The organism is Streptomyces sp. NPDC052701 (assembly GCF_040678355.1).
Classification (GTDB): domain Bacteria; phylum Actinomycetota; class Actinomycetes; order Streptomycetales; family Streptomycetaceae; genus Streptomyces.
The window spans coordinates 1-42,480 of sequence record NZ_JBFATO010000051.1; the positions used below are offsets into that span (position 1 = coordinate 1).

Below are 42,480 nucleotides of genomic sequence, written 5' to 3' on the forward strand. Positions count from 1 at the left end.
ACGAGATCGACATCGACTTCGCGCTGCACGGCGTGGAGCCGGGCTCCGGCACCCTGGCCGGTCCCGCCTCCCGGTGGGCCGCCGGGGCCGCCGCCTTCGAACCGGCGGCGCGGCACGCGCGCGTGCTCCCGTTCGGGTGAGCCGGGGTGGTGTTCCGGGCCCGCCGTGCCGATGCAGAGGGAATGACGTACACCTCAGCGAAAGCCGTACGCGGCGGTCTGCTCGCGGCAGCCGCCCTCCTCGTCGCCGGCGCCGTCCCCGCGCAGGCGACCGCCCAGGAAGCCGTCCCGGACGGCCGGTCCGCGCGGACGACCGCCTCGGGGGCCGTTCCGGACAACTGGCTCTACCTCACGGTCACCCCCGGCGAGGCCCCCTCCGACCTCGGCCGGGGCACCCTGCTGCTGTGCGACCCGCCCGAGGGCCACGCCCGGGCGGCCGCCGCGTGCGCGCAGCTCGACGCGGCGGACGGTGACATCGACGGCATCCCCGCCAAGGACGTCTCCTGCCCCATGCTGTACGCGCCGGTGACCGTGCAGGCGCGCGGGGAGTGGCGGGGACGGCCCCTCGCGTACACCCGGACGTACCCGAACGTGTGTGTGATGGCGGCGCGGACGGGGGAGGTGTTCGCACCGGTCGCCGCCACCTGACCCGGGACCGGGCGCTCAGGACGCTCCCGGACGCGCGTGGAGCGCCGCCGCGACGACCGTGCGGGACTGGTGCTCGACCTGGTGCTCCAAGGGCACCCAGCGGGCACGGAAGCGTTCCGCGAAGGCGTCGCTCCACAGGGCGACGAGCCATTCCAGACGGGCCGCCGCGGGGTCGCCGTTCTGCTCCAGCACCCGTCGCAGCATGGCCGCCACCCGCAGCGGCACCCGGCGCACGAACGCGTCGACGCTGCCGACGTACGCGCGCGTGCCGTCCGCGGGCGGGGTGTGGAGCAGGTCGGCGGCCAGCCCCGGCACCAGCTCCATGCCCCAGACGGCGGCCCGCAGCAGCGGGCCGTCGACGCCCTCCAGCCGGGGCAGCGCGTCCTCGAAGACCCGCCGCACCTCCCGCGTGTCCCGCAGCAGCCGGCGGGCCAGGCGCCGGATCGCCGCGGCCGGGTCCGGGTGCGGCGTGGGGTCGTCCACCAGGTCGCTCGCCCACATGGGCACCTCCACCACCGCGGTCAGGCCGCCGTACCGGTGGGCGTGGTACCAGGTGCTGTGACGGACGTCGTCCGGCAGGCTCGGGTAGGCCGGCCCGGCCCCGGGCGCGGGCATCACGTGCACCCCGGGCCCGGCCGCGGGCCAGCCCGCCGCGTCCGAGGCGCCCGTCTCCACCGGGATGTGCAGTTCGGCCGCGGACTTGGCGAACGGCTCGGCGAGGCCGGGCACGTCCCTGGTCAGCTGCACCCAGCTGCCGCCCAGGTCGGTGCCGTGCAGGGACACCTGGAGGTAGGGGTGCAGTTCGTCGATCACCCCGGTCAGGGCCCGGGTCTCGGGCGGCAGCCGGTCGGGCGGCAGCACGGACGGCGCCCATTCCGGCTGCTCCGGGCCCGCGGGACGGAAGAAGCCCAGGTGGTAGTCGAACAGGCTGCGCGGCGACGGCGTCACGTGCAGGCTCGCCCCGTCGGGGTCCGCGCACAGCAGGAAGTGCCAGGACACGCCGTCGCGCAGCCCGGGCCGGGCCAGCACCCGTTCGGCGACCGCGAGGAGCGTGCAGGCGCCGGTCGGCTCGTTGGCGTGGGCTCCGGCGACCACCAGCACGGCGCGCCGGGCGCGCCCCACCGACAGCAGGTGCAGGGGCCGGCCCGCGCGGGAGGAGCCCACCTGCCGCAACGTGCACGCGCCGGGCCGCCGGGCGGACAACGCCCGGGCGCGGGAGACCACTTCGGCCACCGTCGGGTAGCGCAGCTCCGGCAGGAGACTCACCCCCGTCACATCCGCCCGGCATCGCACAGCGCAGTAGCCCATGGCCGGGGTGCCGTGTCAAGGGCGCGGCCGGGCAGACCCCCGGGGCGGCCAGGGGCGTCTACCGCCGGTACCGGCCGGACCGGCGCGGCCCGCCGCCCCGGGGTCCCGGGATCACTCCCGGCCGTTCTCGCCGGCCCGCTCCAGCAGGGCCACCGGCAGGCGCCCGAACAGCTCCTCCAGGCGCACGCGGCCCGTGAACTCGCGTCCCGGTTCCAGTACGTCGGTCCACCGCCCGGGCGGCAGCGGCAGCCGGGTCTCCCGCCAGCCGCCCGCCTCCGCCAGCCGCAGCGACAGCCGTGTGACGGCGGTGAGCACCTCCCCGGAGCGCACGAACGCCACGCAGTGCGCCGCCGCCAGCCCCTCGGCGGCCAGCGGCGCGTAGGCCGCCGTGCCGCCGAAGGCGCCGGGCCGCCGGGCGCGCAGCCGGAGCGCCGCCCGGGTCACCGCGTCCTTGTCGCCCGGCGCGGCGGGCGGGAAGCGCACGCCGCGCCGGTTGTCCGGGTCCACCAGCGCCCGGTACTCGCCCTCCGTGCCCTGGTAGACGTCCGGGACGCCCGGCATCGTCAGGTGCACCAGCGCCGTACCCAGGACGTTCGCCCGGATGTGCGGCTCCAGGGAGTCCCGCAGGGCGGTCACCCGCCCACCCGGCGCCCCGCACGGGCCCTGCGCCACGAACCGCGCCACCGCCTCCTCGTACGACGGCTCCTGCTCCGTCCAGCTCGTGTACAGCCCCGCCTCGCGCACGTGCTTCAGCAGGGCTCCCCGGAGCCGCTCCCCGTCCGCCGTCCCGAGTCCGAACAGCGTCTGCCAGGCCGCCCATGCCAGCTGCGCGTCCGGCAGGTCCCCGTCCTCGCCGGCGCGGGGCACGTCCGCGAGGACGTCCGCCCAGCGGTCCGGGCACTCGGTGAGCACGTTCAGCGCCGCCCGCACGTCGGCGCTGCGCTTGGTGTCGTGCGTGGAGGCGACCGTCCCGGTCGCCGGCCAGTCGCGCTGCACGCGCGCGCAGTGGGCGTGGAACTCCTCCGGGGACACCGCGGGACTGCCCGGATCGCCGCCCACCTCGTTCGCCGACAGCAGCGGCACGTAGCGGTAGAACGCCGTGTCCTCCACCGATTTGGCGCGCAGCGCCGACGCGGTCTGCGCGAACCGCGTACGGAACTCGACCTGCTGCGGCCCGTCGCCGTACCGCCCGAGCAGCAGGTCCCGTACGACGTCCACCGCGCCGGCCTCCTCGGGGACGGCGAAGGCGAGCCGGGCCTCGGCCGCGGCCCGCTCCGTCAGCACGGACGCCGCGTCGACGGAGGCGTAGGGCCGGTAGACCTCCAGGCGGACCAGCAGCTCCTGCAGGGCGGTGCGCAGCGCCCAGGGCGCGCGGTCGCGCAGCGCGGGCTCCGGCGAGGTGGCGCACAGCCGGCTCGCCACCCGGGTCAGCCGGTCGACCTCGGCGGCCAGCTCGTGCGTGAGCACCTGGTGGGCGGCCCGCCGCGCGGTCGCCTCCCACTGCCCGCCCCGGTCCGCCTGCGGGGCCGCGAACCGCCGGTAGCGGTCCAGCAGGTCCCCGAACCCCGCCGGGTCCGTGAACAGCCCGTCGACGTGCCGCAGGGCGTCGTAGCCGGTGGTGCCCGCGACCGGCCAGGAGGCGGGCAGGTGCTCGCCGTCGGAGAGGATCTTCTCCACGACCGTCCAGCGCCCGCCGGTCGCCTCGTGCAGCCGTCGCAGGTAGGCGTCGGGGTCGGCGAGGCCGTCGGGGTGGTCGACCCGCAGCCCCTCGATCACGCCCTCGTGGAGCAGCCGCAGGACCGTGGCGTGGGTGGCCTCGAACACCTCCGGGTCCTCCACCCGCACCCCGATGAGCTCCGAGATGCTGAAGAAGCGCCGGTAGTTGAGTTCGGTGCGGGCCAGCCGCCACCACACCGGGCGGTACCACTGGGCGTCCAGGAGCTGGGGGAGCGGCAGGTCCTCGGTGCCCTCGCGCAGCGGGAAGGCGTGGTCGTGGTAGCGCAGGACACCGCCGTCGACGCGCAGCTCGCCGAGCACCTCGCCCAGCGGGCCGCCGAGCACCGGCAGCAGCACCTGGCCGCCCTGGGCCTCCCAGTCGATGTCGAACCACCGCGCGTACGGCGACTTCGGGCCCTCCCGCAGCACCTCCCACAGGGCGCGGTTGTGGCGCGGAACCATGGCCATGTGGTTCGGGACGATGTCCACCACCAGACCCAGGCCGTGCTCCCGCGCGGTGCGCGCCAGCGCCCGCAGGCCCTCCTCGCCGCCCAGCTCGCCGCGCACGCGCGCGTGGTCCACCACGTCGTAGCCGTGCAGCGAGCCCGGCACGGCCTCCAGGACGGGGGACAGGTGCAGGTGCGAGACGCCGAGCGAGGCCAGGTACGGCACGGCCGCCGCCGCGGCCGCGAAGGGGAAGTCGGGCTGCAGCTGGAGCCGGTAGGTGGCCGTGGGCACCGCCGGGGCAGGACGCTCAGGTGTCATGCAGACCTAGGTACCCGCCCCGCCGGTTTTCGTGTCATCACCCGTTCCGGGTGCGCCGCGCACCGCCCGTACGGGTGGCGTGCCGGCCGCCGCGGAGGCGGCCGGCACGCCGGGACGGCCGTCCCGCGCGTGCCCGCCGGGCACGCGCGCGCAGCCGGTGCTACACGGGCCGCTGCAGCACCACCAGGCTCCGGTCCGTCAGGGTCAGCCGGTTCCCGGCCTGCACCTTCGGGCCCGTGTCCGGCGGCACGCCGTCCGCGCGGGCCGTGTCCACCACGACCTGCCACTGCCTGCCGTGGTCGACCGGCACCACGAACTCCAGCGGCTTCGGCGAGGCGTTGAACATCAGCAGGAACGAGTCGTCGGTGATGCGTTCCCCGCGCGGGCCGGGTTCCGAGATCGCGTTGCCGTTGAGGAACACCGTCAGCGCCGAGGCCTGGGCCGAGTCCCAGTCCCGCTGGGTCATCTCCCGGCCCCCGGGAGTGAACCAGGCGATGTCGGACAGGTCGTCGTGCGTGCCCTCCACGGGCCGTCCGTGGAAGAAGCGGCGCCTGCGCAGGACCGGGTGGTCCCGGCGCAGCCACACCATCGCGCGCGTGAACGCCAGCAGCTGCCGGCGCACGTCGTCCCCGGCGTCCTCGTCGCCGGGGTCCTCGGGCCAGTCGACCCAGGAGATCTCGTTGTCCTGGCAGTAGGCGTTGTTGTTGCCGCGCTGGGTGCGGGCGAACTCGTCGCCGTGGCTGATCATCGGCACGCCCTGGGACAGCATCAGCGTCGCGATGAAGTTCCGCATCTGCCGCGCCCGCAGCTCCAGCACGTCCGGGTCGTCGGTCTCGCCCTCGGCGCCGCAGTTCCAGGACCGGTTGTGGCTCTCGCCGTCCCGGTTGTCCTCGCCGTTGGCCTCGTTGTGCTTCTCGTTGTACGCCACCAGGTCGTGCAGCGTGAAGCCGTCGTGGCAGGTCACGAAGTTGATCGAGGCCAGCGGGCGCCGCCCGTCGTCCTGGTACAGGTCGGAGGAGCCGGTCAGCCGGGAGGCGAACTCCGCCAGGGTGCGCGGCTCGCCCCGCCACAGGTCGCGCACGGTGTCCCGGTACTTGCCGTTCCACTCGGTCCACAGCGGCGGGAAGTTGCCCACCTGGTAGCCGCCCTCGCCCACGTCCCACGGCTCGGCGATCAGCTTCACCTGGGAGACCACCGGGTCCTGCTGGACCAGGTCGAAGAACGAGGACAGCCGGTCCACCTCGTGGAACTGCCGCGCCAGGGTCGCCGCCAGGTCGAAGCGGAACCCGTCGACGTGCATCTCGGTGACCCAGTACCGCAGCGAGTCCATGATCAGCTGGAGCACGTGCGGGGACCGCATGAGCAGGGAGTTCCCGGTCCCTGTCGTGTCCATGTAATACCGGGGGTCGTCCGTCAGCCGGTAGTAGCGGGGGTTGTCGATGCCCTTGAAGGACAGCGTCGGGCCGAGGTGGTTGCCCTCGGCGGTGTGGTTGTAGACCACGTCGAGGATCACCTCGATGCCGGCCTCGTGCAGCGCCTTGACCGCCGACTTGAACTCCAGCACCTGCTGCCCGCGGTCGCCCCAGGAGGCGTACGCGTTGTGCGGGGCGAAGAAGCCGATCGTGTTGTAGCCCCAGTAGTTGTTCAGGCCCATGTCGACCAGGCGGTGGTCGTTGACGAACTGGTGGACCGGCATCAGCTCCAGCGCCGTGACCCCGAGCTTCGTCAGGTGCTCGATGATCGCCGGGTGGGCGAGGGCCGCGTAGGTGCCGCGCAGCTCCTCCGGCAGTCCCGGGTGCCGCATCGTGAGGCCCTTGACGTGGGCCTCGTAGATCACCGTGTGGTGGTAGTCGATGCGCGGGAGCCGGTCGTCGCCCCAGTCGAAGTACGGGTTGACCACGACCGACGTCATCGTGTGCGGGGCCGAGTCCAGGTCGTTGCGCCGGTCGGGCGCGTCGAAGTGGTAGCCGTACACCTCCTCACCCCAGTCGATCGAACCGCTGATCGCACGCGCGTACGGGTCGAGCAGCAGTTTCGCGGAGTTGCACCGCAGCCCGCGCTCCGGGGCGTACGGCCCGTGCACCCGGAACCCGTACCGCTGTCCCGGCATGACGCCGGGCAGGTACGCGTGCCGGACGAACGCGTCGGACTCCCGCAGCTCGATCGCGGTCTCCGAGCCGTCGTCGTGCAGCAGACACAGCTCTACTCGGTCCGCGGCCTCCGTGAAGACCGCGAAGTTCGTGCCGGCGCCGTCGTACGTGGCGCCGAGTGGATATGCCTCTCCAGGCCAGACCTGCATGGATACGACTCTTTCAGGTGAGCGGCGCCGGTGGGGACGCCTTGACCCCGAGTCTCCCGGAAAGTGAAGGAACCACCTATGACTTACGCCCCTCTTACCGGTCGACCAGGGCATACGCGGTATACCGAATCAGTGGGACATACACATACGTCCGGGATATCCGGGGGGCGGGGGACGACGCGCGCACGACGGTGCACCGTCATCCGGGCGAGGTGGGCGGGTGCGACCGTCGTGCCGGCCGGGACCGCCGCGACGGCCGCGGTCACCCTGCCGGGCACGGCGGGATCCGGCGACACGGGGGCGGGGGCGGCCGGACCGCCGGCGAACGGGGCGCCCAGGGGCCCGGCGCCCCGGGACGCGACGGCGCGGCCACCGCGCCGGGCGCCGTCCGGGAGGGCGGCCGCACAGGGCGAGCGGGGCGCGGGCCGCGACCCGCTCACCGGCCACGCGAGGGAACGAGGGGAGAAGATCGACCTGAACCGGCGGATGGCCCGGGCGGGCGAGGACGTGGACGGGGGTCGCGGCCCGCGGCGGCCCGGCGCCGAGCTCGCCGCGCCGGAGGCCGCCGGACCCGGCCGTCCGGACGGGCCGCGCCGGGCCGCACCGGGCCGACGTGGCGTTCCACGACCACGCGGACCACACCCTCGTCACCAGGACGGCCGGCCTGGCGGCCGGGCAAGGCCGGGCGGCCCGGCACCCGGCGCGGCGTCCAGCCGCCGCCGAGCCGCGCCGAGCAGGCCGAGGACGCCCGGCCGCTGACCGCCGGCCCGCCGGGCGGGGGCCCGGGGGCGGACTGCCGGGAGCCCGCTCCGTCGGACCGGCTGCCGCCGTCCGCCGTGATCTGCCGGGCCGTCCCCGGCGTCCGGCCCGCCGTCCTCAGCCGGTGCGGCGGGGGCCCCCCCCCCCCGGGGGGGGCCCCCCGCCCGGGGGGGGCCCCCCCCCCCCCCCCCCGGCCCCCGGGGGCGCGCCGCGGCCCCCCGGGAGGGCCCGGCCCGCGAGGGGGGGCCGGACGCGGGGGACGGCCCGGCAGATCATGGCGGACGGCGGAAGCCGGTGCGGCGGGCACCGCCGCGCGCGGCGGTGCCCGAAGGCCGGGAACGGACCCCGCACCGACGCCCGGTCCCCGGCGGCCGGCCCGAGTGCCCGCAGAGTCGCCCGGCTCGCCGGCTGAGCGGCCCTGCGTCCGACTTTCCCGCCCGGACCTCCCGCGGAGGGGTCGTCCCGTGCGGACGGTCACCCGCGCAGCTGCGAGATCGTCCCCGGCACCACCACCGACTACCCCGGCCGCGGCCGCACCGGGCGCGGGCGCAGGCCGGCCGGCAAGCGGGCCGGCGGGCGGACCCTCGTCCACCCCGTGGTCCGGACGGGCGCCGGCTCCCGCCGCGTCGCCCGCGACGAGGGCCGGCAGCCGATGCCGGTCCACCGGCAGGGTTCCTCCCTCGTGCCGCGTGACGTCACCGCTATGAATCCGCTCACTCCGAAGGAGCCGGCGGGTCGGAACGGTCGTGTACGAGAAGGAAGTTGGGAAACGACCCTGTCCATCGGGCTGCACCGCGCACCGCTCGCGGAGTACCCTTCCTTGATCGTTGGGACGGTGGGTGCTCGGGGGAGCGGAAGGCGGTGCGCGGGTGGGCTCGGGAGGGCTGGAGCTGCCCCCTGGTGACGAGGGTCACGAGGGGAACTCCACAGACGTCCCGCCCGGCGCCGTGTCCCTGGCACGGCCGATGGACGCGGGCTCGATCGGCCCGGAACTGGACTGGGACGCCGACGCCTGGCGCGAGGTGCGCACCCGCGCCCAGCGGGCCGGCCGGGCCTACATCTGGCTGAACCTCGTCGAGCAGCGGCTGCGCGCGGTCGTGGCCGCCGTGCTGCGCCCGATCTACGAACCGGTGCACGGCGACGAGTGGGTCGTCGCCGCGGCCGGACCCGCCGGACAGGAATGGGTGCAGCGCGCGGTGGCGGTCCGCGAGGTCAGCCGCCGCAAGGGCTATCTGCTCGACCCGGCCGACGACAACGTCCTCAGCTTCCTCACCCTGCCGCAGCTGCGCGAGCTGATGGTGCAGCACTGGCCCTGCTTCGAGCCGTACTTCGACGACCGGCGCGACGTCGAACTCGCCCTGGACGAGCTGGAGGTCACCCGCAACGTCGTCTCCCGCAACCGGGCCCTGTCCGAGGCGGTCCTGAACCAGGCCGAGCGGGCCTCGGCGCGGCTGCTGGAGATGCTCGGCGCGGGCGGCGACGTGCCCTCGGCGCGCCGGCTGCCCGTCGACGCCGTCGAGGACCTGGTCGGCGACCGGTACGCCGACGTCGTCGCCGTCCACCCGGACCGGGTCCGGCTGCTGCGCCAGTTCCCGGCCGAGGACATCTTCGGCGACGCCCGCCGCCTGGACGCCATCGGCATCGGCCTCAACCTGCTCGTGCAGAACTTCTCCGGCCGCCGCCTGCTGCGCCTGGCCGAGTCGGGCTGCCGGACGCGACTGCTGTTCCTGAACCCGGCCTCCAGTGCGGTCAAGCGGCGCGAACGCGAACTCGGCATCAAACGCGGGGAGCTCAGCCGCGCGGTCGAGATGAACATCCTGCACATGCGCCGGGTGCGGGCCGCGCTGCGCGACCCGGGCGCCTTCGAGATCCAGGTCTTCGACGAGACGCCCCGCTTCACGGCGTACCTCGTCGACGGCGACGGGGCCGACGGCATCGCGGTCGTGCAGAACTACCTGCGCCGGACGCGGGGGATGGAGGCGCCGGTGCTGGTCCTGCGCAACGGGGGCAAGGTCGTCAGGCCGGGCCAGGCCGACGAGGGCGGCCTGTTCCCCACCTACCGTGAAGAGTTCGAGGTGATGTGGGCGGATTCGCGGCCGGTTTCGTGAAGTGTCTCCCGCGGCGGAGTGGTTCCGGGGCCTGAGCGGAACGCGGTCCTGTGATTGTCAGTGGCTCGTGGGAGGGTGGAGACCACTGGGGGAACGCACCACCGAGAAGGGGGGCCGCCCATGGGCTGGCACCGGGAGCTGCTGATCGGCTTCGACCTGGAGACGACGGGGACCGATCCGCGCGAGGCGCGCATCGTCACGGGCGCCGTGATCGAGGTCAGGGCCGGTGAGCCGGGAGAACGCCGGGAATGGCTGGCCGACCCCGGCGTGCCCATCCCGGCGGACGCGGTGGCGGTGCACGGCATCAGCAACGAGCGGGCGGCCGCGCAGGGCCGGCCGGCCGACCAGGTCGCCGACGCCATCGCCGACGTCCTCACCACGTACTGGAAGGCGGAGGTTCCGGTCGTCGCCTACAACGCGGCCTTCGACCTGACGCTCCTGTCGGCCGAACTCCGGCGGTACGGCCTGCCGTCCCTGCGCGACCGCCTGGGCGGGGCGGACCCCGCCCCGGTCGTCGACCCCTACACGATCGACCGCTCCGTCGACCGCTACCGCCGCGGCAAGCGCAACCTCGAAGCGGTCTGCGCCGAGTACGGCATCGCCCTGGACTCCGCCCACGACGCCACGGCCGACGCGCTCGCCGCGGCCCGCCTGGCCTGCGCGATAGCCGGCCGCCACCCCAGGATCGCCTCCCTCGGGCCGGCGGAGCTGCACCGCCGCCAGATCGAGTGGCACGCCGAGTGGGCGGCGGACTTCCAGGCCTTCCTGCGCCGCAAGGGGGAGGCGGACGCGGTCGTCGACGGGGCGTGGCCGGTGCGGGAGCCGGCGGACCAGAGGATCTGACGGCGGACGCGACCCGGGGCGCCCGGCGGCCCCGCCCGCCGTGAAGCCGCCGGCCGGGTGGCCCGGGCGCCGGCGCCCCGCGGGAACCGGCTGCCGTCCGCCCCCGGCCGCCTCACGAGGGCCGACGGCGTCCGCGGCCGTGCCGACGGCCCGCGGCCCGGGGCATGGGCCATCCCACGGGCGGCGGTCCGCCCGAGGCGGCCGAGGGCCGGCCCCGGCCCCGCCCTTTCGCGCACCGCTCAGAACGGGTACCACCGCACCGTCTCGTCCCCCTCCCGCAGGGACGCCACGCGGCGCTCGAACTCGGCCAGCGCCTTGGGGTTGTCCGGGGCGTGCTGGGCCACCCACGCGCAGCTGGCCGTCTCACGGGCGCCGCGCAGCACCGAGCAGCCCTCCCAGGCCCGTACGTCCCAGCCGTACGCCTCCACGAAGGAGGCGTACGCCTCGTCGGAGAGCCCGTAGCGGTCGTGGGACAGCGCCATGACCACCAGGTCGTGCTCGCGCAGGTCGACGGAGAAGGTCTCCAGGTCGACCAGGACCGGTCCGTGCGGGCCGACGTGCACGTTGCGGGGCAGCGCGTCGCCGTGGATCGGGCCCGGCGGCAGACGGGGCGTCAGCGCGGCGGCGGCCGAGGCGAAACCGTCGCGGCGCTCACGCAGGTACGCCGCGTCCGCCGGGTCGATCGCGTCGCCCGCCAGGCGCAGCCAGCGCTCCACACCGCCCAGCAGATCGCGGGGCGGCAGCTCGACGGGGGGAGCGGGCAGCGCGTGCACGGCCCGCAGCAGTTCGGCCAGATCCCTGGGCCCGGCGGGCCGCACGGGATCGGGCAGCCGGTGCCACACGGTCACCGGGTGTCCCTCCACCAGCAGCGCCTCGGACCCGGCCGGCCGCACCGCCGACACGCCCGCCTCGGCGAGCCACCGCGCGACGGCCAGCTCACGGCGGGCCCGGTCCAGCAGTTCGGCGTCCCGGCCCACCTTGACCACCAGGTCACCGGCGGCGAACACCGCGTTCTCGCCGAGGGCGAGCAGGCGCGCCTCCCGCGCCGCGCCGGGCAGCACCCCCGCCGCGGCCAGTGCGTTCCGCGCCGCTGCCTCGTCCATCGTCCGCCTCCCTCACGTCGCGCTTGCCGCGCACACCCCGCCGGACGCCGCCGCGATCCGGCCATTCGACGGCCAGTGTCGCATCCGTACAGGTCGGAGGGTGTGCGCGGTGCCTTGACGGCGCCCGTCGGCTTCACGACCATGACGGGGCCCGTCCGAGCCGTGCGAAGGGGCTGGTTCCGTGACATCGCTGACCGGGAGGAGACGGTCGGCGTACCGCGCGCCGGGGCGGAGCCGGCCGCGGCGCACCGGCACCGGCCACGGAGCCTGGTTCCTCGTCCTGCCCGCCCTGATCCCCGTCCTCGTCCTGAGCGTCGGACCGCTGCTGTACGGCGTCCTGCTGGCCTTCACCGACGCCCAGTCCGGCCGCACCGAGCCCACCCGGTGGATCGGCGGCCTCAACTTCCGGGACCTGCTGCACGACACGCTGTTCTGGGAGTCGTTCCGGATCGGGCTGGTGTGGGCGCTCGGGGTGACCGTCCCGCAGTTCCTGCTCGCGCTGGGCCTCGCCCTGCTGCTCGACCAGGACCTGCGGCTGCGCTGGCTGGCCCGGGCGCTGGCGATCGTCCCCTGGGCCATGCCCGAGGTCGTGGTCGGCATCATGTGGCGGCTCGTCTACCACCCGGACGCGGGCGTCCTCAACGAAACCCTGCGCGACCTCGGCCTCGGCGGCGGGCGCGACTGGCTCAGCGGCCTGGCCACCGCCCTGCCCGCGGTGATCGCCGTCGGCGTCTGGGCGGGCATGCCCCAGACGACGGTCGTGCTGCTGGCCGGGCTGCAGAACACCCCGCGCGAACTGCACGAGGCGGCCGCCGTCGACGGCGCGGGAGCCTGGCGCCGCTTCCGCACGGTCACCTGGCCCGCCCTCCGCCCCGTCGCGGCGGCCATCACCGCGCTCAACCTGATCTGGAACTTCAACTCCTTCGCCCTGGTGTACGTGCTGACCGGCGGCGGCCCCGGCGGCCGCACCCGGCTGCCCATGCTGTTCGCCTACGAGGAGGCGTTCCGCTACGGGCAGTTCGGCTACGCGGCCGCGATGGGCTGCGTCATGGTCGCCGTGCTCTCCGTCCTGCTCGCCGTCTTCCTGGCCGGCCGTCTGAGAGGGGGTGACGAACGGTGAGGACCACACGCGCGGCCCGCGCCGGGCAGTACGCGGCCCTGCTCGCCTATCTCGTCTTCCTCGCCTTCCCGTTCCTCTGGCTGCTCTCCACCGCGTTCAAGCCGCCGCGCGAACTGGGCAGCCTGCATCCGGCCTGGATCCCCGGGGACCCGACCCTGGACAACTTCCGGCAGGCCTTCGACCAGCAGCCGCTGCCGCGCGCCGCCCTCAACTCCGTGCTGGCCGCGCTGGGGGCGGCGGTGATCGCCGTGCTGATCGCGACCCCGGCGGCCTACGTCATGGCCCGGCACCGCACGCCGCTCACCCGGGCGGCGACGGGATGGGTGGTGGCCGGCCAGGCGTTCCCGTTCGTGCTCCTGGTCATCCCGCTCTTCCTCGTCCTGAAGAACCTGCGGATGATCGATTCCCTGCCCGGCCTGGTCCTGGTGTACGTCGTGTGGGCCCTGCCGTTCGCGCTGTGGATGCTCACCGGGTACGTGCGGGCCGTCCCGGCCGAACTGGAGGAGGCCGCGGCGGTCGACGGGGCCGGGCGGCTGCGGACCCTGGTGTCGGTGACCGCGCCGCTGCTCGCGCCGGGGATCGTGGCGACCGCGCTGTTCGCCTTCGTCACCGCGTGGAACGAGTTCTTCTTCGCCCTGGTGCTGCTGAAGACGCCCGGGAAGCAGACCCTGCCGGTGGTGCTCACCCACTTCATCGGTGCCGAGGGCGCCGCCGACCTCGGGCCGCTGGCGGCGGCCGCGTTCCTGGCGACGCTGCCCTCGCTCGTCGTCTTCGCGGTCCTCCAGCGGCGGATCACGGGCGGCGTGCTCGCCGGGGCGGTGAAGAGCTGATGCGCGGCGCGGTCGCGGCCGCCGTCGTCGCCGTCCTGCTGCTGGCGGGCTGCTCGCCGGGCGGCACGCGCGACGACGGCCGGATCACCCTGCGCTTCCAGTCCCTGGCCTGGCAGGAGGAGTCGGTCGAGGTCACCAGGGAGCTGGTGGCGCAGTGGAACGCCGCGCACCCGGACATCCGCGTGGAGTACGTCCAGGGCAGCTGGGACAGCGTCCACGACCAGCTCCTGACCTCCTTCGAGGGCGGCGAGGCACCCGACGTCATCCACGACGCCTCCGACGACCTCGCGGACTTCGCCTACGGCGGCCACCTCGCCGATCTCACCGACCTCCTGCCCGAGCGGCTCAAGTCCGACATCCCCCCGCGCAGTTGGGAGACGACCACCTTCGGGGACGGCGTCTACGGCGTGCCCTTCCTCCAGGAGCCGCGCGTGCTGATCGCCGACGCGGCCCGGCTGGAACGGGCGCGGGTGCGGATCCCGACCCCCGAACGGCCCTGGACGTGGCCCGAGTTCCGGCAGGTGACGAAACGGCTGAGTGGGAAGGGCAGGTACGGGATCGCCTGGCCGTTGAAGGATCCCGTCTCCGCCACGCTCAACCTGTCGCTGTCGACGGGCGGCCGGCTCTTCCACCGGGGCGCGGACGGGAAGGTGAGCGTCCGCTTCGAGGCCGGCGACGAGGTGGTCCCGCGGACGATCCGCGACCAGGTCGGCACCGACCGCAGCGCGTCGCCCTCGACCCTGGGCAGCGGCGGCTCGGACACCCTGCCCGGTCTCTTCGGCGGCCGGTACGCGATGGTCCCGCTCGGCTTCTCCTACCGCCAGCAGGTCGTGCAGCAGGCCCCGGAGGGCTTCGCCTGGCAGGTCCTGCCCGCCCCGGCCGGCGCCGGCGGGCTCACCCAGGGCGTCAGCCCGCAGACGCTGTCCGTCGCCGCGGACTGCCCGCACAAGAGGGAGGCCGCCGCCTTCCTCGACTTCCTGCTCCGGCCCGGCAACATGGTCCGTCTCGCCCTCGGCGACTGGATGCTGCCCACCGGCACGCGGGCCCTGAAGGACCCGGCCCTGCGCACGGCCGAGCACGGCTGGGCCACCGGCGCCGCCCTCGCCGCCCACCTGCGCCCGGCGCCCGCGCAGACCGTGCGGGGCTACCCCGAGTGGAAGGACAAGGTGGCCACGCCCGCCCTGCAGGAGTACTACAGCGGGGCGATCGGACCGGGCGAACTGCGCAGGAGACTGGAGAAGGACGGGAACCTGGTGCTCGCCCGCTACCAGCGCTGAGACCCGCCCCGGGCGGAAAACCCGTTGCCCGCCCGGGGCGGCCCCGCCTACCGTCCCTCCCGTGGGAGCCTTCAACGCGATCTTCGTCTCCGGTCACGGCCGGGGCTGCGTCCACGCCGTCCGCGTCCGCCGCGGCCCCGGTGCCCTGACCGGCCCGGGGACCCCCGCCCGCTGACGGCACCGCCGCAGAGGGCGTCCCCTTCACCGGCGTACGCCGTGACACACGCACGCGCCCGGCGCGTGCCCGTCCGGCGTGCCGTCGTTCCCCCTGTCTTCCGGTCGGGGCCTTCGTCCGCCCGTCACGCCCCCGCACGGAAAGACAAGGACCGCAGGCCATGGCCCGCCCCGCCCGGCGTTCCCGCGCCCTCTCGCAGAACTTCCTCACCGACCGCGCCACCGCCCGCCGCTTCGCCCGGCTCGCCGTCCCGCAGGGGCGGCCCGCGCCCCTGCTGCTCGAAGTCGGCGCGGGCGAAGGCGCGTTGACCGACACGCTCGCCCCGCGCTGCCGGGAACTGCACGCGTACGAGATCGACCCGCGGCTCGTGCCTGTGCTGCGCGCCCGCTTCTCCGGCACGCCCCACGTCCGCGTCGTGGGCGGGGACTTCCTCGCCGCCCGGCCTCCGCGCACCCCGTTCTCCGTCGCCGGGAACGTGCCCTTCTCGCGCACCGCCGACGTCGTCGACTGGTGCCTGCGGGCACCCGCCCTCACCGACGCCACCCTCCTCACCCAGCTGGAGTACGCCCGCAAGCGCACCGGGGACTACGGCAGCTGGACCCTGCTGACGGTCCGGACCTGGCCCCGCTACGACTGGCGGCTGCTCGGCCGGGTCGGCCGGCACGCCTTCCGGCCGGTGCCGCGGGTGGACGCCGGGATCGTCCGCGTCGAGCGCCGCCCCACCCCGCTGCTCGACGCCGCCGCCCACCGGAGCTGGTGCGACCTCGTCGAGCTGGGCTTCTCCGGCGTCGGCGGCTCCCTGCACGCCTCCCTGCGCCGGGCCCATCCGAGAAGGCGGGTGGACGCGGCGTTCCGGGCCGCCCGGCTGGATCCGGGGGTGCTCGTCGGGGAGGTGGCGCCGGAGCGCTGGCAGCGGCTGCACCGGGTGCTGGCGCTCCGGGACCGCGAATAGCGGTTGCACGAGACGTATCGTCTCGCTTACGGTCGGGACATGACCAGTCCCGCTCACATCGCCATGTTCTCCATCGCCGCCCACGGCCACGTGAACCCGAGTCTCGAGGTGATCCGCGAGCTCGTCGCACGCGGCCACCGGGTGACCTACGCCATCCCGCCCGTCTTCGCGGAGAAGGTCGCCGAGACCGGCGCCGAGGTGAAGCCCTGGAACTCGACGCTGCCCTCGCCCGACGACGACCCCGAGGACTGGGGGACCACGCTGCTGGACAACATGGAGCCGTTCCTCGACGACGCGATCCAGGCGCTGCCGCAGCTGATCGCGGCGTACGAGGGCGACGAGCCGGACCTCGTCCTGCACGACATCACCTCCTACCCGGCCCGCGTCCTCGCCCACCGGTGGGGCGTGCCCGCGATCTCCCTGTCGCCGAACCTCGTCGCCTGGGAGGGCTACGAGGAGGAGGTCGCCGAGCCGATGTGGGCGGAGCCGAGGAAGACCGAGCGCGGACGCGCCTACTACGCCCGCTTCCGGGCGTGGCTGGAGGAGAACGGGATCGCCGAGCACCCGGACCCGTTCGTGGGGCGTCCCGCCCGCTCCCTCGTCCTGATCCCCAGGGTGCTGCAGCCCAACGCCGACCGGGTCGACGAGACCGTGTACACCTTCGTCGGCGCCTGTCAGGGCGACCGCACCGCCGAGGGCGGGTGGCAGCGGCCCGCCGGCGCCGAGAAGGTCGTGCTCGTGTCGCTGGGGTCGGCCTTCACCAAGCAGCCCGGCTTCTACCGGGAGTGCGTCAAGGCCTTCGGCGACCTGCCGGGCTGGCACCTGGTGCTCCAGGTGGGCCGGCACGTCGACCCGGCCGAGCTGGGGGAGGTGCCCGCGAACGTGGAGGTGCGCTCCTGGGTCCCGCAGCTGGCGGTCCTAAAACAGGCCGACCTGTTCGTCACCCACGCCGGCGCGGGCGGCAGCCAGGAGGGACTGGCCACCGCCACGCCGATGATCGCCGTACCGCAGGCCGTGGACCAGTTCGGCAACGCGGACATCCTCCAGGCGCTCGGCGTCGCCCGTCACGTCCCCGCGCAGGACGCGACCGCCAAGACGCTGCGGGCGGCGGCCCTGGCGCTCGTCGACGACCCGGAGGTCGCCCGCCGCCTGAAGGACGTCCAGGCGGAGATGGCCGAGGAGGGCGGCACCCGGCGGGCCGCCGACCTCATCGAGGCGGAACTGCCCGCGCGCCGCACGGCGTAGGGCACCGGGCCGCGGCCCGTCCGGTCCCGGACATCCCGTGGTCCGTCCGGTCCCGGACACACCGTGGTCCGTCCGGTCCCGGACACCCCGTGGTCCGTCGTCCCGTCACAGGTACGCCCTCGTGCCGGTCCGCGTCCCGTGGACGACCGCCCGCTGCCGGCCCGGGGGACCGGGCCGGCCGGACGGCGGACGAGGGCTCGCCGGTTCCCCCGGGAACCGGCGAGCCCTCGTCGCGGGAAAAGGGGTTCAGACCTTCAGGGGTTCGCCCTCGCCCCGCGCCCCGGGCGCCGCGACGGCCTCCGCGGACTCGTCGTGGGTGAGGTCCGGCAGCCGGTGCAGCCACTTCGGCAGGTACCAGTTGCGTTCGCCGAGCAGTGCCATCACCGCGGGGAGCAGCACGCCCCGGATGATCGTCGCGTCGATCAGCACCGCCGCCGCGAGGCCGACGCCCATCTGCTTCATGGACTGCATCGACAGCGTCCCGAAGATGGCGAACACGGCGACCATGATGACCGCGGCGCTGGTGACGACCCCGGCCGTGGTGACCACGCCGTGCCGGATGGCGTCGTTCGTCGTCCGGCCGCGCAGCCGCGCCTCGCGGATCCGGGAGACCACGAACACGTGGTAGTCCATCGACAGGCCGAACAGGATCACGAACAGGAACAGCGGCAGCCAGGTGATGATCGCGCCGACGCCCTCGGCGCCCACCAGGGACGCGCCCCAGCCGTGCTGGAAGACGGCGACGAGGATGCCGTACGCCGCGCCCACCGACAGCAGGTTCAGCACGATCGAGGTGACCGCGATCGTCAGCGAGCGGAACGACAGCAGCATCAGCAGGAAGGCGAAGACCACGACGAACACGAAGACCGGGACGACCGAGCCGACCAGCTGGTCGTTGAAGTCGTGCGAGCCCGCGACCTGGCCGGTGACGGGCGCCTCGACCCCGTCGACCTTGCCGAGGGTGGCCGGACGCACCTCGTCGCGCAGCTTCTCCAGGCTCGCGCCCGCCTCGTCCTGGTCGGAGCCGCCGACCAGCGGGACGTAGACGAAGGCGACGTTCTGCGCGTCGTGCAGCCTGATCTCGACCGGGCCGCGCGAGGCGCCCGAACTGATCGCCCGCTCCCGGAAGTCGGCGAGCGCCGCCTTCACCTCGGGCGCGTTGATGTCCCGCGCCTTGACGACCACCTCGGCGGGCTCGGAGCCGCCGGGGAAGGCCTCGTTGACCCGGTTGTAGGTCTGGACGATGGGCAGCGAGTCGCCGAACTCCTGGTCCAGGGTGAGGTTCTGGGTCTTCATGCCGAGCGCGGGAGCGGCGACCGCCAGCAGCGCACCGGTCGCGACGACGACCGAGACCACCGGCCTGGCGAGGACGCGCCGCAGCACCGCCGTCCAGAACCGGCTGTCGCCGCCGCCGCTCGTCCGGCGCCGGCGCAGGAACGGCAGACGCCCCTTCTCGACGCGCTCGCCCAGCAGCGACAGGAGCGCGGGCAGGACGGTCACGGAGCCGACCATGGCGACCGCCACGACCATCAGCGAGGCCAGGCCCATCGCCTCGAACTCGGCGAGCCCGGTGAACAGCATGCCCGCCATGGCCACGCACACCGTGACACCGGAGACGACGATCGCGCGGCCGCTGGTGGCGGCGGCGATCCGCAGGGCCGTCTGCGCGTCCCGCCCGGCCGCGCGCTCCTCGCGCTCGCGGCGCAGGTAGAACAGGCAGTAGTCGACGCCGACCGCCAGACCGACCAGCAGCATCACGGAGTTGGCGGTGTCGCTCATCGGCATCACGTGGCTGACCACGCCCATCAGGCCCATCGTCGCCATGATCGCGGTGATCGCCAGCAGCACCGGCAGCAGCGCCGCCACCAGCGCGCCGAAGGCGATGAGCAGAATGCCGAGGGCCACCGGCACCGCGGAGTACTCGGCCTTCCGGAAGTCGTCCCCGAACGCGTCGTCGAACGTCTTCATCATGCTGGCGCCGCCGATCTCCTCGATCCGCACCGCCCCGTGGTCCTCGCGGACGTCCTCGACGGCCTTGAGCACCGGCTCGACCCGCTCGCCCGCCGTGTCGGCGTCGCCGCGCATGTCGAACTGCACCAGCGCGCTGCGCCCGTCCTTGGAGATCGTCCGCGTCTCGTACGGCGAGGTCACGTCCGTGACCTCACCGGTCCTCTCCACCGCCCGCATGACGGCGGTGACCGCGGCCCGGAACTCCTCGTCCGTGGCCCGCAGGCCGTCGTCCTTCGCCTGGACCAGCACGGTCTCACCGGCCGGCTCGTCGATCCCGGCGTCCTCGACGATCTTCGCGGCGGTGTGCGTCTCGCCCTTCAGCTGGTCGCTGTCCTTGACGTCGACCCGGCCCGCCGCGGAGCCGAGCCCCATCGCCAGGACGACGAACAGCACCCAGATGCCGACGGCGGCCCATCGGTGCCGGGCGCTCCATCCGCCGGCCCGCGCGGCGACGCCCCGCACCCGTGATTCTCCGTTCCCCATGACGGGCCGTCCCCTCGTGTGCGGCGACGGCCCCCTGCCGCCACCTTCCGTTTCGAAGGTATGGGCCGGATAAGGACTTTTCGTCGTGCTGCCCGGTGAGGTACCGGGGCCGGTTCTCATCCCTTCGGCCTTCACCTCCTCGGTACTGGGGATGACCGTGGCCCCTTACATCTACCGGGCGTCTCGGGGCCGGTGGTCAGGGACGGGGCCCGCGGCCGCGCGCCGGGGTGTCCGGTCCGTCGACGAAGATCCTCTTTGTCGTTGCACAACGTTGTTGAATAAGTCACAGGTGCGCGTAGCGGTTGATCCCCACCCCGCCGGTCGGCCAGAGTTTCGCGCATCCGCCCTGTGCGGAAGCGGCCGTCGTGCCCGCCCCCACGGGGCACGACGGCCGCCTATCGTGGGCGGATGACGACGACATACGCGGCGCTGCTGCGCGGGATCAACGTCGGCGGCAGCAGGAAGGTCCCCATGGCGGAGCTGCGCACGCTCCTGGAGGGCCTCGGCCACGGCGGCGTCCGCACCTACCTGCAGAGCGGCCAGGCCGTGTTCACCACCGGCCGCGGCGACGAGGCGTCGCTGGCCGCCGGCATCTCCGGGGCGATCGAGCGGCACTTCGGCTTCCGCGCCGACGTGATCGTGCGCGACCACGCCTATCTGAAGGCGGTGGCCGACGCCTGCCCGTTCCCGGCCGCCGGCCTGCAGCCCAGGCAGCTGCACGTCACCTACTTCTCCGGCCCCGTCGACGCCGGGCGCTTCGCGGAGATCGACCGGGCCGCCTGCCTGCCCGAGGAGTTCCGGCTCGGCGACCGCGCGCTGTACCTCTACGCGCCCGACGGCCTCGGCCGCTCCCGGCTCGCCCAGCTTCTCGCCCGGCCCCGCACGACCAAGGGCCTGATCGCCACCACCCGCAACTGGAACACCGTCGTCAAGCTCGTGGAGATGACCGGTGCCTGAGCCCACCACGGCCGTCGACGCCGTCGTCCGGCGCGAACCGGCCCTGCTCGACCCGCAGGTGCGCCGCTCGCCCGCACGGCTCGGAGCGCTGCTGCACCCCGACTTCCACGAGTTCGGCGCGTCCGGGCGGCACTGGGACCGCGCCTCGGTCATCGCCGCGCTGACCGAGGGTGGGGAGACCGGCCCGGGGACCGCGCCCGTCGTCACCTCCCGCCCGCGGGGCGTGCAGCTCGCCCCCGACGTCGTCCACCTGACCTTCGCGACCGAACACCACGGCAGGCGGGCACACCGCAGCTCGCTGTGGCGGCTGACCGGGGACGGCTGGCTGCTGTACTTCCACCAGGCCACGCCGTTCGGCACCCCGCGGGCCTGACCGCCCGGCCGGGCCGCCCTCCGCCTCAGGCCCCCGGCGCGTCCAGACGGGACAGCTCCTCCGGGGCGAGCCGCAGGGCCGCCGCGTCCAGGTTCTCCTCCAGGTGCGCGAGGGAGCCCGTGCCGGGCGTCGGGCAGAGCACGGGGGAGCGGTGCAGCAGCCAGGCCAGGGCGACCTGGCCCGGCGTGGCCCGGTGCGCGGCGGCGACCGCGGCGCACACCGGGTCGGCCGTCAGCGCCCCGTTGCCGAGCGGGAACCAGGGCAGGAACGCGATGCCGCGCGCCTCGCACAGCTCCAGCAGCGGCTCGAAGGAGCGGTCCAGGAGGTTGTACCGGTTCTGGACGGACGCGATGTCCGCCAGCTCCAGGGCGGCGGACAACTGCTCGGCGGTGACGGTGTCCAGGCCGATGTGCCGGATCTTGCCCTCGGCCCGCAACTCCTCCAGCGCGCCCAGCTGTTCGGCGAGCGGCACCGCGGGGTCCAGCCGGTGCAGCTGGTAGAGGTCGATCGTGTCCCGCCGCAGCCGCCGCAGACTCGCCTCGCACATCGCCCGCAGCCGCTCCGGCCGCCCGTCGACGTGCCAGGCGCGCTCGCTCGTCCGCACCACCCCGCCCTTGGTGGCGACCACCACGTCGGCCGGACAGGGACGCAGGGCCCGCGCCACCAGCTCCTCGGCGACCGACGGGCCGTAGTTGTCGGCGGTGTCGATCAGGGTGACTCCGCGCTCGACCGCCCGCCGCAGCACCGCCACCGCGTCCCGGGCGTCACCGCGCGGGCCCCAGTAACCGGGACCGGTGAGCTGGGCGGTGCCGTAACCGAGGCGGCGCACCGGAAGATCACCGCCGAGCACGAAAGCCTGATCGATCATCTGCCGGAGGCTACACCCCCGCCTGTGCGAGGCTGCTCCCATGCGGATGCGCTACATCGTCATCGGAGCGGGGGCCGTCGGCGGCGCCGTCGGCGGGCGGCTGGCCCAGGCCGGACACGAGGTGGTCCTGGTCGCCCGGGGCGCCCACCACCGGGCGCTGCGGGAGCGCGGACTGCGGCTGCGGGTGCCGGAGGGCGACCTGACGTACCGGCTGCCGGCCGTCGACCGGCCGGAGGCCCTCGGCGAGCTGCGCCCCGAGGACGTGCTCGTCCTCGCCGTCAAGACGCAGGACACCGAGACGGCCCTCCAGGCGTGGGCCCCGGCCCCGGTCGCGGGCGGGGGCACGGCCGCCGAGCGGCTTCCGCTGGTCTGCGCCCAGAACGGCGTCGAGAGCCAGCGCCGCGCCCTGCGCCGCTTCCGCCGCGTCTACGGCGTCTGCGTCTGGCTGCCGGCGACCTTCGTCGAACCGGGTGTCGTCTCGGCCGCCGGCACCCCGCTCACCGGCGTCCTGCACCTCGGCCGCCACCCGCACGGCACGGACGACACGGCCCGGCTGATCGCCGCGGACCTGGAGACCGCGCGGTTCGAGGCACCGGTCGTCCCCGACGTGGCGCGCTGGCAGTACGCCAAACTGCTGGGCAACCTCGCCAACGCCCTGGAGGCGGTGGCCGGTCCCGCCGACGGCGAGGAGGCCCGGGCGCTGTACGCGCGGGTGCGCGCCGAGGGGGAGGCGGTGCTCGACGCCGCCGGGATCGCGTACGCGAGCCCCGAGGAGCAGCGCGCGGCCCGCGGCGACAAGGTCCGCCTGGTGCCGCCGGCCGGCGCCCCGCGCGGCGGCGGCTCCTCCTGGCAGTCCCTGGCCCGCGGCACCGGCACCATCGAGGCCGACCACCTCAACGGCGAGATCGCCCTCCTCGGCCGGCTGCACGGCGTCCCCACCCCGCTGAACGACCTGCTGCAACGGCTCGCCAACACCTTCGCCCGGGAGGGCAGGGAAGCCGGCTCCATGCCGATGGCGCAGCTGCTGAGCCTCGCCGACCGGGCCTGCGCGCCGGACCGGTGAGAACGACGTGGAGCGGGCCGGGACGCCGTGCCGCACCACGGCCGGCGCCACCGGCACGACCCACGCGGCACCCACGCGCGCCGGCCTCTGCCCCGGCCCCGCCTGCCCCTTCTGCCCCTTCGCCCGGACCACTTCCCGCCGGCTGCCGGAGGCCGAGCGCGAACGCCCGCCCGACCTCGGCTTCCGCGTGACGAGCCGCTTCCCGCACGACGCCGGCGACGAACTCCCCGACGGGTAACGGGACCTGGCCGTCGAACCGAAGCGGACGCGTCCCGGGACAGCACACCTAGGCCCCGACCGCCGCCGGCACCGGCACCCGGGCCGCGTCGTACCGCTCCAGCAGCACCCGGGCGACCTCCGGCGCGGCGCCGAGCACACCGCCGAGGACGTCCGCCTCCGCCGCGCCCCGCGCGATGCGGTCCGGCAGGAAGCCGGGGGCCAGGACGTACGGGGCGACCGCGACACGGGCGCAGCCCAGCGCCCGCAGCTCCCGCACCGCGTCCTGCGTGCGGGGCAGGGACGCGGAGGCGAACGCGGGCCGCACGGCGCACCAGCCGGTGCGCCGCCACTCCCGCGCGATGCCGGCGATCACCGCGATCGCCTCCGGGTCGGTGGACCCCGCCGAGGCCAGCACGACCCCGGTCGAGGACTTGTCGGCGGGGTCCAGCCCCGCCTCGTACAGTCGGCGTTCCAGCGCCGACAGCAGCAGCGGCGAGGGGCCCAGCACCTCCGCCTGGCGGATCCGCAGCTGCGCGGGGGCGTCCGCGAGGACCGCCGGGATGTCCGCCTTCGCGTGGAAGGCGCGGGTGAGCAGCAGCGGCAGGGCCACCACGTCCCGCACGCCCTGGACCGCCAGCGACTGCAGCATCCCCTGCACCGAGGGGACGTTGAAGTCCAGGAAGCCGGTCTCCACGCGCAGGCCGGGGCGCAGCGACCGGACCCGCCGCACCAGGGCGTGCACGGTCGCGGCGTGCCGCGGGTCGCGGCTGCCGTGGGCGATGACGAGGAGCACCGGCTGCTGGATCATGGCGTCAGCCCTTCACCAGCAGGCCGCGGCTGCGCAGCACCCACCGCTCCAGCGGGCTGAAGATCAGCAGGTCGATCGCGATGCCGACGATCAGGATGAGCAGGATCGCCTCGAACACCATCGCCATGTCGCTGGCGTTGCGGCCGTTCTCCAGCAGCTGGCCCAGGCCGACGCCGAGGTCGGGGAAGGACGCGATGATCTCCGCGGCCATCAGCGAGCGCCAGGAGAACGCCCAGCCCTGCTTCAGACCGGCCACGTAGCCGGGCAGCGCGGCCGGCAGCACGATGTGCCAGGTGCCCTTCAGACCGGTCGCGCCCATCGTGCGGCCCGCCCGCAGGAACAGGGGCGGCACCTGGTCGACGCCCGACACCAGGCCGTTGGCGATGGAGGGGACCGCGCCGAGCAGGATCACCGCGTACATCATCTGGTTGTTCAGGCCCAGCCAGATCACGGCCGGCGGCACCCACGCCACCGACGGCAGCGACTGCAGACCGGACAGGATCGGGCCGATCGCCGCGCGCACGAACTTCACCCGGGCCACCAGCAGACCCAGCGGGGTGCCGATGAGGAGGGCGAAGAAGAAGCCGAGCAGGCCGCGCGAGACGCTGGTCCAGATGTAGCCGAGGAGTTCGCCCTCCAGCCACGCCTGCCGCACCACGTCCCACACCGCGCCCGGCGAGGGCAGCTTGCTCGGATCGTCGACGACCTCGAACGAGACCAGCGCCTGCCACACCGCCAGCACCAGCGCGATGGCGGTGAGGGGCGGCAGGACCTTCTCCCGGAAGGTCTGCCGGAACGGCTTGCGGGTCTGCTGCACCGTCTCCAGCGCGTCGAGACCCGCCTCCAGGCCGGCGAGGTCGTTGCCGTCCTTGACGGCCGTGGTGTCAGTGCTGGCCATGACGGCGGATCTCCCCCCGGAGTTGTTCGGTGATCTCGACGGACAGTTCCGCGACGGCGGTGTCCTCGATCCGGCGCGGCTGCGGGATGTCCACCGTCCACTCGCGCGCGATGCGCCCCGGGCGGGAGGAGAGCAGGATCACGCGCTGGGCGAGGCGCACCGCCTCGCGCACGTTGTGCGTGACGAACAGGACCGACACCCGCGTCTCGCGCCAGATCCGGGTCAGTTCGTCGTGCAGCACGTCCCGGGTGATGGCGTCGAGCGCGGCGAACGGCTCGTCCATCAGCAGCAGCTTGCTCTCCTGCGCCAGTGCGCGGGCCAGCGCCACGCGCTGGCGCATCCCGCCGGACAGCTCGTGCACCCGCTTGCCGTACGCGCCCTTGAGCCGTACGAGCTCCAGCAGTTCCTCGGTGCGCTCGCGCCGCTCGTGCTTGGCGACGCCCCGCAGCTTCAGGGCCAGTTCGATGTTCTTGCCCGCGGTCAGCCACGGGAAGAGGGCGTGCTCCTGGAACATCAGCGCCGGGCGTCCGTCCGTGCTGATCTCCCCCGCGGTGGGCCGGTCCAGGCCCGCCACCAGGTTGAGCAGCGTGGACTTGCCGCAGCCCGAGGCCCCCAGGAGGGTGACGAACTCGCCGGGCGCGACATCGAGGCTGATGTCGTCCAGCACGAGCTGCCGCCCGGCGGGGCCCGGGTACGACTTCGAGACGTGCTCGATCCGCGCGGCGTGCGTGGCCGCCACGGTGCCGTCGGCGGCCTTGGCGAGGGTCGTGGCCATGGTCGTCACCTCCTGGGGACTCATCGGGGTGCGGGCTTACTTCGCGCCGAGACCGGCGTCGTCGACCGGGCTCCCGCCCTCGGCCTTGAGGACCTTGTTGAGCACCGAGAGGTCGTAGATGCCCCGCAGGTCCGGCTTCTCCAGCAGCCCGGCCTTGACCGCGTGCTCCGCCTCGGTGCTGAGGGTGGAGGCCAGCGGGTCGTCGATGAACTCGATCGACTTCCACGCCGGGTCCAGCACCTCGGCCGGCAGCGCCTTGCCGGAGTCGGCCTCCAGCTGCTTGTTGGCGGAGGCCTTCGCCTCGCCGGGGTTGGCGTTGATCCACTTGTTGGTCTCGACCGACGCCTTCAGCACCGCCTCGACGGCCTTCGGGTGCTCCTTGAGGAACTTCTGCGACACGATGATGTTCGTGATCACGAACTTGCCGCCGGGCCACAGCGTCTTCTCGTCCAGCAGCACCTTGCCGCCCTCGGCGACCAGCTTCGAGGCGGTCGGCTCCGGCACCCAGGCGCCGTCGATCGAGCCGGCCCTGTAGGCGTCCGGGGTGACCTTGTTGTCGCTGCGCACGACGGTGACGTCGCCCTTGCCGCTCTGCGGGTCGACCTTCCAGCCCTGCTCCGCCGCCCAGTTGAGGAACGCCACGTCCTGGGTGTTGCCGAGCTGCGGAGTGGCGATCCTCTTGCCCCTGACGTCCTTCAGGGACTTGATCTTCTCCGGGTCGACGACGAGCTTCACACCGCCGGAGGCCGAACCGCCGATGATGCGCAGGTTCTTGCCGCCGGACTTGGTGTAGCCGTTGATCGCCGGGGACGGGCCGATCCAGCCGATGTCGATGGAACCGGAGTTGAGGGCCTCGATCTCGGACGGGCCCGCGTTGAAGGTCGCGTACTCCGCTTTGGTGGCGCCCAGTTCCTTCTGGAAGAAGCCCTGCTCGCGGCCGACGAGGGCGGTGCCGTGGGTGAGGTTGCCGAAGTAGCCGATCTTCACGGTGTCCAGGCCGTCGATCTTCTCCGCCCCGGCGGCGACCTTCTGGTTGGTGTTGTCGTCCTCGGCCTCGGAGCCGTAGCCGCAGGCGGCGAGGGTGAGCAGGGGGAGCGCGGCGGCGGCCGCGACGGCACGGCGCAGGGCGTTGCTGGCAGGCACGGGAGGCTTTCCTCTCGTTGGCCCGGCGGTCACGGTCTGTCAGGTCGTGGCCGGGAGGTCGGCAGGTTTCGTCTACGGCGGTGGGGTGAGGGTGCGCGGGCAGTGCGCGTACGTCACCGCACACATCGCGCCACTCCGCCCTGCCCGCTGCCGAGGGCGCCGCTGCCGACCCGGCCGCCCTCCTTCGCGAACGTGGAGTAGAAGTCGAGGGGGTTCACGTCAGAAGTCCCACCCGTCGTCCTCGGCCTGGTCCCTGACCGGCTCCGGGGAGGCGAACGACTCGCCGACCATGCCCGCGGTGAGCGTGGTGCCGTCGCCGGGGTCGATCAGGATGAACGAGCCGGTGCGGCGCGAGTCGGCGTAGGAGTCGGCCGGCAGCGGCTCGGCGGTGCGGATCTTCACGCGGCCGATGTCGTTGGCGACGAGCCGTCCCGGGTGCGGGTGCAGGGACAGGTCGTCGAGGGTGAGGCGGGAGGGGATGTCCTTGACGATCGCCTTGACCGTGCGGGTGCCGTGCTTGAGCAGCACACGGTGGCCGACGGTCAGCGGCTGGTCGGCGACGTGGCACACGGTCGCCTCGATGTCCTGCGTGGTGGCGGGCGCGTCCTTGCTGGGCACGATCAGGTCGCCGCGCGAGATGTCGATGTCGTCGGCGAGCAGGAGGGTCACCGACTGCGGGGTCCAGGCGATGTCGACCGGCTTGCCCAGCAGGTCGATGCCGGTGATCCTGGTGGTGCGGCCGGACGGCAGGACCGTCACCGGGTCGCCCACCCGGAAGGTGCCCGCCGCGATCTGGCCCGCGTACCCCCGGTAGTCCGGGTGCTCGGCGGTCTGCGGGCGGATCACGTACTGCACCGGCAGCCGCGCGTGGCAGTGCGCCAGGTCGTGGCTGACCGGGACGGTCTCCAGGTGCTCCAGCACGGTCGGGCCGCCGTACCAGTCCATGTTCGAGGACGGTTCCACCACGTTGTCGCCGGCCAGCGCCGAGATCGGGATCGCGGTGACCTCCGGGACGCCCAGCTCGGTGGCGTACGCCGTGAACTCCTCGGCGATCGCGGCGAACACCTCCTCCTCGTAGCCGACCAGGTCCATCTTGTTGACGGCGAGGACGACGTGCGGGACGCGGAGCAGGGCGGCGATGGCGGCGTGCCGGCGGGTCTGCTCGACGACGCCGTTGCGGGCGTCGACGAGGACCACCGTCAGCTCGGCGGTCGAGGCGCCGGTGACCATGTTCCGGGTGTACTGCACGTGGCCCGGGGTGTCGGCGAGGATGAACCTCCTGCGCGGGGTGGCGAAGTAGCGGTACGCCACGTCGATGGTGATGCCCTGCTCCCGCTCGGCCCGCAGGCCGTCCGTCAGCAGCGCGAGGTCCGGGCCCTCCTGGCCGCGGCTCGCGGAGACCCGGGCCACCGCCTCCAGCTGGTCGGTCAGCACCGACTTGGAGTCGTGCAGCAGTCGGCCGACCAGGGTGGACTTGCCGTCGTCGACGGAGCCGGCGGTGGCGAACCGCAGCAGGGTGGTCGCCGAGAGCTCCTCGGTCGTGGTGGTGCTCATGCTCAGAAGTACCCCTCGCGCTTGCGGTCTTCCATCGCGGCCTCGGAGAGCCTGTCGTCGGCGCGGGTGGCGCCGCGCTCGGTGAGCCGGGACGCGGCGATCTCCGTGATGACCTTCTCGATCGTGTCGGCGTCGGAGTCGACGGCGCCGGTGCAGGACATGTCGCCGACCGTGCGGTAGCGGATCCGCCGCTTCTCGACCGTCTCGCCGTCCTTCGGGCCGCCCCACTCGCCGGCGGTCAGCCACATGCCGCCGCGCCGGAAGACCTCGCGCTCGTGCGCGAAGTAGATCTCGGGCAGCTCGATGTCCTCGCGGGCGATGTACTGCCACACGTCCAGTTCGGTCCAGTTGGACAGCGGGAAGACGCGGACGTGCTCGCCGGGCGCGTGGCGGCCGTTGTACAGGTTCCACAGCTCGGGGCGCTGGCGGCGCGGGTCCCACTGGGAGAACTCGTCCCGCAGCGAGAACACCCGCTCCTTGGCCCGGGCCTTCTCCTCGTCGCGGCGCCCGCCGCCGAAGACGGCGTCGAACCCCTCGCTCTGGATCTTCTCGGTCAGCGGCAGCGTCTGCAGCGGGTTGCGCGTCCCGTCGGGGCGTTCGCGCAGCACACCGCGGTCGATGTAGTCCTGTACCGAGGCCACGTGGAGGCGCAGCCCGTACTTCTCGACCGTGCGGTCCCGGTAGTCGATGACCTCGGGGAAATTGTGCCCGGTGTCCACGTGCAGCAGGGCGAACGGCACCGGCGCGGGCGCGAACGCCTTCAGCGCCAGGTGCAGCATGACGATGGAGTCCTTGCCGCCGGAGAACAGGATCACCGGGTTCTCGAACTCGCCCGCCACCTCGCGGAAGATGTGCACCGCCTCGGACTCCAGGGCGTCGAGGTGGGAGAGGGCGTACGGGCTGCCGGTCTCCCCGGACACGGTGGCGACGGTCGTCGTCATGCCAGTCCCCTTTCGCTGAGCAGGGCGTGCACCGACGCCGCGGACTCCTGCACGGTCTGGTTCTGCGACTCGATGCGCAGGTCGGGCGTCTCGGGCTCCTCGTACGGGTCGTCGACGCCGGTGAGCCCCTTCAGCTCGCCCGCCGCCTGCTTGGCGTACAGGCCCTTCACGTCGCGCACCGAGCAGACCTCCACCGGCGTGGCCACGTGCACCTCCAGGTACGGCGTCCCGCCCGCCTGGTGCCGCTTGCGCACCGCCTCGCGGCTGTCGGCGTACGGCGCGATGACCGGGACGAGGACGAGGACGCCGTTGCGGGCGAGCAGTTCCGCGACGAAGCCGATGCGCTGCACGTTGGTGTGCCGGTCCTCGCGGGAGAAGCCGAGGCCCGCCGAGATGAACTCGCGGATCTCGTCGCCGTCGAGCACCTCGACGCGGCGGCCCTCCCCGCGCAGCCGGCCGGCCAGCTCGTACGCGATGGTGGTCTTGCCGGCACTGGGCAGACCCGTGAGCCAGACGGTGGCTCCGCTCGTCACGTCGCTCTCCTGAATCGTCGTCGTCATCCGTGCAGCCCGCACTCGGTCTTGGCCCGGCCCGCCCAGCGGCCGGCGCGCGCGTCCTCGCCCGCCAGGACCCGGCGGGTGCAGGGGGCGCAGCCGACGGAGGCGTAGCCGTCCGTCAGCAGGGGGTTGGTCAGGACGCCGTGTTCGGCGACGTACGCGTCCACGTCGTCCTGCGTCCAGCGGGCGATCGGGGAGATCTTGACCTTCTGGCGCCTGTCGTCCCAGCCGACCACCGGGGTGTTCGCCCGGGTCGGGGACTCGTCGCGGCGCAGGCCGGTCGCCCAGGCCAGGTAGTCCTGGAGACCCTCCTCCAGCGGCTGGACCTTGCGCAGCCTGCAGCACAGGTCCGGGTCGCGGTCGTGCAGCTTCGGGCCGTACCGGGCGTCCTGCTCGGCGACCGTCTGACGCGGGGTCAGCGTGATGACGTTGACGTCCATCACCGCCTCCACGGCGTCGCGTGTGCCGATCGTCTCGGGGAAGTGGTAGCCGGTGTCGAGGAAGACCACGTCGACGCCGGGCATCGCGCGGGAGGCGAGGTGGGCGACCACCGCGTCCTCCATCGAGGAGGTCACGCAGAACCGCCTGCCGAACGTCTCGGCCGCCCACTGCAGGATCTCCAGCGCGGAGGCGTCCTCCAGGTCGCGGCCCGCCTGTTCGGCGAGCGCCTTCAAGTCTTCTGTGGCGCGCTCTTCCTGAGTTGCCGTCATATCTGTGCCCCTCCCTCGTCGGACCGCCGAAGACCCCGGGCCAGCAGCCCGAGGAACTTCAACTGGAAGGCTCGATTGCACGCCGCGCATTCCCACGCCCCGTGGCCCTGCTCGCCCGGCCGCAGGTCCTCGTCGCCGCAGTAGGGGCAGTGGAAGGGGACCGCGCGCTCGCTCACGACAGGGCCTCCTCGGAGGCGCGCGCCGCCCAGGCCGCGAACCGCTCGCCGTCCTCGCGCTCCGCCTGGAACCGCTTCAGCACGCGCTCCACGTAGTCGGGCAGTTCCTCCGCGGTGACCTTCAGGCCGCGCACCTTGCGGCCGAAGCCCGCCTCCAGCCCCAGCGCACCGCCGAGGTGCACCTGGAAACCCTCGACCTGCTCGCCCCGGTCGTCGAGGACCAGCTGGCCCTTGAGGCCGATGTCCGCGACCTGGATGCGGGCGCAGGCGTTCGGGCAGCCGTTGAGGTTGATGGTGATCGGCTCGTCGAAGTCCGGGAGGCGGCGCTCCAGTTCGTCGATCAGCCAGGAGCCGCGCGCCTTGGTCTCGACGATGGCGAGCTTGCAGAACTCGATGCCGGTGCAGGCCATGGTGCCGCGCCGGAACGGGGAGGGCCTGGCGGTCAGGTCCAGCGCCTCCAGGGCGTCGACCAGCGAGTCGACCTGCCCCTCCTCGACATCGAGGATGATCATCTTCTGCTCGACGGTGGTGCGCACCCGGCCCGAGCCGTGCGCCTCCGCCAGGTCGGCGATCTTCGTCAGGGTGGTGCCGTCGACGCGGCCGACGCGCGGCGCGAAGCCGACGTAGAAGCGGCCGTCCTTCTGGCGGTGCACGCCGATGTGGTCGCGCCACTGCTGCACGGGCTGCTCGGGGGCCGGGCCGTCGACCAGCTTCCGCTTCAGGTACTCGTCCTCCAGCACCTGCCGGAACTTCTCCGCGCCCCAGTCGGCGACGAGGAACTTCAGGCGGGCGCGGTTGCGCAGCCGCCGGTAGCCGTGGTCGCGGAAGATCGACAGGACGCCCTCGTAGACGTCCGGGACCTCCTCCAGCGGCACCCAGGCGCCCAGCCGCACGCCGAGCTTGGGGTTGGTGGACAGGCCGCCGCCGACCCACACGTCGAAGCCCGGGCCGTGCTCGGGGTGCCGGACGCCGACGAAGGCGACGTCGTTGATCTCGTGGACCACGTCCAGCAGGGGCGAGCCGGAGATGGCCGTCTTGAACTTGCGGGGGAGGTTCGAGTACGCCTTGTTGTTCAGGACGCGGCGCTTCATCTCCTCCAGGGCCGGAGTGCCGTCGATGATCTCGTCCTCGGCGATGCCCGCGACCGGGGAGCCGATCATCACGCGCGGGGTGTCGCCGCAGGCGGTCACGGTGGACAGGCCCACCGCCTCCAGGCGGTTCCAGATCTCGGGCACGTCCTCGATCCGGATCCAGTGGTACTGCACGTTCTGCCGGTCGGTGATGTCCGCCGTACCGCGCGCGAACTCCTGCGAGACCTCGCCGATCACCCGCAGCTGCCGGGTGGTCAGCGCGCCGCCGTCGATGCGGACGCGCAGCATGAAGTACTCGTCGTCCAGCTCCTCCGGCTCCAGCACGGCGGTCTTGCCGCCGTCGATGCCGGGCTTGCGCTGGGTGTACAGACCCCACCAGCGCATCCGGCCGCGCAGGTCGTTGGGGTCGATGGAGTCGAAGCCCCGCTTGGAGTAGATCGTCTCAATGCGTGTCCGCACATTGAGACCGTCGTCGTCCTTCTTGAACTGTTCGTTGCCGTTGAGCGGGGTGAAGTGACCCGCGGCCCACTGACCCTCACCGCGGTGACGGCTCACCTTGCGGCGGGGAGTCGCGGCGGCAGGGTTCTGCGGGGTGGCGGCCATGGTGGACACGTCCTTCGGGACAGGCGGAAAGCGGCTCTGACCTGCGCGTACGGGCGCATGGGCATACGTGCGCTTCATTGCGCAGGAATGAGGCTGTGAGGGGAGAGGCCGACGCTGCTGGTGTGCTCTCAGCGCGCCGGACAGATGGCGCTGGACATGCGGCCGAGGTCGACGTGTCGCCGACTCACCAAGGCGGTTCCAGTTCCAGGCATGACGGAAGACTGGCACGGCGATCTGGACACAGTCCAGCTTCGTCCAAGATTCGGACACTCATGTCTCGTAGCGCGAGACATGAGTGTCGTCGGTCACACGGACCGGATCGTTCCGCCCGGTGCGCGTCAGGCGGGGAAGGCACCCGGCCAGGGGCCCGGCGCGGCCGCCTCCGGTTCCTCCTCGACCTTGGTGTCGAACAGCTCGAAGCCGCGGCGCCGGTAGTTCTCCAGCGCGTGCTCGCCGTCCTTGCTGCAGGTGTGCAGCCACACCCGCTTCGTGGGCGGCCGCCCCGGCCACCGGTCCGCGAGGTCCCAGGCCCGGGCGGTACCGTACGACAGCAGGTGCCCGCCGATGCGGCGGCCCCGGAAGGCGGGCAGGAGACCGAAGTAGACGATCTCCACGACCCCGTCGTCCTGCGGATCCAGCTCCACGTATCCCGCCGGCGTGCCCCGGTCGTAGGCGACCCACGTCTCCACGCCGGGCCGCTCCAGGTGCTCCCGCCACCGCGCGTACGTCCAGCTCAGCCGGTCGGTCCAGTGGATGTCGCCGCCGACCGAGGCGTACAGGAAGCGGCTGAACTCGGGCGAGGGCACCTCGGCGCGGACGATCCGCACGTCCCCCTCGGGCGCGGCGGCCGGCAGCAGGTCCTCCGGCGCGGTCTGTTCCAGGGACCAGGTGGTCACGGCGATGCGGGTCATGCCGGTCAGAGAATCATCCGGCCCCGGCGTCTGTCGAACGGCTCCGCCGCGCGGCGGCGGCCCCCGTCCGCGTCCGGCGACACCGCCTCCCCGCCCTTCCCGTCCCTCTCGCCCGCCGTCCTGGGGCCTGTCGTCACATTCCCGTCGTCCGCCCGGAGGGCGGGCCCCGCGGCGTCGGGTGCGTGCTCCCGGCGTGCCGGGCGCGGGCCCTCGTGGATGTACTCGGGTCTGCGCCCGGTGCGGCGAGAGTGCGTGCAGGGCGTCGCGGAGCAGGCGGGAGTTCGACGACAGGCCCTAGTCCACGGACCGGTCGATCGAGTCCAGCGGCAGCGCGAAGAGCATCCGCCCCGACTGGGACCAGACCTCGCCGGTCGCCTCCCAGTAGGACAGGGACGCGGTCCGGCCGCTCCAGCAGCGGTGGGTCTCGTCGGCGCCGCACCGCGTGGCCCGCGCTCCCTCGGTGTTCTGCCGCCAGAGGGTGCCGCGCCCGTCCGCGTCGCCGGCCGCGCGGGTGAGGTACCAGTTCGACCGGTACGACAGCACGCCCGCCACATCGGCCGTCTTCGTCCCGTACGCCTCCACCGCCCGCGCGTGCCCGTCCGCGTCGACGGCGAGCAGGCCGGAGCGGGCCGGATCCGCACTGAACGCGTAGCGCCACAGCCGGGTGCGCCGGTCGTCGCCGGCGGGGGCCCGCCCGCTCGCGGCCAGGCTGTCCGGCGCCGTACCGCGGTCCAGGGAGATGCCGTCCAGCCGTGGGGCGCCCGTGCCGCCGGGGAGCCGGTACACGGCGACGGCGGGCAGCACGAACCGGGCGCCGGCCGCCGACCAGCCGCCGGGCACCCGGCCGACGGCGGAGGCCTCGACGGTGGCCCGCTGCACGCGGTCCATGTCGTACACGTACAGTGCCCCGCGCTCCCCGTCACCGGCCGTGACCAGCAGTTTGTCCTGGTACCAGACCATGCCCGACACCGGCGAGGCGAGCCCCCGGTAGTCGCGGCCCCCGTCGACGGGGACGGCGAGGAGCGCCCAGGTGTAGACGAGGCGCGCCGGATCGTCCGCGTCGACGACCGCGACCCGGGCCGGACCCCGGACGGCCCGCCCGTCGCCGGGCGCCCAGGCGGAGAGGATCACCCGGTGCTCGCCCCAGCGGCCGTCGTCGTCCGCGTCCCCGGAGGTGGTGACCGCGCCGGGCCGCAGGCCCCGCGTGTCGGCGCCGTCCCAGCAGTACGCGCGCGTGGCCGCCGGTTCGACGGGCAGGGCGTGCTTCTCGGCGGTCGTGCAGTCGGCCGCGCCGCGCAGGCCCCGGTCGGCGCCGGCCAGGACGGCGCCGACCCCGACGGGCCGGCCCATCGCCGAGGCGAGCCGGTCCAGCCAGAGCGGTGGCACGCGCTCCTCGGCCAGCCGCAGCGGCCCGGTCCCGGCGGACCGGGTGAGCGGCCGCAGGGCGCCCGGGTCGCCGGCGACCGTGGCCTGCGAGGCGCTGATCACGGTGGCGGCGGCGGTGAGCGCCAGGGCGGTTCCGGCCAGGGCCGCACGCAGCGCCCTGCCCCGCCTGCGCCGCCGGTGTCTGCCGCGATGCTTCATCGATCCTCCCGAGGCGGGCCAACTGCACCCGACGATCCGTACGTTGACCGAGGAGCAGCTGGGGTGGCCCGTACGGGGGATGCTACGGCAGGGGGGCGGGGGCCCGGGGCGGAACGTCGCGAACACACCGAAGGTGCCACCCTGCGCCACCCCGCACACCTGTGCGGCGTCAGAGCGCGCTGGCGGATCCCCGGTGCCGCACCACCGCCGGTGCCGTCGAGTGCGGCAGCAGGTCGCGGGGGTCGGCGGGCAGGAGCACCTCGACCTCCGCGTCCTCGCGGAAGCGGTACGGCCGGTGCTCCAGGAACCCCCCGAGGTACCGCCGGACCCGGGACATCTCGGCCCGCACCGTCACCCGGCGGCCCGGGTCGCCGAACACGTCCCCGGCCAGCTCCGGGGCGCTGCGGCCGCCGCGGTGGACGGCCAGGAGGTACAGCAGCTCGGCGTGCCGGGGGCTCAGTTCGCGGCTCCACGAGCCTGCGCCGCCGCAGACCTCCACCGACCAGCGGCGCGGCTGCCCGAGGTCCAGCACGATCCGGGTCGGGCCGCGCGGCTCCGGCTCGCCGGCGGGCCGCACCAGCCAGCCCTCGGCCAGTGGTTCCACCGCGCACACCCCGAACGCCGGCAGCCAGGTCCGGCCCGCCGACAGCGACCTGGGCAGCGCGATCCGCCGCGTGTACGGCATCCCGGTCAGCGCGGCGGTCCAGCCGTCCCGGTCCACCACCAGGGCGCGGCCCCTCAGCCGGGTCAGCACCGGCGCCGCCACCGCGCGCAGCCGCTCCAGCGACTCCACGTGCATCTCGCGCAGCCGCGCCTGCGCCAGCCCGGCCACCGAGTCGACCCAGGCGAGGGTGGCCGGGTGCATCGTCTCCAGCGGGCCGCTCACGTCCACCACGCCGATCAGCCGGCCGTCCCGCGGATCGGTGAGGGGGGCTCCGGCGCAGGTCCAGGTGGTGTGCGAGCGCACGAAGTGCTCGGAGGCGAAGACCTGCACGGGGCGGCGGGCCACCGCCGGAGTGCCCACGCCGTTGGTGCCGACGACCTCCTCCCGCCAGTCCGCGCCGAGTTCAAAACCGAGCCCGTCGGCCTTGCGCAGCACCGGCGCGCTGCCCTCGCGCCACAGCACCCGGCCCTCCTCGTCGGCGACCACCATGATGTGGTGGGCCACGTCCGCCACCGACAGCAGCCCCTCGCGCAGCACCGGCAGGACGTGCCGCAGCGCCGAGGTCTCACGCCGCCGCTGCACCTCCTCGCGCGGGAGCAGCCCGGAGCGGACGTCGTGGTCCGGGTCGACGCCGCTGCGCAGCATCCGCTCCCAGGACTGCCCGATCACCGGGCGGGGCGCCAACGGCACGCGCTGCCCGGAGAGCGCGGCGGAGCGGACCTCGCTGAGCACCCGGGCCGCACGCGCCGTGTCGACGGCGGCCAGCTGCGTCACGTCCATCGGCGAGAGCGCCACCGGTCCTCCTGGAGGTAGGGCTCGCCGGGCGGCGGCGGTCACGGCCCGCCGGCCGCCGCCCCCCGAAGTCCGTTCTGGCTGTCGGTCCCATAGTGCCGTCCGCCGCGGGGCGGGACCGCCCGGTCCGCACACAGTCACCAGCAAGTTGCAACCCCCCGCAACCCTGGTGGACGGCTCCTCGCCGACCGAAACTTGAGCGGCGCCGTCCCGAGCGGCGTCCACGGCTCGAACGGGCCAGTGCGGCGGGGGTGGTGCCGTGTCGGCGCAGCACCACCCCCGCGACCCCGCGCGCCCGTGGACCGGCGCGGGCCGCCCCGCCGGGTCAGGACACCGGCCGGGCCCGCTCCACCACCGACGCCAGGTCCAGGGTGGGGGGCAGCGTGCCGAAGGCCGCGCCCGTGTCGCCGCCCAGCCGCCCGGCGCAGAACGCGTCGGCGACCTCGGGGGGCGCGTACCGGACCAGCAGCGCGCCCTGGAGCACCAGCGCGAGCCGCTCCACGAGCCGTCGCGCCCGCCCCTCGACGTCCTCCAGGTCGGCCAGTTCGGTCAGCAGGCCCTTGATCGCGCCGTCCAGCCGGTGGTCGGCGCCGCGCGCCTGCCCGACCTCCCGCAGGTAGGCGTCGAGCGCCTGCGGCTCCCGTCGCAGCGCCCGCAGCACGTCCAGGGCCTGGACGTTGCCCGCCCCCTCCCAGATCGAGTTGAGCGGCGACTCGCGCACCAGCCGGGGCATCCCGGACTCCTCGACGTACCCGTTGCCGCCCAGGCACTCGGCCGCCTCCACGGCGACCGGGGCGCAGCGCTTGGTCACCCAGTACTTGGCCGCCGGGAGAGCCAGGCGCAGGAACGCCCGCTCCTGCTCGCCGCCGTCGTCGTACGCGGCCGCCAGCCGCAGCCCCAGCGTGGTCGCCGCCTCCGATTCCAGCGCCAGGTCGGCCAGGACGTTGCGCATCAGCGGCTTGTCGACCAGCTTCCCGCCGAACGCCTCCCGGTGGGTGCAGTGGTGCACCGCCTGCGCGACGGCCTGCCGCATCAGCCCCGCCGAGCCGAGCACGCAGTCCAGCCGGGTCGCCGCCACCATCCCGATGATGGTGCGCACCCCGCGCCCCTCCTCGCCGACCCGGCGCGCCCAGGTCCCGTCGAACTCGACCTCGGCGGAGGCGTTGGAGCGGTTGCCCAGCTTGTCCTTGAGCCGCTGCAGGAGGAACACGTTGCGCGTGCCGTCCTCCAGCACGCGCGGCACCAGGAAGCAGGTCAGGCCCTCCGGCGCCCGGGCGAGCACCAGGAACCCGTCCGACATCGGCGCCGAGCAGAACCACTTGTGCCCGGTCAGCTCGTACGCGCCTTCCTCGGCGAGCGGCCGGGCGACGGTGGTGTTGGCGCGCACGTCGCTGCCGCCCTGCTTCTCCGTCATGCCCATCCCGAACAGCGCGCCGGCCTTCTGGCGGGCGGGCCTCAGGCCCCGGTCGTAGATCGTGGACGTCAGCCGCGGCTCCCACTCGGCGGCGAGCTCCGGGTCGGTGCGCAGGGCGGGCACGGCCGCGTGGGTCATCGACAGCGGGCAGCCGTTGCCGGCCTCGGCCTGCGTCCACACCAGGAACGCGGCGGCCCGCCGCACATGCCCGCCCGGCCGGGTCCAGGCCGCCGTCAGGCCGGCCGCGACGCCCTTGCCGAGCAGCCGGTGCCAGGCCGGGTGGAAGTCGACCTCGTCGACGCGGTGCCCGTAGCGGTCGTGCGTGCGCAGCCTGGGCGGGTTCTCGTTGGCCTGCGCCGCCCACTCCTGCACCTGGGCCGAGCCGGAGCTGCGCCCGAGGCCCGACAGCTCGGCCGCCGCCTCGTCGCGCAGAGCGGGGTCCAGATGCCGTTCGACCGCCGCCACCAGGGCGCGGTCGGCGGTGAAGACGTCGTAGCCGACCAGGGGCGGGACCTGGTTGGCGACGGTGTGGGTGCTGGCTGCCATGTCTGCGAACGTACCCCGCGGTAGGGCATGCATCCCAGCAGGAGGGAGACCGGACGGCGGAGTTCCGCCTGCGGGTGAGGGCGGCCGGGCGCGACGGATACCTTTAGGGGGTGCAGCCAGCAAGTGAAATCCCCGACAGGCCTTCCGGCCGCCTCCACCGGGCCCGCGCGCTCTACCGGAACGTCTCCAAACGCAGGACCGCCTGGCTGCTGCTCAAGGACACCGTCAACTCCTGCATGGAGTACCGCATCCTGGGCCTGGCGGCCGAGGCCGCGTTCTTCACGCTGCTGTCCGTGCCGCCGCTGCTGCTGAGCATGATCGGTCTGCTCGGCTACGTCGACGCCTGGACCGGCGCCGACACCATCCAGAGCCTGCAGGCCAACATCCTCGACGCCTCCCGCACGGTCCTGTCCGACCGGGGCGTGAAGGAGATCGCGGAGCCGATCCTGCACGACGTGATGAAGGGGGGCCGGCCCGACGTCATCTCCCTCGGCTTCCTGTTCGCCCTGTGGTCGGGCTCCCGCGCGGTGAACGTCTTCATCGACACCATCACCGTGATGTACGGCCTCGACGGCGTCCGGGGCATCGTCAAGACGCGCCTGCTGGCCTTCCTGCTGTTCGTCGTGGCCCTGCTGATCGGCTCGGTCGCGCTGCCGCTGATGGTCGCCGGACCGGACGCGGTGGTGCGGATCGTGCCGTGGTCGACGACCGTCGTGCAGATCCTGTACTGGCCGGTCGTCATCCTGCTGTCGATCGCCTTCCTCACCACGCTCTACCACGTCTCCGTGCCCGTGCGCTCCCCGTGGATCGAGGACGTGCCCGGAGCGCTGGTCGCCCTCGGCATGTGGGTGCTGGGCAGCTTCCTGCTGCGGATCTACCTGACCAGCACGGTCGAGGGCCCCACCATCTACGGCTCGCTCGCCGCGCCCGTCGCCGTGCTGCTGTGGATCGGCGTGTCCGCGTTCGCCGTGCTGGTCGGAGCCGCGGTCAACGCCGCGATCGACCGGGTCTGGCCGGCCGCCGCCACCGCCGCCGCCCGCGAGGCCAACGAACGGCTGCGCCAGGCGCAGGTCGCCGAGTACGTGGCCCGCGCCGCGGCCGCCGGGGAGGCGGACCCCGACATGCCCTCGGAGTTCCCGGAGCGCTGGTCCCGCTTCCTGCCCCCGGAGGACGTGACGGCACGGCTGCGGGCCCATGTGAGGAGCACGCACGTCAGGAGCACCCAGCACCACGGGGACGAGCCGCCCGCCGGGACGTGACACCCGCCGCCCGCTCCCTCCGGGCGCCCGCCGCCCACACCTTCGGGGCGCCCCGCGCCCACCCCTCCCGGGCCCTGTCCCCGTCGTCGCGGCCTGTCGCGACGCGGCACGGGACCACCGCCGAACGGCTCGTTCCGTACGCCCGCCCCTTCGCCGGCCCCGTGGCCGCTTCCCGCGCTCGAACGCTGCTCCGCTCCTGGCTCCGGCCGAGCGGGAGGGACCCTTACCCGCAGGGACCTCCTCGTGGACCTGCTGGAGGGCCCTCGCGCACGGGGAGCGTTCATGATCCGGGCCCGCTCCGGCCCGCCCTGGGCGGTGCGCGTGGCGGGCCGGGTCCCGCCGACGGTGATGCGCGCCGTGCGCGGCGACGCCCGGATCCCGCCCGGCGCGGCGAGCGGGCGCGACTGCGGGGCGGACACCGCCGTGAAAGGCTGGCGTACGTGTACACGGAACGGGCGTCGCGGCTGACCGGGGCCGTCGTGTGGACCAGCACCCCGTCCGGGCCCGGCGCGGGCCGGGTGCTGCCCGACGGCTGCATGGACCTGCTCTGGCACGACGGACGGCTGCTGGTCGCGGGCCCCGACACCCGCGCGTACGTCACGCGGGGCGAGCCCGCGACCTGGTACGGCGTCCGCCTGCGCCCCGGAGCCGCGCCCGCCCTGCTCGGCGTACCCGCCCACGAACTGCGCGACCGCCGTGTCCCGCTCGCCGACCTGTGGCCCGCCTCGCGGGTGCGGCGCCTGGCCGCCCGCGTCGCCGCCGCCCCCGACCCGGCGACCGGCCTGGAGGAACTGGCCCTGCGGCGGGCGGCCGAGACGGACCCGCCCGACCCGCTGCCGGGGCGGATCGTCGCGGCCCTGGCCGCGGGCCGTCCGGTCGCCGCGACCGCCGCCGAACTCGGTCTGGGCGCACGCCGTTTGCACCGCCGCTCGCTGGCCGCCTTCGGCTACGGGCCCAAGACGCCGGCCCGCGTCCTGCGTCTACAACGGGCCCTGGCCCTGGCCCGCTCCGGGGTGTCCCTCGCCGAGACGGCGGCCCGGTCCGGCTACGCGGACCAGGCCCACCTCCGCCGTCGGCATAGGGTCCTCGGCATGGCACCTCGCATCCTCGTCTACACCCGCACCGCCGACTACCGGCACGACTCGATCCCCGCCGGCGTCGCCGCCCTGCGCGCCCTCGGCGACTTCGAGGTCGACGCCGGCGAGGAACCGGCGGTCTTCGAGAGGCCGCTGGAGGCGTACGCCGCGGTGGTCTTCCTCTCCACCAGCGGCGAGGTGCTGACCCCGGCCGGCCGGGAGCGGCTCGCGGCCTACGTCGAGTCCGGCGGCGGGTTCGTCGGGGTGCACTCCGCGGCCTGCACCGAGTACGACTGGTCGTACTACGGCCGGCTGCTGGGCGCCCGGTTCGCCCGGCACCCCGACCACCAGCCCGGCAGGGTCTTGGTCGAGGACCACGACCATCCGGCCACCCGGCACCTGCCCGCCGTCTGGCACTTCACCGACGAGTGGTACGACTTCCGCACCAACCCCCGCGGCAGGGTGCGCGTCCTGGCCTCCGCCGACGAGTCCTCGTACGAGGGAGGCGGCATGGGCGGGGACCACCCCCTGGTGTGGTGCCGCGAGCAGGGCGCAGGACGCGTCTTCTACACCGCCCTCGGACACGCCGCCGAGGCCTACGACGACCCCGACTTCCGGGCCCACCTGCACGGCGGTGTCGCCTGGGCGGCGGGCGTCGCGCGGACCCGGGGGGCGTCCGGCACGTGATCACGGCCGGACCCGCGAAGCCGGAGGGTGGGTGCGGCAGGGCGGGGCCCGGTCCGGCGGCGGGCGGCGGGCTGCGCGGTGCGCCCGTGGCCGCCCGTGGCGTCCCGGCCGTGGTGGAAGGCCCGCCTTCGCAGGTCGGAGCGGTCGGGGAGGAATTGGCGTCATCCCGTTGAAAGCTGTCGGCAATGCCGCTGGGGACGGGGAGGGCGCATGACTAGCGTCGGGGGCGGCTCCGGCGCGGACCGGGCCTTTCCTCTGCCCCATCCGGAAGGACCTGTTCATGCATGCTCAGATCGTCCTGTTCGACGGCTTCGACCCCCTCGACGTCATCGCTCCCTACGAAGTGCTGTATGCCGGCGGGACCGCCTCCGAGGGGCGGCTGAGCGTGGAGCTCGTCTCCGCCGAAGGACCGCGCGAGGTGGTCGGCGGCACCGGCGGCCTGGCGCTGCGTGCCACGTCGGCGCTGGACCCCGCACGCGCGGGCCTGGTCGTGGTGCCCGGCGCCTCGGGCCGGGCCGGGGAACCCGGCCAGGCCCCCGAACGCGGAGCGGACGGCGGGAAGGGGCGGCAGGACGAGTACATCTCGGTGCTGCTCGGGCGCACCCTGGAGACCGGGTTGCCGGCCCTGCTGAAAGAGGCGATGGACAATCCCCGGGTGACCGTCGCCACCGTGTGCGGCGGATCCCTCGTCCTGGCCATGGCCGGCCTGCTGGAGGGCCGGTGCGCCACCACCCATCACCAGGGCCTGGACCTGCTCGGCGCCGCCGGCGTCCGCGCCGTGAGCGCCCGGGTGGTCGACGACGGCGACCTGGTCACCGGCGCCGGGGTCACCTCCGGCCTCGACCTGGGGCTCTACCTGCTGGAACGCGAACTGGGACCGCGGATCGCCCACGCCGTGGAGGAGCTGTTCGCCCACGAGCGCCGCGGCACCGTCTGGCGCGACCACGGCCTGGTGCCGGCCGGCTTCTGACGGCACGCGCACTTCGCCGCGCCCTCCCCGCCCGCCCCGAACTCCTCGCGGGCGGTTTTCCGCCGCCTCGCACCGGCGGGACGTCCGGCGCGGCCCCGTGCGGCTCCGCGGCCGTGCGGGCGCCCGGTTCTCGGGCGGTGACGAGGACACCGCGCCGCGCCCGGCCGGCGTCCGCCCGCCCGGCCGGGCGGGCGGACGCCG

The 42,480-nt window shown here is 74.3% G+C and carries 36 protein-coding genes and 3 pseudogenes; 18 read left to right on the forward strand and 21 right to left on the reverse strand.

The window, feature by feature from the left end; all coding sequences use genetic code 11:
* Both AB0L29_RS33345 and AB0L29_RS33350 read left to right on the forward strand, forming a co-directional pair.
* Positions 1 to 92, forward strand: a pseudogene (locus tag AB0L29_RS33345) (siderophore-interacting protein); the annotation flags it as partial.
* A 90-nt stretch (positions 93 to 182) separates the two neighbouring features.
* Entirely contained in the window at positions 183 to 647 is a 465-nt protein-coding gene (locus AB0L29_RS33350) for an SSI family serine proteinase inhibitor (RefSeq protein ID WP_365832725.1), read from the forward strand.
* A 15-nt stretch (positions 648 to 662) separates the two neighbouring features.
* Here the strand turns inward: AB0L29_RS33350 and AB0L29_RS33355 are convergent, their stop codons facing one another.
* The 3 genes from AB0L29_RS33355 to glgX form a co-directional block, all read right to left on the reverse strand.
* Positions 663 to 1,913 (reverse strand): M14 family zinc carboxypeptidase, encoded by a 1,251-nt coding sequence (locus AB0L29_RS33355; RefSeq protein WP_365832727.1) that lies wholly within the window; start codon positions 1,911 to 1,913, stop codon positions 663 to 665.
* Between the two features lie 153 nt (positions 1,914 to 2,066).
* The gene (gene treY, locus AB0L29_RS33360) at positions 2,067 to 4,436 is read right to left on the reverse strand and encodes a malto-oligosyltrehalose synthase (protein ID WP_365832729.1); all 2,370 of its coding nucleotides are present in this window, start codon (positions 4,434 to 4,436) and stop codon (positions 2,067 to 2,069) included.
* 160 nt (positions 4,437 to 4,596) lie between these two features.
* Complete coding sequence (gene glgX, locus AB0L29_RS33365; RefSeq protein WP_365832732.1) at positions 4,597 to 6,735, reverse strand: glycogen debranching protein GlgX; 2,139 nt, start codon at positions 6,733 to 6,735, stop codon at positions 4,597 to 4,599.
* Between the two features lie 1,628 nt (positions 6,736 to 8,363).
* Here glgX and AB0L29_RS33370 point away from each other — a divergent pair.
* Together AB0L29_RS33370 and AB0L29_RS33375 are read left to right on the forward strand one after the other, a co-directional pair.
* A complete protein-coding gene (locus tag AB0L29_RS33370) occupies positions 8,364 to 9,602 on the forward strand; it encodes an SAV2148 family HEPN domain-containing protein (protein WP_365832734.1) in 1,239 nt (412 codons plus the stop codon).
* A gap of 120 nt (positions 9,603 to 9,722) precedes the next feature.
* A complete protein-coding gene (locus AB0L29_RS33375) occupies positions 9,723 to 10,445 on the forward strand; it encodes a 3'-5' exonuclease (RefSeq protein ID WP_365832736.1) in 723 nt (240 codons plus the stop codon).
* 239 nt (positions 10,446 to 10,684) lie between these two features.
* On the opposite strand, the gene AB0L29_RS33380 is transcribed toward AB0L29_RS33375, so the two are convergent.
* Positions 10,685 to 11,548 carry an aminoglycoside phosphotransferase family protein gene (locus AB0L29_RS33380; RefSeq protein WP_365832738.1) on the reverse strand — a complete coding sequence of 288 codons (864 nt, stop codon included), beginning with the start codon at positions 11,546 to 11,548 and terminating at the stop codon, positions 10,685 to 10,687.
* A 181-nt stretch (positions 11,549 to 11,729) separates the two neighbouring features.
* Here AB0L29_RS33380 and AB0L29_RS33385 point away from each other — a divergent pair, with 181 nt between their 5' ends.
* From AB0L29_RS33385 to mgt, 5 genes are all read left to right on the forward strand, one after another.
* On the forward strand, positions 11,730 to 12,668 hold the full coding sequence (locus AB0L29_RS33385; protein ID WP_365832740.1) for a sugar ABC transporter permease: 939 nt from the start codon (positions 11,730 to 11,732) through the stop codon (positions 12,666 to 12,668).
* The gene (locus AB0L29_RS33390; protein ID WP_365832742.1) at positions 12,665 to 13,498 is read left to right on the forward strand and encodes a carbohydrate ABC transporter permease; all 834 of its coding nucleotides are present in this window, start codon (positions 12,665 to 12,667) and stop codon (positions 13,496 to 13,498) included. Before AB0L29_RS33385 ends, AB0L29_RS33390 begins: the two co-directional genes overlap by 4 nt.
* On the forward strand, positions 13,498 to 14,775 hold the full coding sequence (locus tag AB0L29_RS33395) for an extracellular solute-binding protein (protein ID WP_365832745.1): 1,278 nt from the start codon (positions 13,498 to 13,500) through the stop codon (positions 14,773 to 14,775). Before AB0L29_RS33390 ends, AB0L29_RS33395 begins: the two co-directional genes overlap by 1 nt.
* A 335-nt stretch (positions 14,776 to 15,110) precedes the next feature.
* The gene (erm(O), locus tag AB0L29_RS33400) at positions 15,111 to 15,902 is read left to right on the forward strand and encodes a 23S rRNA (adenine(2058)-N(6))-methyltransferase Erm(O) (RefSeq protein ID WP_365832747.1); all 792 of its coding nucleotides are present in this window, start codon (positions 15,111 to 15,113) and stop codon (positions 15,900 to 15,902) included.
* 39 nt (positions 15,903 to 15,941) lie between these two features.
* A complete protein-coding gene (gene mgt, locus AB0L29_RS33405; protein WP_365832749.1) occupies positions 15,942 to 17,147 on the forward strand; it encodes a macrolide-inactivating glycosyltransferase in 1,206 nt (401 codons plus the stop codon).
* A 246-nt stretch (positions 17,148 to 17,393) separates the two neighbouring features.
* On the opposite strand, the gene AB0L29_RS33410 is transcribed toward mgt, so the two are convergent.
* The gene (locus AB0L29_RS33410) at positions 17,394 to 19,640 is read right to left on the reverse strand and encodes an MMPL family transporter (RefSeq protein WP_365832751.1); all 2,247 of its coding nucleotides are present in this window, start codon (positions 19,638 to 19,640) and stop codon (positions 17,394 to 17,396) included.
* A 408-nt stretch (positions 19,641 to 20,048) separates the two neighbouring features.
* Here AB0L29_RS33410 and AB0L29_RS33415 point away from each other — a divergent pair, with 408 nt between their 5' ends.
* Positions 20,049 to 20,597, forward strand: a complete 549-nt coding sequence (locus tag AB0L29_RS33415) for a DUF1697 domain-containing protein (protein ID WP_365832753.1) — start codon at positions 20,049 to 20,051, stop codon at positions 20,595 to 20,597.
* Positions 20,590 to 20,970 carry a nuclear transport factor 2 family protein gene (locus tag AB0L29_RS33420; protein WP_365832755.1) on the forward strand — a complete coding sequence of 127 codons (381 nt, stop codon included), beginning with the start codon at positions 20,590 to 20,592 and terminating at the stop codon, positions 20,968 to 20,970. The genes AB0L29_RS33415 and AB0L29_RS33420 overlap by 8 nt, the downstream gene beginning before the upstream one ends.
* A 25-nt stretch (positions 20,971 to 20,995) precedes the next feature.
* On the opposite strand, the gene AB0L29_RS33425 is transcribed toward AB0L29_RS33420, so the two are convergent.
* The gene (locus tag AB0L29_RS33425) at positions 20,996 to 21,838 is read right to left on the reverse strand and encodes an aldo/keto reductase (protein WP_365832757.1); all 843 of its coding nucleotides are present in this window, start codon (positions 21,836 to 21,838) and stop codon (positions 20,996 to 20,998) included.
* Between the two features lie 46 nt (positions 21,839 to 21,884).
* Here AB0L29_RS33425 and AB0L29_RS33430 point away from each other — a divergent pair, with 46 nt between their 5' ends.
* A complete protein-coding gene (locus AB0L29_RS33430) occupies positions 21,885 to 22,901 on the forward strand; it encodes a 2-dehydropantoate 2-reductase N-terminal domain-containing protein (protein ID WP_365832795.1) in 1,017 nt (338 codons plus the stop codon).
* A 7-nt stretch (positions 22,902 to 22,908) separates the two neighbouring features.
* Positions 22,909 to 23,139, forward strand: a complete 231-nt coding sequence (locus AB0L29_RS33435) for a hypothetical protein (protein WP_365832759.1) — start codon at positions 22,909 to 22,911, stop codon at positions 23,137 to 23,139.
* A gap of 48 nt (positions 23,140 to 23,187) precedes the next feature.
* Here the strand turns inward: AB0L29_RS33435 and AB0L29_RS33440 are convergent, their stop codons facing one another.
* The 15 genes from AB0L29_RS33440 to AB0L29_RS33510 all read right to left on the reverse strand — a co-directional run bounded on the left by AB0L29_RS33440 (position 23,188) and on the right by AB0L29_RS33510 (position 38,287).
* A complete protein-coding gene (locus AB0L29_RS33440; protein WP_365832761.1) occupies positions 23,188 to 23,928 on the reverse strand; it encodes a sirohydrochlorin chelatase in 741 nt (246 codons plus the stop codon).
* Positions 23,929 to 23,932: 4 nt separating this feature from the next.
* Positions 23,933 to 24,826 carry an ABC transporter permease gene (locus AB0L29_RS33445; RefSeq protein ID WP_365832763.1) on the reverse strand — a complete coding sequence of 298 codons (894 nt, stop codon included), beginning with the start codon at positions 24,824 to 24,826 and terminating at the stop codon, positions 23,933 to 23,935.
* Positions 24,813 to 25,601, reverse strand: a complete 789-nt coding sequence (locus AB0L29_RS33450) for an ABC transporter ATP-binding protein (protein ID WP_365832765.1) — start codon at positions 25,599 to 25,601, stop codon at positions 24,813 to 24,815. Before AB0L29_RS33450 ends, AB0L29_RS33445 begins: the two co-directional genes overlap by 14 nt.
* 36 nt (positions 25,602 to 25,637) lie before the next feature.
* Positions 25,638 to 26,744, reverse strand: coding sequence for an aliphatic sulfonate ABC transporter substrate-binding protein (locus tag AB0L29_RS33455; protein WP_365832767.1), 1,107 nt, complete (start codon positions 26,742 to 26,744; stop codon positions 25,638 to 25,640).
* Between the two features lie 219 nt (positions 26,745 to 26,963).
* On the reverse strand, positions 26,964 to 28,298 hold the full coding sequence (locus AB0L29_RS33460) for a GTP-binding protein (protein ID WP_365832769.1): 1,335 nt from the start codon (positions 28,296 to 28,298) through the stop codon (positions 26,964 to 26,966).
* Between the two features lie 2 nt (positions 28,299 to 28,300).
* Positions 28,301 to 29,239: a sulfate adenylyltransferase subunit CysD gene (gene cysD, locus AB0L29_RS33465; RefSeq protein ID WP_365832771.1), complete on the reverse strand. Its 939-nt coding sequence runs from the start codon at positions 29,237 to 29,239 to the stop codon at positions 28,301 to 28,303.
* Complete coding sequence (gene cysC, locus AB0L29_RS33470) at positions 29,236 to 29,799, reverse strand: adenylyl-sulfate kinase (protein WP_365832773.1); 564 nt, start codon at positions 29,797 to 29,799, stop codon at positions 29,236 to 29,238. Before cysC ends, cysD begins: the two co-directional genes overlap by 4 nt.
* Positions 29,796 to 30,506 carry a phosphoadenylyl-sulfate reductase gene (locus AB0L29_RS33475; protein WP_365832775.1) on the reverse strand — a complete coding sequence of 237 codons (711 nt, stop codon included), beginning with the start codon at positions 30,504 to 30,506 and terminating at the stop codon, positions 29,796 to 29,798. Before AB0L29_RS33475 ends, cysC begins: the two co-directional genes overlap by 4 nt.
* Complete coding sequence (locus AB0L29_RS33480; protein WP_365832777.1) at positions 30,503 to 30,682, reverse strand: hypothetical protein; 180 nt, start codon at positions 30,680 to 30,682, stop codon at positions 30,503 to 30,505. Before AB0L29_RS33480 ends, AB0L29_RS33475 begins: the two co-directional genes overlap by 4 nt.
* Positions 30,679 to 32,376, reverse strand: a complete 1,698-nt coding sequence (locus AB0L29_RS33485; RefSeq protein WP_365832779.1) for a nitrite/sulfite reductase — start codon at positions 32,374 to 32,376, stop codon at positions 30,679 to 30,681. Before AB0L29_RS33485 ends, AB0L29_RS33480 begins: the two co-directional genes overlap by 4 nt.
* Before the next feature lie 128 nt (positions 32,377 to 32,504).
* Complete coding sequence (locus AB0L29_RS33490; RefSeq protein ID WP_365832781.1) at positions 32,505 to 32,669, reverse strand: putative leader peptide; 165 nt, start codon at positions 32,667 to 32,669, stop codon at positions 32,505 to 32,507.
* Between the two features lie 45 nt (positions 32,670 to 32,714).
* Entirely contained in the window at positions 32,715 to 33,287 is a 573-nt protein-coding gene (locus AB0L29_RS33495) for a GNAT family N-acetyltransferase (RefSeq protein ID WP_365832783.1), read from the reverse strand.
* Positions 33,288 to 33,581: 294 nt separating this feature from the next.
* The gene (locus AB0L29_RS33500) at positions 33,582 to 34,871 is read right to left on the reverse strand and encodes a hypothetical protein (protein WP_365832786.1); all 1,290 of its coding nucleotides are present in this window, start codon (positions 34,869 to 34,871) and stop codon (positions 33,582 to 33,584) included.
* 169 nt (positions 34,872 to 35,040) lie between these two features.
* Complete coding sequence (locus AB0L29_RS33505) at positions 35,041 to 36,315, reverse strand: GAF domain-containing protein (protein WP_365832797.1); 1,275 nt, start codon at positions 36,313 to 36,315, stop codon at positions 35,041 to 35,043.
* Positions 36,316 to 36,652: 337 nt separating this feature from the next.
* Positions 36,653 to 38,287 (reverse strand): acyl-CoA dehydrogenase family protein, encoded by a 1,635-nt coding sequence (locus tag AB0L29_RS33510; RefSeq protein ID WP_365832788.1) that lies wholly within the window; start codon positions 38,285 to 38,287, stop codon positions 36,653 to 36,655.
* 110 nt (positions 38,288 to 38,397) lie between these two features.
* Between AB0L29_RS33510 and AB0L29_RS33515 the strand changes: the two genes are divergently transcribed.
* From AB0L29_RS33515 to AB0L29_RS33535, 5 genes and pseudogenes are all read left to right on the forward strand, one after another.
* Complete coding sequence (locus AB0L29_RS33515) at positions 38,398 to 39,546, forward strand: YihY/virulence factor BrkB family protein (protein ID WP_365832790.1); 1,149 nt, start codon at positions 38,398 to 38,400, stop codon at positions 39,544 to 39,546.
* Between the two features lie 282 nt (positions 39,547 to 39,828).
* Positions 39,829 to 39,930: pseudogene (locus AB0L29_RS33520) on the forward strand (AraC family transcriptional regulator); the annotation flags it as partial.
* Positions 39,931 to 40,025: 95 nt separating this feature from the next.
* Positions 40,026 to 40,238, forward strand: a pseudogene (locus AB0L29_RS33525) (DUF6597 domain-containing transcriptional factor); the annotation flags it as partial.
* 39 nt (positions 40,239 to 40,277) lie between these two features.
* Entirely contained in the window at positions 40,278 to 41,309 is a 1,032-nt protein-coding gene (locus tag AB0L29_RS33530; RefSeq protein ID WP_365832800.1) for a ThuA domain-containing protein, read from the forward strand.
* Between the two features lie 280 nt (positions 41,310 to 41,589).
* Positions 41,590 to 42,279 carry a DJ-1/PfpI family protein gene (locus tag AB0L29_RS33535; protein WP_365832793.1) on the forward strand — a complete coding sequence of 230 codons (690 nt, stop codon included), beginning with the start codon at positions 41,590 to 41,592 and terminating at the stop codon, positions 42,277 to 42,279.
* Positions 42,280 to 42,480: the final 201 nt, after the last annotated feature.

Coding starts and splice junctions, on each gene's coding strand:
- AB0L29_RS33475 (WP_365832775.1), bottom strand. CDS start 30,506: ATGACGGCAACTCAGGAAGAGCGCGCCACAGAAGACTTGAAGGCGCTC.
- AB0L29_RS33410 (WP_365832751.1), bottom strand. CDS start 19,640: ATGGGGAACGGAGAATCACGGGTGCGGGGCGTCGCCGCGCGGGCCGGC.
- AB0L29_RS33415 (WP_365832753.1), top strand. CDS start 20,049: ATGACGACGACATACGCGGCGCTGCTGCGCGGGATCAACGTCGGCGGC.
- treY (WP_365832729.1), bottom strand. CDS start 4,436: ATGACACCTGAGCGTCCTGCCCCGGCGGTGCCCACGGCCACCTACCGG.
- AB0L29_RS33375 (WP_365832736.1), top strand. CDS start 9,723: ATGGGCTGGCACCGGGAGCTGCTGATCGGCTTCGACCTGGAGACGACG.
- AB0L29_RS33440 (WP_365832761.1), bottom strand. CDS start 23,928: ATGATCCAGCAGCCGGTGCTCCTCGTCATCGCCCACGGCAGCCGCGAC.
- AB0L29_RS33505 (WP_365832797.1), bottom strand. CDS start 36,315: ATGGACGTGACGCAGCTGGCCGCCGTCGACACGGCGCGTGCGGCCCGG.
- mgt (WP_365832749.1), top strand. CDS start 15,942: ATGACCAGTCCCGCTCACATCGCCATGTTCTCCATCGCCGCCCACGGC.
- cysC (WP_365832773.1), bottom strand. CDS start 29,799: ATGACGACGACGATTCAGGAGAGCGACGTGACGAGCGGAGCCACCGTC.
- AB0L29_RS33510 (WP_365832788.1), bottom strand. CDS start 38,287: ATGGCAGCCAGCACCCACACCGTCGCCAACCAGGTCCCGCCCCTGGTC.
- AB0L29_RS33380 (WP_365832738.1), bottom strand. CDS start 11,548: ATGGACGAGGCAGCGGCGCGGAACGCACTGGCCGCGGCGGGGGTGCTG.
- AB0L29_RS33445 (WP_365832763.1), bottom strand. CDS start 24,826: ATGGCCAGCACTGACACCACGGCCGTCAAGGACGGCAACGACCTCGCC.
- AB0L29_RS33490 (WP_365832781.1), bottom strand. CDS start 32,669: ATGTCTCGCGCTACGAGACATGAGTGTCCGAATCTTGGACGAAGCTGG.
- cysD (WP_365832771.1), bottom strand. CDS start 29,239: ATGACGACGACCGTCGCCACCGTGTCCGGGGAGACCGGCAGCCCGTAC.
- AB0L29_RS33450 (WP_365832765.1), bottom strand. CDS start 25,601: ATGGCCACGACCCTCGCCAAGGCCGCCGACGGCACCGTGGCGGCCACG.
- AB0L29_RS33485 (WP_365832779.1), bottom strand. CDS start 32,376: ATGGCCGCCACCCCGCAGAACCCTGCCGCCGCGACTCCCCGCCGCAAG.
- AB0L29_RS33425 (WP_365832757.1), bottom strand. CDS start 21,838: ATGATCGATCAGGCTTTCGTGCTCGGCGGTGATCTTCCGGTGCGCCGC.
- AB0L29_RS33430 (WP_365832795.1), top strand. CDS start 21,885: ATGCGCTACATCGTCATCGGAGCGGGGGCCGTCGGCGGCGCCGTCGGC.
- AB0L29_RS33500 (WP_365832786.1), bottom strand. CDS start 34,871: ATGAAGCATCGCGGCAGACACCGGCGGCGCAGGCGGGGCAGGGCGCTG.
- glgX (WP_365832732.1), bottom strand. CDS start 6,735: ATGCAGGTCTGGCCTGGAGAGGCATATCCACTCGGCGCCACGTACGAC.
- AB0L29_RS33460 (WP_365832769.1), bottom strand. CDS start 28,298: ATGAGCACCACCACGACCGAGGAGCTCTCGGCGACCACCCTGCTGCGG.
- AB0L29_RS33350 (WP_365832725.1), top strand. CDS start 183: ATGACGTACACCTCAGCGAAAGCCGTACGCGGCGGTCTGCTCGCGGCA.
- AB0L29_RS33495 (WP_365832783.1), bottom strand. CDS start 33,287: ATGACCCGCATCGCCGTGACCACCTGGTCCCTGGAACAGACCGCGCCG.
- AB0L29_RS33395 (WP_365832745.1), top strand. CDS start 13,498: ATGCGCGGCGCGGTCGCGGCCGCCGTCGTCGCCGTCCTGCTGCTGGCG.
- AB0L29_RS33535 (WP_365832793.1), top strand. CDS start 41,590: ATGCATGCTCAGATCGTCCTGTTCGACGGCTTCGACCCCCTCGACGTC.